At 58.8% G+C, this 57,671-nt stretch carries 47 protein-coding genes, 1 rRNA gene and 1 riboswitch; of the genes, 32 read left to right on the plus strand and 16 right to left on the minus strand.

What is annotated here, in order from left to right; all coding sequences use genetic code 11:
- Positions 1-8 precede the first annotated feature (8 nt).
- The 5 genes from rrf (at position 9) to aceK (ending at position 6,334) form a co-directional block, all read left to right on the plus strand.
- Positions 9-124 (plus strand): 5S ribosomal RNA (gene rrf, locus MXF20_RS21820).
- A 287-nt stretch (positions 125-411) separates the two neighbouring features.
- Positions 412-1,341: a homoserine O-acetyltransferase MetA gene (gene metA / locus MXF20_RS21825; RefSeq protein WP_325971443.1), complete on the plus strand. Its 930-nt coding sequence runs from the start codon at positions 412-414 to the stop codon at positions 1,339-1,341.
- A gap of 270 nt (positions 1,342-1,611) precedes the next feature.
- On the plus strand, positions 1,612-3,210 hold the full coding sequence (gene aceB / locus MXF20_RS21830) for a malate synthase A (protein WP_325971444.1): 1,599 nt from the start codon (positions 1,612-1,614) through the stop codon (positions 3,208-3,210).
- Between the two features lie 16 nt (positions 3,211-3,226).
- On the plus strand, positions 3,227-4,531 hold the full coding sequence (aceA, locus tag MXF20_RS21835) for an isocitrate lyase (RefSeq protein WP_325971446.1): 1,305 nt from the start codon (positions 3,227-3,229) through the stop codon (positions 4,529-4,531).
- Positions 4,532-4,597: 66 nt separating this feature from the next.
- Complete coding sequence (gene aceK, locus MXF20_RS21840) at positions 4,598-6,334, plus strand: bifunctional isocitrate dehydrogenase kinase/phosphatase (RefSeq protein ID WP_325971448.1); 1,737 nt, start codon at positions 4,598-4,600, stop codon at positions 6,332-6,334.
- Here aceK and iclR read toward each other — a convergent pair.
- Positions 6,331-7,161: a glyoxylate bypass operon transcriptional repressor IclR gene (gene iclR, locus MXF20_RS21845; RefSeq protein ID WP_282996251.1), complete on the minus strand. Its 831-nt coding sequence runs from the start codon at positions 7,159-7,161 to the stop codon at positions 6,331-6,333. The two genes, aceK and iclR, sit on opposite strands and share 4 nt — an antisense overlap.
- Before the next feature lie 197 nt (positions 7,162-7,358).
- On the opposite strand from iclR, the gene metH reads away from it, so the two are divergent.
- Positions 7,359-11,042 (plus strand): methionine synthase, encoded by a 3,684-nt coding sequence (gene metH / locus MXF20_RS21850; protein ID WP_325971451.1) that lies wholly within the window; start codon positions 7,359-7,361, stop codon positions 11,040-11,042.
- 149 nt (positions 11,043-11,191) lie between these two features.
- Here metH and MXF20_RS21855 read toward each other — a convergent pair whose 3' ends face one another.
- The 5 genes from MXF20_RS21855 to pgi form a co-directional block, all read right to left on the minus strand.
- Positions 11,192-13,282, minus strand: coding sequence for a YjbH domain-containing protein (locus tag MXF20_RS21855; protein WP_325971453.1), 2,091 nt, complete (start codon positions 13,280-13,282; stop codon positions 11,192-11,194).
- A complete protein-coding gene (locus MXF20_RS21860) occupies positions 13,282-14,019 on the minus strand; it encodes a capsule biosynthesis GfcC D2 domain-containing protein (protein ID WP_325971455.1) in 738 nt (245 codons plus the stop codon). The genes MXF20_RS21855 and MXF20_RS21860 overlap by 1 nt, the downstream gene beginning before the upstream one ends.
- The gene (locus MXF20_RS21865) at positions 14,016-14,663 is read right to left on the minus strand and encodes a YjbF family lipoprotein (RefSeq protein ID WP_325971457.1); all 648 of its coding nucleotides are present in this window, start codon (positions 14,661-14,663) and stop codon (positions 14,016-14,018) included. Before MXF20_RS21865 ends, MXF20_RS21860 begins: the two co-directional genes overlap by 4 nt.
- A 78-nt stretch (positions 14,664-14,741) precedes the next feature.
- Positions 14,742-14,990, minus strand: a complete 249-nt coding sequence (yjbE, locus tag MXF20_RS21870) for an exopolysaccharide production protein YjbE (protein WP_325971459.1) — start codon at positions 14,988-14,990, stop codon at positions 14,742-14,744.
- A 641-nt stretch (positions 14,991-15,631) separates the two neighbouring features.
- Positions 15,632-17,278 (minus strand): glucose-6-phosphate isomerase, encoded by a 1,647-nt coding sequence (pgi, locus tag MXF20_RS21875; RefSeq protein ID WP_159377400.1) that lies wholly within the window; start codon positions 17,276-17,278, stop codon positions 15,632-15,634.
- Positions 17,279-17,410: 132 nt separating this feature from the next.
- Between pgi and MXF20_RS21880 the strand changes: the two genes are divergently transcribed.
- The 3 genes from MXF20_RS21880 (at position 17,411) to panS (ending at position 20,505) form a co-directional block, all read left to right on the plus strand.
- Positions 17,411-17,575 (plus strand): hypothetical protein, encoded by a 165-nt coding sequence (locus MXF20_RS21880; RefSeq protein WP_325971461.1) that lies wholly within the window; start codon positions 17,411-17,413, stop codon positions 17,573-17,575.
- A gap of 85 nt (positions 17,576-17,660) precedes the next feature.
- A riboswitch (Lysine riboswitch) is annotated at positions 17,661-17,855 on the plus strand.
- Positions 17,856-17,965: 110 nt separating this feature from the next.
- The gene (gene lysC / locus MXF20_RS21885) at positions 17,966-19,321 is read left to right on the plus strand and encodes a lysine-sensitive aspartokinase 3 (RefSeq protein ID WP_325971463.1); all 1,356 of its coding nucleotides are present in this window, start codon (positions 17,966-17,968) and stop codon (positions 19,319-19,321) included.
- A gap of 260 nt (positions 19,322-19,581) precedes the next feature.
- Entirely contained in the window at positions 19,582-20,505 is a 924-nt protein-coding gene (gene panS / locus MXF20_RS21890; RefSeq protein ID WP_021508027.1) for a ketopantoate/pantoate/pantothenate transporter PanS, read from the plus strand.
- Positions 20,506-20,650: 145 nt separating this feature from the next.
- On the opposite strand, the gene MXF20_RS21895 is transcribed toward panS, so the two are convergent.
- Positions 20,651-21,244: a YhgN family NAAT transporter gene (locus MXF20_RS21895; protein WP_325971465.1), complete on the minus strand. Its 594-nt coding sequence runs from the start codon at positions 21,242-21,244 to the stop codon at positions 20,651-20,653.
- Between the two features lie 218 nt (positions 21,245-21,462).
- Between MXF20_RS21895 and asd the strand changes: the two genes are divergently transcribed.
- The 6 genes from asd to glgP all read left to right on the plus strand — a co-directional run bounded on the left by asd (position 21,463) and on the right by glgP (position 32,363).
- Positions 21,463-22,572: an aspartate-semialdehyde dehydrogenase gene (asd, locus tag MXF20_RS21900; RefSeq protein ID WP_059009874.1), complete on the plus strand. Its 1,110-nt coding sequence runs from the start codon at positions 21,463-21,465 to the stop codon at positions 22,570-22,572.
- Between the two features lie 357 nt (positions 22,573-22,929).
- Positions 22,930-25,116, plus strand: a complete 2,187-nt coding sequence (gene glgB, locus MXF20_RS21905) for a 1,4-alpha-glucan branching enzyme (protein ID WP_325971467.1) — start codon at positions 22,930-22,932, stop codon at positions 25,114-25,116.
- On the plus strand, positions 25,116-27,095 hold the full coding sequence (gene glgX / locus MXF20_RS21910; protein WP_325971469.1) for a glycogen debranching protein GlgX: 1,980 nt from the start codon (positions 25,116-25,118) through the stop codon (positions 27,093-27,095). Before glgB ends, glgX begins: the two co-directional genes overlap by 1 nt.
- Before the next feature lie 10 nt (positions 27,096-27,105).
- Positions 27,106-28,398, plus strand: coding sequence for a glucose-1-phosphate adenylyltransferase (gene glgC, locus MXF20_RS21915; protein WP_325971471.1), 1,293 nt, complete (start codon positions 27,106-27,108; stop codon positions 28,396-28,398).
- A gap of 62 nt (positions 28,399-28,460) precedes the next feature.
- Entirely contained in the window at positions 28,461-29,894 is a 1,434-nt protein-coding gene (glgA, locus tag MXF20_RS21920; protein ID WP_325971473.1) for a glycogen synthase GlgA, read from the plus strand.
- A 21-nt stretch (positions 29,895-29,915) separates the two neighbouring features.
- Positions 29,916-32,363, plus strand: coding sequence for a glycogen phosphorylase (glgP, locus tag MXF20_RS21925; RefSeq protein WP_325971475.1), 2,448 nt, complete (start codon positions 29,916-29,918; stop codon positions 32,361-32,363).
- Positions 32,364-32,447: 84 nt separating this feature from the next.
- On the opposite strand, the gene MXF20_RS21930 is transcribed toward glgP, so the two are convergent.
- Together MXF20_RS21930 and MXF20_RS21935 are read right to left on the minus strand one after the other, a co-directional pair.
- Positions 32,448-33,005, minus strand: a complete 558-nt coding sequence (locus MXF20_RS21930) for a DcrB family lipoprotein (protein WP_325971477.1) — start codon at positions 33,003-33,005, stop codon at positions 32,448-32,450.
- A gap of 115 nt (positions 33,006-33,120) precedes the next feature.
- Positions 33,121-33,786: a 7-cyano-7-deazaguanine/7-aminomethyl-7-deazaguanine transporter gene (locus MXF20_RS21935; protein ID WP_325971478.1), complete on the minus strand. Its 666-nt coding sequence runs from the start codon at positions 33,784-33,786 to the stop codon at positions 33,121-33,123.
- A 302-nt stretch (positions 33,787-34,088) separates the two neighbouring features.
- On the opposite strand from MXF20_RS21935, the gene tusA reads away from it, so the two are divergent.
- Positions 34,089-34,340 (plus strand): sulfurtransferase TusA, encoded by a 252-nt coding sequence (gene tusA, locus MXF20_RS21940; protein ID WP_325971479.1) that lies wholly within the window; start codon positions 34,089-34,091, stop codon positions 34,338-34,340.
- A gap of 18 nt (positions 34,341-34,358) precedes the next feature.
- On the opposite strand, the gene MXF20_RS21945 is transcribed toward tusA, so the two are convergent.
- Both MXF20_RS21945 and MXF20_RS21950 read right to left on the minus strand, forming a co-directional pair.
- Positions 34,359-36,626: a zinc/cadmium/mercury/lead-transporting ATPase gene (locus MXF20_RS21945; RefSeq protein ID WP_325971481.1), complete on the minus strand. Its 2,268-nt coding sequence runs from the start codon at positions 36,624-36,626 to the stop codon at positions 34,359-34,361.
- A gap of 92 nt (positions 36,627-36,718) precedes the next feature.
- Positions 36,719-37,348: a lysoplasmalogenase gene (locus MXF20_RS21950; RefSeq protein ID WP_021508015.1), complete on the minus strand. Its 630-nt coding sequence runs from the start codon at positions 37,346-37,348 to the stop codon at positions 36,719-36,721.
- Positions 37,349-37,510: 162 nt separating this feature from the next.
- Here MXF20_RS21950 and MXF20_RS21955 point away from each other — a divergent pair, with 162 nt between their 5' ends.
- Positions 37,511-37,867: a DUF2500 domain-containing protein gene (locus MXF20_RS21955; protein ID WP_325971482.1), complete on the plus strand. Its 357-nt coding sequence runs from the start codon at positions 37,511-37,513 to the stop codon at positions 37,865-37,867.
- A 31-nt stretch (positions 37,868-37,898) separates the two neighbouring features.
- On the opposite strand, the gene MXF20_RS21960 is transcribed toward MXF20_RS21955, so the two are convergent.
- Positions 37,899-38,165 (minus strand): DUF1145 family protein, encoded by a 267-nt coding sequence (locus MXF20_RS21960; protein ID WP_325971483.1) that lies wholly within the window; start codon positions 38,163-38,165, stop codon positions 37,899-37,901.
- On the minus strand, positions 38,155-38,754 hold the full coding sequence (gene rsmD, locus MXF20_RS21965; RefSeq protein ID WP_325971484.1) for a 16S rRNA (guanine(966)-N(2))-methyltransferase: 600 nt from the start codon (positions 38,752-38,754) through the stop codon (positions 38,155-38,157). Before rsmD ends, MXF20_RS21960 begins: the two co-directional genes overlap by 11 nt.
- 231 nt (positions 38,755-38,985) lie before the next feature.
- On the opposite strand from rsmD, the gene ftsY reads away from it, so the two are divergent.
- The 4 genes from ftsY (at position 38,986) to rpoH (ending at position 43,242) form a co-directional block, all read left to right on the plus strand.
- Positions 38,986-40,494 (plus strand): signal recognition particle-docking protein FtsY, encoded by a 1,509-nt coding sequence (gene ftsY, locus MXF20_RS21970; RefSeq protein ID WP_325971485.1) that lies wholly within the window; start codon positions 38,986-38,988, stop codon positions 40,492-40,494.
- A gap of 5 nt (positions 40,495-40,499) precedes the next feature.
- Positions 40,500-41,168 (plus strand): cell division ATP-binding protein FtsE, encoded by a 669-nt coding sequence (gene ftsE / locus MXF20_RS21975; protein ID WP_021508011.1) that lies wholly within the window; start codon positions 40,500-40,502, stop codon positions 41,166-41,168.
- Positions 41,158-42,144: a permease-like cell division protein FtsX gene (gene ftsX, locus MXF20_RS21980; RefSeq protein ID WP_325971486.1), complete on the plus strand. Its 987-nt coding sequence runs from the start codon at positions 41,158-41,160 to the stop codon at positions 42,142-42,144. The genes ftsE and ftsX overlap by 11 nt, the downstream gene beginning before the upstream one ends.
- A gap of 240 nt (positions 42,145-42,384) precedes the next feature.
- Positions 42,385-43,242, plus strand: a complete 858-nt coding sequence (gene rpoH / locus MXF20_RS21985) for an RNA polymerase sigma factor RpoH (RefSeq protein ID WP_325971487.1) — start codon at positions 42,385-42,387, stop codon at positions 43,240-43,242.
- Positions 43,243-43,518: 276 nt separating this feature from the next.
- On the opposite strand, the gene panM is transcribed toward rpoH, so the two are convergent.
- Positions 43,519-43,905, minus strand: a complete 387-nt coding sequence (panM, locus tag MXF20_RS21990; protein ID WP_325971488.1) for an aspartate 1-decarboxylase autocleavage activator PanM — start codon at positions 43,903-43,905, stop codon at positions 43,519-43,521.
- Between the two features lie 402 nt (positions 43,906-44,307).
- Here panM and MXF20_RS21995 point away from each other — a divergent pair, with 402 nt between their 5' ends.
- The 10 genes from MXF20_RS21995 to ugpQ all read left to right on the plus strand — a co-directional run bounded on the left by MXF20_RS21995 (position 44,308) and on the right by ugpQ (position 54,615).
- Complete coding sequence (locus MXF20_RS21995) at positions 44,308-45,435, plus strand: branched-chain amino acid ABC transporter substrate-binding protein (RefSeq protein ID WP_325971489.1); 1,128 nt, start codon at positions 44,308-44,310, stop codon at positions 45,433-45,435.
- Between the two features lie 149 nt (positions 45,436-45,584).
- Positions 45,585-46,511: a high-affinity branched-chain amino acid ABC transporter permease LivH gene (gene livH, locus MXF20_RS22000; RefSeq protein WP_325971490.1), complete on the plus strand. Its 927-nt coding sequence runs from the start codon at positions 45,585-45,587 to the stop codon at positions 46,509-46,511.
- Positions 46,508-47,779 (plus strand): high-affinity branched-chain amino acid ABC transporter permease LivM, encoded by a 1,272-nt coding sequence (locus MXF20_RS22005; protein WP_325971491.1) that lies wholly within the window; start codon positions 46,508-46,510, stop codon positions 47,777-47,779. The genes livH and MXF20_RS22005 overlap by 4 nt, the downstream gene beginning before the upstream one ends.
- A complete protein-coding gene (gene livG / locus MXF20_RS22010; RefSeq protein WP_325971492.1) occupies positions 47,776-48,543 on the plus strand; it encodes a high-affinity branched-chain amino acid ABC transporter ATP-binding protein LivG in 768 nt (255 codons plus the stop codon). Before MXF20_RS22005 ends, livG begins: the two co-directional genes overlap by 4 nt.
- Before the next feature lies 1 nt (position 48,544).
- Positions 48,545-49,258, plus strand: a complete 714-nt coding sequence (gene livF / locus MXF20_RS22015; RefSeq protein ID WP_325971493.1) for a high-affinity branched-chain amino acid ABC transporter ATP-binding protein LivF — start codon at positions 48,545-48,547, stop codon at positions 49,256-49,258.
- A gap of 435 nt (positions 49,259-49,693) precedes the next feature.
- Entirely contained in the window at positions 49,694-51,010 is a 1,317-nt protein-coding gene (ugpB, locus tag MXF20_RS22020) for a sn-glycerol-3-phosphate ABC transporter substrate-binding protein UgpB (protein ID WP_325971494.1), read from the plus strand.
- A gap of 61 nt (positions 51,011-51,071) precedes the next feature.
- On the plus strand, positions 51,072-51,962 hold the full coding sequence (ugpA, locus tag MXF20_RS22025; protein ID WP_325971495.1) for a sn-glycerol-3-phosphate ABC transporter permease UgpA: 891 nt from the start codon (positions 51,072-51,074) through the stop codon (positions 51,960-51,962).
- Positions 51,959-52,801: a sn-glycerol-3-phosphate ABC transporter permease UgpE gene (gene ugpE, locus MXF20_RS22030; RefSeq protein ID WP_325971496.1), complete on the plus strand. Its 843-nt coding sequence runs from the start codon at positions 51,959-51,961 to the stop codon at positions 52,799-52,801. Before ugpA ends, ugpE begins: the two co-directional genes overlap by 4 nt.
- A complete protein-coding gene (locus MXF20_RS22035) occupies positions 52,802-53,875 on the plus strand; it encodes a sn-glycerol-3-phosphate import ATP-binding protein UgpC (protein ID WP_325971497.1) in 1,074 nt (357 codons plus the stop codon).
- Positions 53,872-54,615: a glycerophosphodiester phosphodiesterase gene (gene ugpQ, locus MXF20_RS22040; protein WP_325971498.1), complete on the plus strand. Its 744-nt coding sequence runs from the start codon at positions 53,872-53,874 to the stop codon at positions 54,613-54,615. Before MXF20_RS22035 ends, ugpQ begins: the two co-directional genes overlap by 4 nt.
- Here the strand turns inward: ugpQ and MXF20_RS22045 are convergent.
- A complete protein-coding gene (locus MXF20_RS22045; RefSeq protein ID WP_058757576.1) occupies positions 54,612-54,908 on the minus strand; it encodes a DUF2756 domain-containing protein in 297 nt (98 codons plus the stop codon). The genes ugpQ and MXF20_RS22045 overlap by 4 nt on opposite strands.
- Before the next feature lie 203 nt (positions 54,909-55,111).
- Between MXF20_RS22045 and ggt the strand changes: the two genes are divergently transcribed.
- Positions 55,112-56,863, plus strand: coding sequence for a gamma-glutamyltransferase (gene ggt, locus MXF20_RS22050; RefSeq protein ID WP_325971499.1), 1,752 nt, complete (start codon positions 55,112-55,114; stop codon positions 56,861-56,863).
- A gap of 57 nt (positions 56,864-56,920) precedes the next feature.
- Here ggt and MXF20_RS22055 read toward each other — a convergent pair whose 3' ends face one another.
- Positions 56,921-57,424 (minus strand): GNAT family N-acetyltransferase, encoded by a 504-nt coding sequence (locus MXF20_RS22055; RefSeq protein WP_058770006.1) that lies wholly within the window; start codon positions 57,422-57,424, stop codon positions 56,921-56,923.
- Between the last annotated feature and the right edge of the window lie 247 nt (positions 57,425-57,671).

Genomic DNA, 57,671 nt, shown 5'->3' on the forward strand with positions numbered 1-57,671 from the left:
AGAATTTGCCTGGCGGCAACAGCGCGGTGGTCCCACCTGACCCCATGCCGAACTCAGAAGTGAAACGCCGTAGCGCCGATGGTAGTGTGGGGTCTCCCCATGCGAGAGTAGGGAACTGCCAGGCATCCAATAAGTGAAGAAGCCCCGAACGAGAGTCCGGGGCTTTTTTACGTCTGGCGATCGCCAAAACGGCCGCTATCAAACTTATTTAGCCGTGAAAAAATTCTGGCGCCTCTGCTTTACCTGTCTTATTTCTGCTCATCATTTCTTCGCCAGCGCGACTATTGCCCTCCAATGCTGAAACATTTTCATAAACCGCATGAAGACTCGACATCCAGCGGCAGCCAGGCTAATCTCGGGCATCTGGATGTCTAAACGTTTATATGGTTATCAGTAAGAGGTCAGCAGGTTATGCCAATCAGGATCCCCGACGAATTACCGGCAGTGAATTTTTTGCGTGATGAGAATGTCTTTGTCATGACTTCATCGCGCGCCAGTGTTCAGGAGATTCGTCCGCTTAAGGTCTTGATCCTTAACCTGATGCCAAAAAAAATAGAAACGGAAAACCAGTTTCTGCGCCTGCTCTCTAACTCGCCACTGCAGATCGATGTTCAGCTGTTACGCATCGACAGCCGCGAATCGCGCAACACGCCCAGCGAGCATCTGAACAACTTCTACTGCAACTTCGACGATATCGCTAACGATAACTTTGATGGCCTGATTGTTACCGGTGCGCCGCTGGGGCTGGTTGATTTCAATGATGTTGCCTACTGGCCGCAGATTCAGCGCGTGCTGCACTGGGCGAAAGAGCACGTCACTTCTACTCTGTTCGTCTGCTGGGCAGTGCAGGCGGCGCTTAACATCCTGTATGGCATTCCGAAGCAGACGCGCCAGAACAAACTGTCTGGCGTCTTTGAGCATCAGATTCTTCATCCGCACGCGCTGTTGACGCGCGGATTTGATGACAACTTCCTGGCGCCGCATTCACGCTATGCTGATTTCCCCAGCCAGCTGATTCGTGACTACACCGATCTCGAGCTGTTTGCTGAATCAGAGAGTACCGGTGCCTATCTGATGGCGAGTAAAGACAAACGACTGGCGTTTGTCACTGGCCATCCGGAATATGACGCACTAACGCTGTCGGGTGAATACCATCGCGACTACGAGGCCGGCCTGCATCCTGAGGTGCCGTTTAACTACTTCCCGCAGGACAATCCGGAATTGCCTCCGCGCGCCACCTGGCGTAGCCACGGCAACCTGCTGTTCTCTAACTGGCTGAACTACTACGTCTACCAGATTACGCCATTCGATCTGCGTCACATGAATCCAACGCTCGAATAAAACGCCTGCTAAAAGCGCGTTTAAACCTGCCGTGACAGCCGCGTGTTGTCGCGGCTTTTTTTTGCCTTTTTTCTATGATGGAACGTATTGCCTTTATTTCGTGAGATTAAATTACAGTTAAATCAGGCAAATAAAATCAAATAACCACTAAAATGGAAATAGTTTTTGAAATTAAAATAAAAATGATTATGCTCTGATCTTGCCGGTTAAAAAACACCCTACATCCCGATCCTGCAGTTAGAAAAAGGATCAAACCAGGAGGCAGCCCGCATGACAGACACGGTTATCAGCCCGACACTGACCTTTAGCCAGCCCTTTACCCACGCGGAAAAGCAGCTGCTCACGCCCGAAGCCATCGATTTCCTGCACTCGCTGGTCGTGCGCTTTGCTCCCGAGCGCGAACGTCTGCTGAAGGCCCGTCAGCAGCGTCAGCAACAGTACGATCGGGGAGCGTTACCCGATTTTGATTCGGAAACCGCTTCCATTCGGCAGAGTGACTGGCAGGTCAGGCCGATTCCTCAGTTACTTCGCGATCGCCGCGTTGAGATCACCGGTCCGCCGGATCGCAAAATGGTGATCAACGCGCTGAACGCCAACGTCAAAGTATTCATGGCCGATTTTGAGGATTCGCTGGCGCCGACGTGGCAGAAACTGGTTGATGGCCAGCTGGCGCTGCGCGATGCGGTAAACGGCACGCTGAGCTTTACCAGTGAAAACGGCAAGATCTACCAGTTGCGATCCGATCCGGCGCTGCTGATGTGCCGCGTACGCGGTCTGCATCTGGATGAGAAGCACGTTGAATGGCGCGATCGGGCCATTCCCGGCGGGTTATTTGATTTTGCGCTCTATCTGTTTCACAACGTCGCTGCGCTGCTGGAGAAGGGCCATGGTCCGTGGTTCTATCTGCCGAAAACTGAGCATGCGGCGGAAGTGGCATGGTGGCGGGAAATCTTCCGCTTCAGCGAAGATCGCTTCGATCTGCCGCGCGGCACCATCAAAGCCACGGTACTGATCGAGACGCTGCCTGCGGTGTTCCAGATGGATGAGATCCTGTGGGAGCTGCGCGATCATGTGGTTGGCCTCAACTGTGGCCGCTGGGATTACATCTTCAGCTACATCAAAACGCTGGGCCAGCACGGTGACCGCATTCTGCCAGACCGTCAGCAGATCAGCATGGACCAGCCGTTCCTCGATGCTTATTCGCGTCTGCTGATCAAAACCTGTCACCGGCGCGGCGCGCTGGCAATGGGCGGCATGTCGGCGCTGATCCCGGCCAAAGACGCTGAGCGCAACGCCTGGGTGATGCAGAAAGTGCAGGAGGATAAAGCGCGTGAAGCGGGCAACGGCCACGACGGTACCTGGGTCGCGCATCCTGGCCTGGCAGACATCGCCATGAGCGAGTTTGACCGCCAGCTGGGCGATCGCCCCAATCAGCTGCACGTCAGCCGCGAACAGGATGCGCCGATCACCGCCGAGCGTCTGCTGCGCCCGTGCCGCGGTCAGCGAACCGCAGCCGGCATGCGCGCCAATATCCGCGTTGCGCTGCAGTATCTGGAAGCGTGGATCAGCGGTAATGGCTGCGTGCCTATTGATGGATTGATGGAGGATGCCGCCACTGCGGAAATTGCCCGCACCTCCATCTGGCAATGGATTCACCATAAGCAAATCCTCAGCGATGGCCAGCTGGTTACCGCCGCGCTGTTCGAACAGTTCCTTGATGAAGAGCTGGCGGCCCTGCGCCACAGCCTCGGTGGCGCGCGCTTTGACGCCGGCCGTTACGAAGATGCGGCCGCGCTGATGGTGCAAATCACTACCGACGAACAACTGGTTCCTTTCCTCACCCTGCCGGGCTACCGCCTGCTGCCCTGACTCTGGAGATAGTGCTATGTCAAATCGTACCCAACAGATCACTCAACTGGAAAACAGCTGGCTGGCATCACGCTGGCAGGGCATTACCCGTCCTTACAGTGCCGAAGAGGTCATTAACCTGCGCGGCTCCGTTAATCCCGCCTGCACGCTGGCGGATCGCGGCGCGAGAAAGCTGTGGGCACTCCTGAATGGCGAGGCGAGCAAAGGCTATATCAACAGCCTCGGTGCCCTGACCGGCGGGCAGGCGGTGCAGCAGGCGAAAGCCGGCATTGAGGCGATCTATCTCTCCGGCTGGCAGGTGGCGGCCGATGCAAACCTGGCCGGACAGATGTATCCGGATCAGTCGCTGTATCCGGTCAATTCGGTGCCAAATGTGGTGGAACGTATCAACCAAAGCTTTCAGCGCGCCGATCAAATCCAGTGGGCCAGCGGACTGTCGCCGGACGATGATGGCTTCATCGATTACTATCTGCCGATTGTCGCCGATGCCGAAGCCGGATTTGGCGGGGTGCTCAATGCTTTTGAACTGATGAAAGCGATGATTCAGGCCGGTGCCGGCGCGGTGCACTTTGAAGATCAGCTGGCGGCGGTGAAGAAGTGCGGGCACATGGGCGGCAAAGTGCTGGTGCCGACGCAGGAAGCGATTCAGAAACTGGTGGCGGCGCGACTGGCGGCCGACGTGATGGATGTGCCCACGGTACTGATTGCGCGCACCGATGCCGACGCTGCCGATCTGATTACCTCTGATTGCGACGAACGCGATGCGCCGTTTATCACCGGTGAACGGACCGCTGAAGGCTTCTTCCGCACCCATGCCGGTATTGAACAGGCGATTGCCCGCGGCCTGGCGTATGCGCCTTATGCCGATGTGCTGTGGTGCGAAACCTCCACGCCGGATCTGGCGCTGGCGCAGCGCTTCGCTGAGGCGATTCACGCGCAGTATCCCGGCAAGCTGCTGGCTTACAACTGCTCGCCCTCGTTTAACTGGAAGAAGAACCTCGACGATCGCACCATTGCCCGCTTCCAGCAGGCGCTGAGCGAGATGGGCTACCGCTTTCAGTTCATCACTCTGGCCGGCATTCACAGCATGTGGTTCAACATGTTCGACCTCGCGCACGCTTATGCGCAGGGCGAAGGCATGCGCCACTACGTGGAAAAGGTGCAGCAGCCAGAGTTTGCCGCGCGCGAACGTGGTTACACCTTCACTGCGCATCAGCAGGAGGTAGGCACCGGTTATTTCGATCGCATCACCACGGTGATTCAGGGCGGCAGCTCGTCAGTCACCGCGCTGACCGGCTCGACCGAAGCCGCGCAGTTCTGATCAGCGTACTCCCGGTGCGCAGTATGGCGCACCGTTTCACTGGCTCACGCTCGCCGGAGATTGCCGATGTCACCGAGAGAATCCCTTATCGCCCATACTATCCTGCAGGGTTTTGATGCGCAGTACGGCCGCTTTCTTGATATCACCGCGGGCGCGCAGCAGCGCTTTGAACAGGCGGACTGGCAGGCGGTGCAGCAGGCGATGAAAGCGCGTATCCACTTGTACGATCATCACGTCGGGCTGGTCGCCAATCAGCTGCGCATTCTCAACGAGATGGCCGACTGGGACGAAGCCTTTTGGCTGCGGGTAAAAAGTCACTATGCCACGCTGTTGCCGGGCTACCCGCGCCATGAAATTGCCGAAAGCTTTTTTAATTCAGTCTATTGTCGTTTACTGGGGCACAGCCACTTACTGCCTGAGCGGCTGTTTATCCTGCCGTCACAGCCGTACGCACCCGCGCCGCCGGCGCAGCGGCCGCTGTCGCGCCTCTACCGGCCGCAGCACAGCTGGCATGAGACGCTGCGTCAGATATTGAATGATATTCCGCTGCGGCTGACGTGGCAGGATCAGACGCGCGACATCGGCTGGATTGTACGTCACCTGCACGAGCAGTTTAGCGCGGCACAGCTGGCTCATGCCACGCTGGACGTCGCCAGCGAGCTGTTTTATCGCAACAAAACCGCCTGGATTGTGGCGCGACTGCAGCTGAGTGCGGGCGAAATCGTGCCGTGTCTGCTGCCGATTCAGCGCGATGACGCCGGCCGGTTGTGGATTGATACCTGTCTTACTGACAGCAATGATGCCAGCATCGTGTTTGGCTTCGCCCGCGCCTACTTTATGGTGTACGCGCCGGTGCCTGCTGCGCTGGTGGCCTGGCTGCAGCCAATTTTGCCGGGCAAAACCCTCGCCGAGCGCTACATGGCGATTGGCTGCCAGAAACACGGTAAAACCGAATGCTACCGCGAATATCTGGATTACCTGGCGCACAGTCAGGAAGCGTTCACTATCGCACCCGGCGTGCGCGGAATGGTGATGCTGGTATTCACGCTGCCCGGTTTTGATCGGGTGTTTAAGGTGATTAAAGATCGCTTCGCGCCGCAGAAAGAGGTGACGGATGCGCAGGTGCGCGCCTGTTACCGGCTGGTCAAAGAGCACGACCGCGTCGGGCGCATGGCCGACACCCAGGAGTTTGAGCATTTCGCCATTCCGCGCGCGCGTATTCCGGCGGCACTGATGGCGGAGTTTGAGCGCGAGATTCCGGAAAAAATCGAGCTGCGCGATGACGTCGTGATCATCCGCCACTTATGGCTGGAGCGTCGTATGCAGCCGCTTAACCTGTGGTTAATGCAGGCGACGCCGGAACAGCGCCAGCACGCCATTGAGGAGTACGGCGATGCGATTTGCCAGCTGGCGGCGGCCAATATCTTCCCCGGCGATATGCTGTTTAAAAACTTCGGTATGACGCGCCATGGCCGCGTGGTGTTCTATGACTACGACGAAATCCGCCCGATGACCGAGCTGGTATTCCGCGATGTCCCGGCGGCGCGCTATGAAGAGGATGAGCTGCAGGCCGAGCCGTGGTACAGCGTCGGGCCGGATGATGTGTTTCCGGAAACCTTCCGCTACGCGCTGTGCAGCGAACCGGCGACCGGTAAACTGCTGCAGGCGCTGCATCCGCAGCTGTTCGATCCCGGCTGGTGGCGTGCACTGCAGGCGCGGATCCGTGCCGGGCATATCGAAGAGGTGATGGCGTGGCGCGCCGGACAGCGTTTCAGCGCGCGCTACGCCTCAGTGGCCGCCTAGCGGCCGGCGTAGCTCAGCGTCACCTGTTTCGCCGCGCGGATCACCAGCGCCCCGAGCTCGGTAATGCGGTCGTCGGTCATGCGCGCCAGCGGGCCGGAGATGGAGATGGCGGCAAACGGCTCACCGTGTTCATCATAAATCGGTGCTGCCACGCAGCGCAGGCCGAGCGCGTGTTCCTCATCATCGTGCGAAAAGCCCATCTTGCGGATCAGCGCCAGATTCTCTTTCAGGCTATGCGGCGACATCAGGGTTTTCGGCGTGTAGTGATGCAATCCCTTCTGGTGCAGCAGAGCGGTCACCTGTTCATCGCTCAGGTGAGCGAGAAACGCTTTGCCGGCACCGGACGCGTGCATCGGCAGCTTGCCGCCAATCGGCGCTGACATGCGCATCAGCTGGGTGCACTGTACCTGATCGATAATCACCGCCTGATAATCACTCAGATCCAGCACCGCCAGATTGACGGTTTCGCCAGCCTCTTCCATCAGCCGGCGCAGAATCGGGTGCACAATCGCCAGCAGATTGCGGCTTTGCAAAAAGCTGCTGCCCACCACAAAGGCATGAGCACCGATAGTCCACAGGCCAAGGTCGCCTACCTGATGCACAAATCCCTGCTGCTGCATGGTGGTCAGCAGGCGATGGGTGGTGGAGTTGGGAAGCCCGGCCTGCTGTGCCAGCTCGGTCAGGGCCACGCTACCGTGCGATTCGGCAATCAGCTCCAGCAAACGCAGGCCACGCGTCAGGGACTGCACCTGGCCACCGGCTGGTGCGCTGGCAGCCGGTGCCGTACGGGGTTTTTTGCCGCGTTTCGCGGGCGCAGGGGTTGCCATAACATCTCCACAGTCATTGCAGGTATGGAAACCATTTTCGTTTTTAACAGCATGAATGCAAACCCTGGCTGACTGGTCGGATCTGCTGACCATTTTATCGCCAGAGGCCACACCCGGAGTGACTTTTGCTCATCGTAAAGTTGTGCCAGTATGACTGGCTGGCATTTAGCCAACGCAATGACGTGGATGGGGCAAGAGTGAGCAATATAACCGCAACGCTACAGCAGCAGCTGGCACAACGCATCATGATTCTGGACGGTGGCATGGGCACCATGATCCAGAGTTATAAACTGGATGAGCAGGATTATCGCGGCAGCCGCTTCGCCGACTGGCCATGCGATGTCAAAGGCAACAACGATCTGCTGGTGTTAAGCCAGCCGCACATCATTCGCGAAATCCACGATGCTTACCTGGCGGCCGGCGCGGATATTCTCGAAACCAACACCTTCAACGCCACCTCCATTGCGATGGCCGACTACGACATGCAAGCGCTGTCGGCGGAGATCAACCTCGAAGCGGCGAAGCTGGCACGCGCCTGCGCCGACGCATGGACGGCAAAAACGCCCGATCGCCCGCGCTACGTTGCTGGCGTGCTCGGCCCGACCAACCGCACCTGCTCGATCTCGCCAGACGTCAACGATCCCGCGTTCCGTAACATCACCTTCAATCAGCTGGTGGACGCCTACCGCGAATCGACCCATGCGCTGATTACCGGCGGTGCTGACATCATTATGATCGAAACGGTGTTCGATACCCTGAATGCCAAAGCGGCGATCTATGCGGTACAGAGCGAGATGGAAGCGATGGGCGTGACGCTGCCGCTGATGATCTCCGGCACCATTACCGATGCGTCCGGCCGCACGCTCTCCGGCCAGACCACCGAAGGATTCTACAACTCACTGCGCCACGCGGAGCCGCTGTCGTTTGGCCTCAACTGCGCGCTTGGCCCTGACGAGCTGCGCCAGTATGTGCAGGAACTGTCGCGCATTGCGGAAGGTTATGTCAGCGCCCACCCCAACGCCGGGTTGCCAAATGCCTTCGGCGAATATGACCTTGATGCGGCGACGATGGCGGCGCAGATTGGCGAGTGGGCGCGCGCCGGCTTCCTCAACATTATCGGTGGCTGCTGTGGCACCACGCCGCAGCACATTGCGGCGATGGCCGCAGCGGTCGAGGGCGTGGCACCGCGGCCGCTACCGGAAATAGCCGTCGCCTGCCGGTTGTCCGGCCTCGAACCGCTCAATATTCAGGCCGATTCGCTGTTCGTTAACGTCGGTGAGCGCACCAACGTGACCGGTTCGGCCAAATTTAAGCGCCTGATCAAAGAAGAGAAGTACAACGAAGCGCTGGACGTCGCGCGCCAGCAGGTGGAAAACGGCGCGCAGATTATCGATATCAACATGGATGAAGGCATGCTGGACGCGGAAGCGGCCATGGTGCGCTTTCTCAATCTGATTGCCGGTGAGCCGGATATTGCCCGTGTGCCGATCATGATCGACTCCTCGAAATGGGAGGTGATCGAAAAAGGCCTGCAGTGCATTCAGGGCAAAGGCATCGTCAACTCCATCTCGATGAAAGAGGGCGTCGAGCCGTTTATTGCGCACGCGCGCAAAGTGCGGCGCTACGGTGCGGCGGTGGTGGTGATGGCGTTCGACGAAGTGGGCCAGGCGGACACCCGCGCGCGCAAAATTGAGATCTGCCGCCGCGCCTACCAGATTCTCACCGAACAGGTCGGTTTCCCGCCGGAAGACATCATTTTCGACCCCAATATCTTTGCCGTCGCCACCGGCATCGAAGAGCACAACAACTATGCGATGGATTTCATCGGTGCCTGTGAAGACATCAAACGCGAACTGCCGCATGCGATGATCTCCGGCGGCGTCTCCAACGTGTCGTTCTCGTTCCGCGGTAACGAACCGGTGCGTGAGGCGATTCACGCGGTGTTCCTCTACTACGCCATCCGCAACGGCATGGACATGGGCATCGTCAACGCCGGTCAGCTGGCGATTTATGACGATCTGCCGGCGGAGCTGCGCGATGCGGTCGAGGACGTGATCCTCAACCGGCGCGACGATGGTACCGAGCGGCTGCTGGCGCTGGCGGAAAAATATCGCGGCAGCAAGGGTGACGGCGAGCAGGACAAGCAGCAGGCCGAGTGGCGCAGCTGGGACGTGGTGAAGCGGCTGGAATATTCGCTGGTGAAAGGCATCACGGAGTTTATCGAGCAGGACACCGAAGAGGCGCGCCAGGCGGCGACACGGCCGATTGAGGTCATTGAAGGGCCGCTGATGTCCGGCATGAACGTGGTCGGCGATCTGTTCGGCGAGGGCAAAATGTTCCTGCCGCAGGTGGTGAAATCAGCGCGCGTGATGAAGCAGGCGGTGGCTTATCTCGAACCCTTTATCCAGGCGAGCAAAGAGGCTGGCCGCAGCAACGGTAAAATCGTGCTGGCGACGGTAAAAGGCGACGTGCACGACATCGGTAAAAATATCGTTGGCGTGGTGCTGCAGTGTAATAACTACGAAATCATCGACCTGGGCGTGATGGTGCCGGGCGACAAAATCCTGAAGACCGCACGTGAGCAAAACGCCGATATCATCGGGCTTTCCGGCCTGATTACCCCGTCGCTCGACGAAATGGTGAACGTGGCGAAAGAGATGGAGCGCCAGGGCTTTACGCTGCCGCTGCTGATTGGCGGTGCCACCACCTCGAAAGCGCACACGGCGGTGAAGATTGAGCAGAATTACAGCGGTCCGACGGTCTATGTGCAGAACGCCTCGCGCACCGTCGGCGTGGTCTCTTCGCTGCTGTCGCCCACGCTGAAAGAGGCGTTCGTGGCGCGCACGCGCAAGGAGTACGAAACCGTGCGGATTCAGCACGCGCGTAAAAAGCCGCGCACGCCGCCGGTCACGCTGCAGGCCGCGCGCGATAATCATTACGTCATTGACTGGCAACGTTATACGCCACCGGTGGCGCATCGTACCGGCGTCAGCGCGGTGGAGGCCAGTATTGATACGCTGCGCAACTACATCGACTGGACGCCGTTCTTTATGACCTGGTCGCTGGCCGGCAAATATCCGCGCATTCTCGAAGATGAGGTGGTGGGCGAGGAAGCCACACGGCTGTTTGCCGATGCCAATGCGATGCTGGATAACCTCAGCGCGCAGGGCACGCTGAGGCCGCGCGGCGTGGTTGGCATTTTTCCGGCGAACCGCGTCGGCGACGACATCGAAATCTACCGTGACGAGACCCGGCGCGAGGTGCTGTGCGTCAGCCATCATCTGCGCCAGCAGACGGAAAAAACCGACTTCGCCAATTACTGTCTGGCGGACTTCGTGGCACCAAAATCCAGCGGTAAAGTGGACTATCTCGGCGCGTTTGCCGTCACCGGCGGGCTGGAGGAGGATGCGCTGGCGGCGGCATTCGACCAGCAGCATGACGATTACAATAAAATCATGGTGAAAGCGGTGGCGGATCGCCTGGCGGAGGCGTTTGCTGAATATCTGCATGAGCGCGTGCGCAAAGTGATCTGGGGCTATGCTGCCAATGAGAATCTCAGTAACGACGAGCTGATTCGCGAAAATTATCAGGGCATTCGTCCGGCGCCGGGCTATCCGGCCTGTCCGGAACACACCGAGAAGGCACAAATCTGGCAGCTGCTGGATGTAGAGCATCACACCGGCATGAAGCTGACCGAATCCTTTGCCATGTGGCCGGGCGCAGCGGTATCCGGCTGGTACTTCAGTCATCCGGAGAGCAAATATTTTGCCGTGGCGCAGATTCAGCGCGACCAGGTGGAAGATTACGCGGCGCGTAAAGGCATGAGTGTCAGCGATGTGGAGCGCTGGCTGGCACCGAATCTGGGTTACGACGCGGATTGATGAATTACCGGCGCAGAGCGCGCGCAATCAAATGTGCCATATTGTTTGCGCAATAAATTGCGCCGCTACAAATACGTGCACACTCTGTAGCGGCGCGATTCATCGCGCGTTTTTTTAAAACCGGCGCGGGTCTGACCCCGCGCTGCAATTTAATTAAAACGCGCGTCGCGATCGGCGGTCAGATCGTACAGCTGGTATTTACGGCCCAGCATCTGACCGCCGTCACGCGTCAGCGGCACCCAATTCACCTGCGCACGACCGCGGGTTGGCGTAACGGTAAACAGATCCATCGGAATCGAAATATAGAAACCTTTGGTGAAATCCCCTTCGCCATACGCTTCGGCTGACACGTTGGTTTTGGTGGCGTAGAAGCCGACCATCACGCCGCTGTCAAAGCGCTTCGACACATCCAGCGTGACCCCTTTGTCCTTCGCCAGGTATTCACCGACGCTGGCTTTCACCAGCACATCCTGCATGAACCACGGACGCCAGTAAGCGGTGAGGTGCCCGGTCGGCGCTTTGTAGTCCGTGAACTGCATCATGTTGTCCCAGTCACGCTGCTTCACATAGTTCGCATCGAGACCAAAGGCCCAGTTGCTGTCCACCGGGCGATACAACAGTTCGCCGCCCACGCCACCGTACATGGTTTCCAGATAGCCACCGTACACCTGACCGTAGAAACCATTGCCGAGATAGCGCATGTAGTTGGCCTGCAGATCATTCACGTAAACGTTGTTCTCAACGTAGTCGCGAATGTGGGTGCGCACGCGCGGTAGCGTCGAGTCGGCTGGCGCGCCGTTGTAGTTGAACTTATCGTAGTTATTGGCGATGTTGCCAAACAGGCTGCCGCCGATCAGCCAGTGATCGGTCAGCCAGTAATCGACATTGCCCATCACGCCGAGCTGGTACATGTAGAAGCTTTCCGGCCCACCGACCGACTGGTTCAGCACCGGCGACAGGCTGTAGTTCAGGCGATCCTTACGGATGAAATAGCCCTGTTCGGTGGTGCCCGGATCGATCGGTTCTTCACGCGTCTGCTGCAGCGGTTGCTCATGGCCGAGCGGATAGCCGCGCAGTTCATTATTCAGGCTGGCCACATCGGTGCGCGTGGTGACCTGCGGCATATTAAAGCGCGACTCGGTGACTTCAATCGTGTCGATGCCAGCCGGCAGGTTGTTCATGATGATGCGGTTCGCGCGATCAACGCCCTCGCGCGTGTCGCGATATTTGGTCTGCTCACCCGAGACGTACAGCGTGTGGCCTTTGGTCTGGATGTGCGGCCCATTCAGGCCGGCGTTGTATTTCAGGTCGGTAAGCTGATTCGCGACCACCGTCGGCTGCAGCAGATCGCCCTGCGGCTGTGGCTGATACGCCGGTCTGGCGCTATCAATGTGCGACTGGTGCAAGGTATTGAAGTTGGTGCGCACGGTCACGCCAAACATAAAGGTGTTGCCGCGTTCGTAGCTGGCGTTGATATCTGCCCAGTCGGTAAGGCGATAGATTGCGCCGACGTTAACCTTACTGCGCTGCTCCAGCCGGCCGGCAAAGTCATCCTGATAATCATTTCCTTCATACTCCAGCTTCAGGCGCAGCGGCTGCCACGGCGTCTGATACTCGACACCGCCAAACAGCGCCGCCGGACCGTGGAACATCTGCGAGCCATTAATGGAGCCGGCCGAGCCGCCGCCGGTGCGGCTGCAGAAGCTATCGCTGTACGAGCAGAACGGATTTTTGATGGTGCCGCTGTTGCCAAGATAGCCCCAGCCAAGGCCGAGGCTGAAATCAAACGGTCCCCAGGCTTTACTCGCCACCAGATATTCACTGTCGAACAGGCCGGTACCGCCCAGATCGCGCGAACCAACCGCCACTTCCGGCAGCCAGAAGCTCTCCTGCCACAGGCGCAGCTTCAGGTCGAAAGCTTTGTCTTTATAGCTCTGGTTGCCGCTGAAGCCTTCCACCGCACTGTAGCGACGGGTGCGTACGTCGGTATAGCGCACGGTGGTTTCCAGCCACGGGAACAGCTGCAAGGACGCAGAATAGTAGCGATATTGATCGTTATCGCGGAAATTCAGGCTGAATTCGCCCTCTCTGGCCATGCGCGCGGTCGGCGTTTGCATCAGGCCCACGCCGCCAAAATCGGATTGTGAAGGACCGACCGGTTGCGGCCAGGTTTCCGCCTGCACCTGGCATGCGGCGGAGACAGAAGCAGCCAACAGGCTGAGGAGTAATTGTTTTTTCATCAGTCTGGCATCCGGTGAGTCAGAACGGAAAGCATGCGCGCATTCAAATCAGCCTGGCCCCAGGGCAGGCTCCATGTGGTAAAGCCGAGCCAGATGATGCTGCCAGGCTCCACTTCCACATGGCGCTGATTCCAGTAAGCGATCGGCACTTGTTGCATCTCACCTGACGGCGCAATCACCGTAGCCACGCTGCGCTCGCCGCCCGACAAACGCGCGTGCGGCGCGAGGTAGTCACGCACCGTGCGTCCTGGCTGCCAGCTCTCACTGCCGGGATGGCTGAGGGCGCCCATCACCCATACCTGCGTCGGTGGTGCCACGGTGTACAGGTCATAGCTGCCCTGCAGCGTACGGTTAGCTTCCGGACGCAGCCGCACCCAGTCAGGATCGAGCGATGTAAACTGGCGCCCGGTAACCTGCAAAGCGCTGAGCTGCTGAATCACACTGCCGATGGTTGCGGCCAGCGCATCACCGCTGTCAGCCTGCCAGGCGCGCAGATCCGCCAGCAGCTGAGCGTGCTGCTGCTGCGCCACGGCGGTGGCGCTGCGCTCGGCGATCACCGTACCCGGCCACCAGCTGTGCAGCGCCGGGTTCGTTAACAGTTCGCTGAGAGTGCTGGCATGATCGATCTGGAAAGTGCGCGGGTCGTGTGTCGAATGCACGGTTACCTGGCTATCCGCCAGCGCGTGGCCAGCCGCAGCCAGTGTCAGTGCGGCCAGCAATGAAGGGATTTTTTTCATGATTTCGCCGGCTTCAGAAGGGTGGTTACAATCGGGAACTGGTCAGCCGCCAGCATCTGTTGTGCCTGCAGCACCGTGCCGTCGCGGTTATCGATCCAGAAGGTGTTCTGCCAGCTGACGCCAGGGCTCTCCATCTGGACGGTTTCAATCCAGACGCGGCAGGGCACCCGCTCGCCAGCGAGGTTCAGCACTTCATCGTCGCCGCGCTGAAAGGTAGAGCGGGCGGTAGCGGCGCGCACGTTGTCCTGCTCGCGCCACTGCACCACGCGCGTCCACTGCGCGCCGTTTTGCAGCCGCAGCGCATCGGCCAGCGGATCCTGCGCCAGGTTGCTCACCGCCTGCAGGTTGTCGCGCAGGCCGAGGGTTTTCACCAGCCGGCCGTGCTGCATCACCAGCATGGCTTTATCCTGGGTTACCCACTTCTGCTGGCCGTTTTCCAGATAGCCCAGCACCACAAAGATACGCGGACCGTTGTCGACGCGCGCATACAGGCTGGCATAGGGCAGGTTGGCGATCTGTTCATCGCTGACGGTGACATCATCCGGACCGCTGATGGCCAGCATCACGGTCTGTTCGAGGCCTTTTTGTGTTTGTGTGCAAGCCTGCAGCAACAGGCAGAGAAGCAGCAAAGAGAGTCGGTGCACTGTGTATCCCTGTCTCAATAGAGGCAAAAAAACAAAAAATAACCACACGGCTGTGTGGTTATGTTTAAAGGTGCTACATCAACGAGTGGTGCTCGTTGTGGTAGTGGTTGTTGTACCGGTATTTGCACCGTCGCCACCGCCAGCAGCGGCAACGCCGAGACCTACTAACGCACCGAGTGCACCGATACCCACAGCGGTGGTCGTGCCAGTCGAGATTGCTCCCGCCTGCGCGCCTGCTGCAGCACCGGCTTCTTCCGGTGCGGCAATCGCAGCGGAAGAAACGGCAACGTAAAGTAAGGCTGCACCGGCAACCATCAGTTTTTTCATAACAACGTTTCCTGCATCTTGATAAAACGTGAATGAAGGATAATACCCGTCATACCGTACGCTGCCGTCCGATGGCCGCTGGGCCGCATGCAGCTGGCTAACCGTGGTCAGCGCGCGGTCATGTTTCCCGGGCCGGCTGGCGACAGCGGGGAAGTATTCAGGGCAGCCTTAAAGGCGCGTTCAGTATAGGGCAACAAATTACCAGAGTTCAGCGCCAGAAAAAGAGGGGGGTTAAGCGAGACAATTCTGGTGATAAATAAGGCGAATTGGCGATAGCTGCTTTTTTTAATTGTGCTTTTTTCGCTGGCTGGAATATTTGCGCAGGCCGTAATGGCGCAGCAGGATTTTTCACTTTTGCATTAAAAAATGGCACGGAATAGGAATAATCAGATTTTCCTGAAAGCAGTAAAATAGAAAGGAAAAATTAATCAGTCACTTAGGTAAGAATGGCGGCAAAATCAGATCCATTTTTTACCCAATGAACCGGCTGGTAATTCTGGCATCTTCCGATTTTCCTTAGGGCATTTTAAGAATTTTCTAACCGCAGCGCAGCAGTGAAACAGGCTTATTTCAGCGGGATCGGTAAATCGGGGCAGAAAAAAGGCGGCAGGAGCTGCCGCCTGATGAAGCTGAGTGGTGAATTAACGCCAGGATTTATAGCGATTAATTAAGCCATTGGTGGAGCTATCGTGGCTGTTAATTGGCGCGTCATTTTCCAGCTCCGGCAGAATACGGTTAGCCAGTTGTTTGCCGAGCTCAACGCCCCACTGATCGAAGGTGAAGATGTTGAGGATCGCGCCCTGAGTGAAGATCTTGTGCTCATACAGCGCAATCAGTGCGCCGAGGCTGAACGGGGTGATTTCACGCAGCAGAATCGAGTTGGTCGGACGGTTACCTTCAAACACCTTGAACGGCACGATGTGCGCGACGGACTCCGCTGATTTCCCGGCATCGGTAAACTCTTTCTCTACCACGTCGCGGGCTTTACCAAACGCCAGCGCTTCGGTCTGCGCAAAGAAGTTGGAAAGCAGCTTCTGATGGTGGTCGGCCAGCGCATTGTGGGTCTGCGCCGGGGCAATGAAGTCGCATGGAATCAGCTTGGTACCCTGATGAATCAGCTGATAAAACGCGTGCTGTCCGTTGGTGCCGGGCTCACCCCAGATAATCGGGCCGGTCTGGTAATCCACTGGATTGCCGTCGCGGTCGACGTACTTACCGTTGGATTCCATGTTGCCCTGCTGGAAGTAAGCGGCAAACCGGTGCATGTACTGGTCGTACGGCAGAATTGCTTCGGTTTCGGCACCGAAGAAGTTGTTGTACCAGATACCAATCAGCGCCAGCAGCACCGGCAGGTTTTGCTCCGCTGGCGTGTTCGCGAAGTGCTGGTCCATGGCGTGCGCGCCGCTCAGCAGCTGTTCGAAGTTTTCGAAGCCGATGGACAGGATGATCGACAGGCCAATCGCGGACCACAGTGAGTAGCGGCCGCCGACCCAGTCCCAGAATTCGAACATGTTGGCGGTGTCGATACCAAATTCGCCGACCGCTTTCGCATTGGTCGAGAGCGCGGCAAAGTGCTTCGCCACGTGCTGCTGATCGCCGGCGGTGTTCAGGAACCAGTCACGCGCGCTGTGGGCGTTGGTCATGGTTTCCTGAGTGGTAAAGGTTTTCGACGCCACGAGGAACAGCGTGGTTTCCGGGCTAAGCGGCTTCAGCGTTTCGGCAATGTGCGTGCCATCCACGTTGGAAACAAAGTGCATGTTGAGGTGGTTTTTATACGGACGCAGCGCTTCGGTCACCATGAACGGGCCGAGGTCTGAACCGCCGATACCGATGTTCACCACGTCAGTAATTGGCTTGCCGGTATAACCTTTCCACTCGCCGCTGATGATGCGCTCTGAGAACGCTTTCATCTTCGCCAGCACCGCGTTCACTTCCGGCATCACATCTTTGCCATCTACGAGGATCGGCGTGTTGCTGCGGTTGCGCAGGGCCACGTGCAGCACGGCGCGATCTTCGGTGCGGTTAATCTTCTCACCGGAGAACATGGATTTGATGGCGCCCGCCAGATCGGTCTCTTTGGCCAGCGCCTGGAGTTTATCGAGGGTTTCCTGGGTGATGCGGTTTTTTGAGAAATCCACCAGCATCTGATCATCAAAGGTGGCAGAGAATTTCGCAAAACGATCGGCATCCTGCGCAAACAGGTCGGCAATCTCTACCGATTTCATCTGATCAAAATGCTGCTGCAGCGCTTTCCAGGCTGCGGTTTGTGTCGGATTGATATTTTTCATGGCAACACTCTTGTTGATATAAGAACCGTCATTCCATCCGGGCGCATCCTGTCTGGCCCGGCATGCTGAGCATTTGTTACGGCTTGCACGCGTTTCAGTATGACCACAGTTGCAACTGAAAGGAAAAAATTTGTGACGCCAGCCGCAGCGTTTCAGGTAAATCCGGCGGCGATTGTCGGCTGGTTCGCCGCGCATTACTCTGCGCCGTATCAGCAAAACGCCGGATTTTTCGCACCGTTCTCTACTTTAGGCGGCTGGCGCGTTGCGGGTTTGTTTTGCAATGCGCTGCATAAGTGAAAAAAATGAATTTTCCCGCCGCCGCAAGGCTGGACAGCGGAACAATTAATCAGTATTTTGTGCGCGCGACTTGCACCTCCGGGTGCAAGCCAGAAGAGGCGCGTCGCCCAGGCAGTGTGTTTGAGGATCCGTATCCAGCGAGAACACATCAGGGGGTGCGACGCCGAGGTGGTGCAACACGCGGAGTGTTGTGCTGTCGGCTGCAGGGGCTGAATCCTCTGGGTTGTCACCAGAAGCGTCCGCAGTCGGACGTTTCGCAAGGTGAAGTGCTTTTGGTGACTCATCTCCTGATCTTGTCTGTCCAATTCTGCTCTTCTCTTGTGCCAAGGCTGTTACCCGATCTTCTCTTCCGCGAATGGGAGGAGATAACCTGACACGAGGTTTTGTTACATGTCTCAATCGTTGATCGTGGCAAAATTTGGCGGCACCAGCGTTGCCGATTTCGATGCCATGAACCGCAGCGCGGACGTCGTGCTGTCTGATGCCAATACCCGTCTGGTGGTGCTCTCTGCGTCGGCGGGCGTCACTAACCTGCTGGTTTCGCTGGCTGAAGGCCAGGAACTCGAGCAGCGCGCTTATCTGCTGGATCAAATCCGCACCATTCAATACGCCATCATCGATCGCCTGCAGTCGCCGGACGTGATCCGTCAGGAGATTGATCGCATGCTGGAGAACATCATCATGCTGGCGGAAGCGGCGGCCTTAGCCCGTTCGACCGCGCTGACCGATGAGCTGGTGAGCCACGGCGAACTGATGTCGAGCCTGCTGTTCGTCGAGATCCTGCGCGAGCGCCAGGTGAATGCCGAGTGGTTTGACGTGCGCAAAGTAATGCGTACCAGCGACCGTTTCGGCCGCGCCGAGCCGGACGTGGCCGAGCTGAAAACGCTGGCGGCGGCTCAGTTGCAGCCGCGCACCGCAGAAGCGCTGGTGATCACGCAGGGCTTCATCGGCAGCGAAAGCAAAGGCCGCACCACCACGCTGGGCCGTGGCGGCAGCGACTACACCGCCGCGCTGCTGGGCGAAGCGCTGCAGGCGACGCGCGTGGATATCTGGACCGACGTGGCCGGCATCTACACCACCGATCCGCGCGTGGTGCCGCAGGCGAAACGCATCGAAGAGATTACCTTTGAAGAAGCGGCGGAGATGGCGATCTTCGGCGCGAAAGTGCTGCATCCGGCGACGCTGCTGCCGGCAGTGCGCAGTGACATCCCGGTGTTTGTCGGCTCAAGTAAAGATCCGGCCGCGGGCGGCACGCGTGTCTGCAATGAAACCAAAAATCCACCGCTGTTCCGTGCGCTGGCGCTGCGTCGCAAACAGACGCTGCTGACGCTGCACAGCCTGAACATGCTGCACGCACATGGCTTCCTGGCGGAAGTCTTCGCCATCCTGGCGCGCCACAGCATTTCGGTTGATCTGGTTACCACCTCGGAAGTGAGCGTGGCGCTGACGCTGGATACCACCGGTTCAACCAGCACCGCCGACAGCCTGCTGACTCAGTCGCTGCTGACCGAACTCTCTTCCCTGTGCCGGGTGGAAGTGGAAGAGAATCTGGCGCTGGTGGCGATCATTGGCAACAACCTGTCGAAAGCCTGCGGCGTCGGCAAAGAGGTGTTCGGCGCGCTGGAGCCATTTAACCTGCGCATGATTTGCTACGGTGCAAGCAGCTACAACCTGTGCTTCCTGGTGCCAACGCCGGACGCGGAAGAGGTGGTGCGCGCGCTGCATAAGAATCTGTTCGAATCTTAATTGACGCGTAAGTTACCTGAAGCCGGACAATGTCCGGCTTTTTTTATTTCTGCTGCTCAGCCTGACGCTGTTTCGGACAAATGCCAGCGGAATGCCCGTGCCTGTACGGCGATCTTTAGCAGCCGATAGGCATTTTCCGCCGTCGGCCACGCTTATGATAATGAAATGTTATGATCCGGCGCAGGTCGCTGCGGTCGTTCCCCGCGCGCTTTCATCTGTGGCAAAAAACCAATTAAGTAAAACGCTAAGGACATTTCTTCATGCTCGCCAAACTTACCCGCCTGTTTCCGCTCTGGGCCGTACTGCTGTCTGTTGCAGCCTATTATTCACCGTCCACCTTCCTCGGCATCGGGCCGTGGGTAACCTACCTGCTGATGCTGATCATGTTCGGCATGGGCGTGACGCTCAACATTGACGATTTCAAACGCGTGCTGGTGCGTCCGGCGCCGGTGATTGCCGGCACGTTTCTGCACTATCTGGTGATGCCGCTGGCTGCATGGGCGCTGGCGAAACTGTTCCAGATGCCGCCGGATCTGGCCGCCGGGATGATTCTGGTCGGCAGCGTGGCCAGCGGGACAGCCTCGAACGTGATGATTTATCTGGCGAAGGGCGACGTGGCGCTGTCGGTGACCATCTCGTCGGTTTCGGCGCTGGTGGGCGTGTTCGCAACGCCGCTGCTGACGCGCTTCTACGTGGATACCCACATTCAGGTTGATGTGGTGGGCATGCTGCTCAGCATCGTCAAAATCGTGGTGATCCCGATTGGGCTTGGCCTGATTATTCACCACTCCATGAACAGCGTGGTGCGCCGTGTTGAGCCGTATCTGCCGGCGTTTTCGATGGTGTGTATTCTGCTGATCATCAGCGCGGTGGTGGCGGGTAGCCAGGGTTTCATCGGCTCAGTAGGGCTGATGGTGATCGCGGCGGTGATCCTGCACAACGCTATCGGACTGCTCGGCGGTTACTGGGGCGGCAAGCTGTTTGGCTTTGATGAATCCACCTGCCGCACGCTGGCGCTGGAAGTCGGTATGCAGAATTCCGGACTGGCGGCCACGCTGGGCAAACTGTACTTCTCACCGCTGGCCGCGCTGCCCGGCGCGCTGTTCTCGGTATGGCACAACCTGTCCGGTTCGCTGCTGGCGGGTTACTGGTCGGGTAAAACGATTGAGAAGAAGCAGAAATAACGTGGCATAGGTACCGGTCGCTATCAATGGCGACCGGTCACGCACCATCGACCTGTTGATACCGGTGCGCATAAATGCGCACCCTACAAAAAACGCGCAATGACCTTGTAGGGGCTCCATTCATGGCGACCGCAAACGCGAAACATTACAGTTTCAGGTAAACCCGAATCCCGTCCAGGAACATCTGCGTCGCCAGCATTATCAGGATCAAACCCATCAATCGTTCCAGCGCGTTGACGCCTTTATCCCCCAGCAGGCGCAGGAACAGGCCGGACATCAGCAGAATCACCACCGTGACGCCCCAGGCAATCAGCAGGGCGCCGACCAGGTGCGTCATCTGGTTGGGATACTGGTGTGACAGCAGCATCAGGGTGGCCAGCAGCGAGGGCCCGGCGACCAGCGGGATCGCCAGCGGCACCAGGAACGGCTCTTCGCCGGCGGGCAGGCCGCTGGTGCTGCTCTCGCCGGACGGGAAAATCATGCGAATGGCGATCAAAAACAGAATGATGCCGCCGGAAATCGACACCGTTTCGGTGCGCAGATTAAGAAACGCCAGGATGCGTTCACCGGCGAACAGGAACAGCAGCATCAGAATCAAGGCGATGAGCATTTCGCGCATCAGCACCACGCGGCGGCGCTTCGGCTCCAGGTGCTTCAGTACCGACATGAAAATCGGCAGGTTGCCCAGCGGGTCCATAATCAACAGCAATAATATGGTCGCGGATATCATTTCAGTCATCAGAGGTAAACCATCCCTTCAGGTCGGCCACAGCCGTTATAAGTTGTACTGCTGAAAAAGTTAGCGCAATCGAATTAATTCACTTGCCAGAAGTGCTGCATTTTGTAGAGTTGTGGGTCATAGGTAAACCTGATTATTACGCAGACTGGCGCGTTGCTGGCGCTGGTCTTTTTACGCACCACCCAGGCCCCGGCCCGAGTTCCTGAGACGGACAGAAAATGAAGAATGTAGGTTTTATTGGTTGGCGTGGCATGGTCGGCTCTGTGCTGATGTCACGCATGAGCGAAGAGCGCGATTTCGATGTGATCAATCCGGTCTTCTTCTCCACTTCGCAACTGGGTCAGGCTGCGCCGACGTTTGGCGGCAAGTCGACCGGTGCGCTGCAGGATGCGTTTGATATTGAGGCGCTGAAGGCGCTGGATATCATTATCACCTGCCAGGGCGGCGATTACACCAGTGAAGTCTACCCGAAGCTGCGTGAGAGCGGCTGGCAGGGCTACTGGATTGATGCGGCCTCCACGCTGCGCATGAAAGATGACGCCATCATTATTCTTGATCCGGTCAACCATCAGGTGATTCGTCAGGGCCTCGATAGCGGCATCAAAACCTTCGTCGGCGGTAACTGCACCGTCAGCCTGATGCTGATGTCGCTGGGCGGACTGTTCGCTAACGACCTGGTCGAGTGGGCGTCGGTGGCGACGTATCAGGCGGCCTCCGGCGGCGGTGCGCGTCACATGCGCGAACTGCTGACCCAGATGGGCATGCTGCACGATCACGTCGCGACTTCGCTGCAAAATCCAGCGTCGGCGATTCTCGACATCGAGCGTAGCGTGACCGACTTTACCCGTTCCGGCACGCTGCCGACCGACAACTTTGGCGTACCGCTGGCTGGCAGTCTGATCCCGTGGATCGACAAGCAGCTGGACAACGGCCAGAGCCGTGAAGAGTGGAAGGGCCAGGCGGAAACCAACAAAATTCTGTCGACCCGTCACACCATTCCGGTCGATGGCCTGTGCGTGCGCGTCGGCGCGCTGCGCTGCCACAGCCAGGCGTTCACCCTGAAGCTGAAGAAAGATGTGCCGCTGAACGAAATCGAACAGCTGCTGGCCGCGCACAACGAGTGGGTGAAAGTGGTGCCGAACGATCGCGACATCACCATGCGCGAGCTGACGCCTGCCGCGGTGACCGGCACGCTGACCACGCCGGTGGGTCGTCTGCGTAAGCTGAACATGGGGCCAGAGTATCTGTCGGCCTTTACCGTCGGCGACCAGTTACTGTGGGGCGCTGCCGAACCGCTGCGCCGCATGCTGCGTTTGCTGATCGACTAAGCGCAGCGCGAATCCAGACAGGCCGGGGTTTCCCGGCCTTTTTCTTTCCACGGGAGTGCAAAACTTAACCCAAATTGCGCCCGACAAGTGATCAGCTTCCCCTTTTTGCTCGCCCGATAACAATTTTTTGCGTTCCACCCTGGCTTCTGCCAACCCCAAGCTATGATTTAACAGTGATGTGCCGGTTGTTAACTGTTTTTACTTTACGAATCGAATAGTTGTTGTACACGGCCAGGATCTTTCCCACGGAGGGTGTTCTTCCTTGCTGCTGTATGTATGGCTCATGAAAAGCAGCGCACCTGCAGCGACAATTTTGTCTCTCCGGTCGCCTGCGCAAAAAATCATAGGAAGAAAGTCATGTCAGAGCTTCCCGATCGCCATGCGATCAATGCCCTTTTCGCCGGGAATTATGCCGACCCCTTCTCTGTACTGGGGATGCACCAGACCACACAAGGTCTCGAAGTGCGCGCGCTGTTACCGGATGCATCCGAAGTCTGGGTGATTGAAACCAACACCGGCCGCAAATGCGCCCAGCTTAAATGTCTCGACTCACGCGGCTTCTTCAGCGGCGTGATCCCGCGCCGTAAAAACCTGTTTCGCTATCAGCTGGCGGTCAACTGGCACGGCCAGCAAAACCTGATCGACGATGCCTACCGCTTTGGCCCGCTGCTGACGGAGATGGATGCCTGGCTGCTGGCGGAAGGCACGCACCTGCGGCCGTATGAAACGCTCGGTGCGCACGGCACCACCATTGATGGCGTGGTCGGCACGCGCTTCGCCGTCTGGGCCCCGAACGCGCAGCGCGTTTCGGTGGTGGGCGAATTTAACTTCTGGGATGGTCGCCGCCATCCGATGCGTTTCCGTCGCGAGCTCGGCATCTGGGAGCTGTTTGTGCCCGGCGCGGTTAACGGCCAGCTGTACAAATTCGAAATCATTGATGCGCACGGTCAGATGCGCATCAAAGCCGATCCGTTCGCCTTCGAAGCGCAAATGCGTCCGCAGACCGCCTCAATGATTTGCGGCCTGCCGCCGAAGCTCGAAATGCAGCCGCAGCGCAAACTCGCCAACGGCTTTGACCAGCCGATCTCCATTTATGAAGTGCATCTCGGTTCGTGGCGTCGTCACACCGACAACAATTTCTGGCTGAGCTACAAAGAGCTGGCCGAACAGCTGGTTCCTTATGTCAAAGAGATGGGTTTTACCCATATCGAACTGTTACCGATTAACGAGCATCCGTTTGACGGCAGCTGGGGCTACCAGCCGCTTGGCATGTATGCGCCGACGCGCCGCTTCGGCACGCGCGATGAGTTTCGTCACTTTATCGCCGCCGCCCACGAAGCGGGCCTCAACGTGCTGCTCGACTGGGTGCCGGGCCACTTCCCGAGTGATGATTTCGGTCTGGCCAAATTCGATGGCACCGAGCTGTACGAGCACAGCGATCCACGCGAAGGCTACCATCAGGACTGGAATACGCTGATCTACAACTTTGGCCGGCGTGAGGTCAGCAACTATCTCTCCGGCAATGCGCTGTACTGGATGGAACGCTTCGGCATTGATGGCCTGCGCGTTGATGCGGTGGCGTCGATGATTTATCGCGATTACAGCCGCAAAGAGGGCGAGTGGGTGCCTAATGAGTTTGGCGGTCGCGAAAACCTTGAGGCCATCGCCTTCCTGCGCCACACCAACCGCACGCTGGGTCGGGCCGCGCCCGGCAGCATTAGCGTGGCGGAAGAGTCGACCGACTATCCCGGCGTGACGCGGCCATCCGAAGATGGCGGCCTGGGCTTCTGGTTCAAATGGAACCTCGGCTGGATGCACGACACCCTCGACTACATGAAGCTCGATCCGGTGCATCGCCGCTACCATCATCAGCTGATGACCTTCGGCATGCTGTACAACTACACGGAAAACTTTGTGCTGCCGCTGTCGCACGACGAAGTGGTCCACGGCAAAAAGTCGATCCTCGACCGCATGCCTGGCGATCCGTGGCAGAAATTCGCCAACCTGCGCGCCTATTACGGCTGGATGTGGGGTTTTCCCGGCAAAAAACTGCAGTTCATGGGCAATGAATTCGCTCAGGGACGCGAGTGGAACCACGACACCAGCCTCGACTGGCATCTGCTGGAGGGGCTGGATAACTGGCACCACGGCGTGCAGCGTCTGGTGCGCGACCTTAACCACAGCTATCGCCACTTTTCGCCGCTTTATCAGCTCGATTTCGATGCTAATGGCTTCGAGTGGCTGGTGGTCGACGATCACGAAAACTCGGTCTTTGTGTTTGTGCGCCGCGACCGCGAGGGCAACGAACTGATCGTCGCCAGTAACTTCACACCGGTGGCGCGCCACAACTATCGCTTCGGCGTGAACCAGCGCGGCGGCTGGCGCGAAGTGCTAAACACCGATCAGCATGATTATCACGGCAGCGATCTGCGTAACCACGGCATCGTCCACACCGATGATATCACCAGCCATGGGCGCGCACAGTCGCTAAGCCTGACGCTGCCGCCGCTGGCCACGCTGTGGCTGGTGCGGGAGGGCGACTGATGCTGCAGCCGGGCCAGCCGGAGCCGCCGGGCGCCCATTATGACGGGCGCGGCGTTAACTTTACGCTGTTCTCGCGCCACGCGGAGCGGGTGGAGCTGTGCCTGTTCGATGAACAGGGCCGCGAGCAGCGCTTCCCTCTGCCGGCGCGCAGCGGCGACATCTGGCACGGTTATGTTCCGGCGCTAAAGCCGGGACAGCGCTATGGCTACCGCGTGCATGGGCCGTGGCAGCCAGAGCGCGGTCATCGCTTCAATCCGGCTAAGCTGCTGGTCGATCCCTGTGCCAAAGCAGTGTGCGGCGCGGTACCGGACGATGCGCGCCTGCTGGGTGGCGAGTGGCAGCAGGATCACGCCGACAGCGCCACGGTGGCACCCAAATCGCTGGTGATCGCCGACGATTTTGACTGGGAGGACGATTGTCCGCCGCGTACGCCGTGGGGCAAAACGGTGATTTACGAGGCGCACGTGCGCGGCCTGACGCAGCAGCATCCGGAAATTCCGGAAAGGTTACGCGGGACATATGCGGCGCTGGGGCATCCTGCTATGGTGAACTATCTGCGCCGGCTGGGGATCACCGCGCTGGAGCTGCTGCCGATAGCCGCGTTTGCCAGCGAGCCGCGCCTGCAACGGCTCGGCCTGAGCAACTACTGGGGCTACAACCCGTTTGCGCTGTGGGCGCTGCATCCGCATTACGCAGCGGGTGACGCGGGCCAGACGCCGCTGCAGGCGTTTCAGCAGGCGGTTAAAGCGCTGCACGCGGCGGGCATTGAAGTGATTCTCGACGTGGTGTTCAACCACAGCGCCGAGCTGGAGGAGATTGGTCCGACGCTGTCACTGCGCGGCGTCGACAACGCCAGTTATTACTGGCTGGGCGATAACGGTGAATATCACAACTGGACCGGCTGCGGTAATACGCTGAACCTCAGCGATCCGCAGGTACTTGACTGGGCGCTGGGCGCGCTGCGTTACTGGGTGCAAACCTGCCACGTTGACGGCTTCCGTTTCGATCTCGCCAGCGTACTCGGGCGCACGCCAGAATTTCGCCAGGACGCGCCATTGTTTGCCGCCATGCAGGCCTGTCCGGTGCTGTCGCAGGTCAAGCTGATTGCTGAACCCTGGGATATCGGTCCCGGCGGCTATCAGGTGGGCAACTTTCCGCCGGGCTTCGCCGAGTGGAACGACCATTTTCGCGATGCGACGCGTCGCTACTGGCTGCACGGCGAGATGAGCAACGGCGATTTTGCCCGCCGCTTTGCCGGCTCCAGCGATATATTTCAGCGCGCGGCGCGTCTGCCGCACGCCAGCATTAACCTGATCACCGCGCACGACGGCTTCACGCTGCGTGACGTGGTGAGTTATAACCAGAAACATAATCAGGCCAACGGCGAGGACAATCGTGACGGCAGCAGCAGTAATTTCAGCCATAACCATGGTTTTGAAGGGCTGCAGGGCAACTTCGATGTGGTTGAGCGGCGGCGGCGCAGCGTGCATGCGCTGCTGACCACGCTGCTGCTGGCGCAGGGCACGCCGATGCTGCTGGCCGGAGATGAGCGCGGTCACAGCCAGCACGGCAACAATAATGCGTATTGTCAGGACAACGCACTCACCTGGCTGAACTGGCAACAGGATGATTTTGGACTGGTCGACTTCACTGCCGCGTTAATCCGGCTGCGTCAGCAAATTCCGGCGCTGACACAGGACAGCTGGTGGCAGGAGGGCGATGGCAACGTGCAGTGGTTGAATGCCAGCGGCAAACCACTGGAAAAGGATGAGTGGGAACAGGGGATGCACAGACTGCAGATCCTGCTCTCCGGCCGCTGGTTACTAACGATAAACGCCACGGATTCGGTGAGTAACCTTGCCTTACCAGACGGAGAATGGCGAGCCATTCCTCCTTTCGCCGGGGAAGATAACCCCATCCTGACAACTGTCTGGCACGGGCCCGCACACGGCGTGTGTGTGTTCCTAAAGCAATCATAAGGAGTCAGACATGGTGAAATTAGATAGAAACGACCCCCTGATGCTGGCACGCCAGCTCCCTACACAGACGGTTGCCCTGATCCTTGCTGGCGGGCGCGGTACGCGCCTGAAAGATCTTACCGCCAAACGCGCCAAGCCTGCCGTGCACTTCGGCGGCAAGTTCCGCATCATCGACTTTGCCCTCTCCAACTGCATCAACTCCGGGATTCGGCGCATCGGCGTCATCACCCAATATCAGTCACACACGCTGACGCAGCACATTCAGCGCGGCTGGTCGTTATTCAATGAAGAGATGAATGAGTTTGTCGATCTGCTGCCGGCGCAGCAGCGCGCCTCGACCGAACACTGGTATCGCGGTACCGCCGATGCGGTCACGCAGAATCTCGACATCATTCGTCGCTACAACGCGCAGTACATCGTGATTCTCGCCGGGGATCACATCTACAAAATGGATTACTCGCGCATGCTGCTCGACCACGCCGACCGCGGCGCTAAGTGCACCATCGCCTGTCTGCCGGTGCCGCTGCATGAGGCGACGGCGTTTGGCGTGATGGCGGTCGATGCGGAAAACAATGTCATCGATTTCGTTGAGAAGCCGGCGCAGCCGCCGTCCATGCCCGGTGACGACAGCAAAGCGCTGGCCAGCATGGGCATTTACGTGTTCAACGCCGATTACCTCTATGAGCTGCTGGAAGAGGATTTGCAGATCGCCGACTCGAGCCACGACTTTGGTAAAGATCTGCTGCCGAAAATCGTTGCCAGCGGTGAAGCCTACGCGCACTCCTTCACGCTGTCGTGCGTACAGAATGACGAGAACGCAGAACCTTACTGGCGCGACGTCGGTACGCTGGAAGCCTACTGGCGCGCCAATCTCGATCTGGCTTCGGTGACGCCAGAACTTGATATGTACGACCACGAATGGCCGATTCGTACTCACATGGAGCCGCTGCCGCCGGCCAAATTTGTCCAGGATCGATCCGGCAGCCACGGCATGACCATGAACTCGCTGGTCTCCGGCGGCTGCATTATCTCCGGCTCGGTGGTGGTGAATTCGGTGCTGTTCCCGCGCGTGCGCGTTAATTCGTTTTGCAATATTGATTCGACGGTACTGCTGCCGGATGTGGTTATCGGGCGCTCGTGCCGTTTGCGTCGCTGCGTCATAGACCGTGCCTGCGTCATACCGGAAGGCATGGTGATTGGCGAAAATCCGGATGAGGATAGCCGCCGTTTTTACCGTTCAGAAGAGGGCATCGTACTGGTGACGCGCGCCATGCTGGCCAAATTGGCCGCTGCGGGTCAGTAAGTGACGAAAGGCAAAGAACATTGCCGCGTGGAACGCGGGCGATAACACAATAGGGGTTCAGGATGCAGGTTTTACATGTCTGTTCAGAGCTTTTCCCGCTGCTAAAAACCGGCGGACTGGCTGATGTCGTCGGCGCATTGCCTCAGGCACAAATTGCCGAGGGTATGGACACGCGGGTGCTGATTCCGGCGTTTCCGGATCTGCGTAAAGGGATTCCTGATACCGAAGTGGTGGCGGAGCTGCAAACCTTTGCCGGACCGGTCCGCTTGCTGTTTGGGCCCTTCAACGGCGTGGGAATTTATTTGATTGATGCGCCGGGACTGTACGATCGTCCCGGCAGCCCATATCACGATACGTCGCAGTTTGCCTATGTCGATAACTACCTGCGCTTTGCGCTGCTTGGCTGGATGGCGGCCGAGCTGGCCAGCGGGCTGGATACTTACTGGCAGCCGGACATCGTGCACGCGCACGACTGGCACGCCGGTCTGGCACCGGCCTACATCGCCGCGCGCGGACGTCCGGCGAAAACGGTGTTTACCGTGCATAACCTGGCGTATCAGGGGCTGTTTTCCGCGCGACATCTGGACGAAATCCAGATCCCGCGCGCCTATTTCGACATGCACGGGCTGGAATTCTACGGCCAGATTTCTTATCTAAAGGCCGGCCTGTTTTATGCCGATCATATTACTGCCGTCAGCCCGACCTACGCGCTGGAGATCACCCGGCCGGAGTTTGGCTACGGCATGGAATCACTGCTGGAACAGCGGCTGCGCGAAGGGCGGCTGAGCGGCATTCTCAACGGGGTCGATCCCGGCATCTGGGATCCGGCGCACGACCTGCTGCTCACTGCCCGTTACGACCGCGACACGCTGGAGAGCAAAGCGGAGAACAAACGTCAGCTGCAGATTGCCATGGGGCTGAAGGTCGATGACAAAGTGCCGGTGTTCTGCGTTATCAGCCGTTTAACCAAACAGAAAGGGCTGGATCTGGTGCTGGAAGCGCTGCCGGGACTGCTGGCGCAGGGCGGGCAGCTGGTGCTGCTGGGCCAGGGCGATGCCGAACTGCAGCAGGGCTTCCTCGCGGCGGCCGCTGAACATCCGGGCAGCGTTGGCGTGCAAATTGGTTATCACGAAGCGTTCTCGCACCGCATCGTCGGGGGCGCGGACGTCATTATGGTGCCAAGCCGCTTTGAACCGTGCGGTCTGACGCAGTTGTACGGCCTGAAATATGGCACGCTGCCGCTGGTCAGGCGTACCGGCGGGCTGGCGGACACGGTACAGGACAGCTCGCTGGAGAACCTCGCCGACGGCGTGGCCAGCGGCTTCAGCTTTGAAGACAGTAATGCCTGGTCATTGCTGCGCGCGATTCGTCGTGCTTTTGTTTTATGGTCCCGTCCTTCACTCTGGCGTTATGTTCAGCGTCAGGCGATGGGGATGGATTTTAGTTGGCAGGTGGCAGCACAAGCCTACCGCGATCTTTATCAACGCTTGCTGTAATGAGAGATTGGGATACCGCATATGAACGCACCTTTCACCTATGCCTCACCCACGCTGACGGTTGACGCCCTCAAGCACTCAATCGCCTATAAGCTGATGTTTACCATTGGTAAAGATCCGTCGATCGCCAACAAGCATGAGTGGCTTAACGCCGCGCTGCTGGCGGTGCGCGATCGCATGGTGGAGCGCTGGCTGCGCTCCAGTCGTGCGCAGCTGTCGCAGGATGTGCGTCAGGTCTATTACCTGTCGATGGAGTTCCTGATGGGGCGCACGCTGGGCAATGCGCTGCTGGCGATGGGCATTTATGACGATCTCAACCAGGCGCTGGATGAGATGGGGCTCGACCTCAGCGAGCTGATGGAAGAAGAGAACGATCCCGGGCTCGGCAACGGCGGTCTTGGCCGTCTGGCGGCCTGCTTCCTCGATTCGCTGGCCACGCTGGGCCTGCCCGGACGCGGCTACGGTATCCGCTACGATTACGGCATGTTTAAACAGAACATCGTTGACGGCCAGCAGCGTGAGTCGCCGGATTACTGGCTGGAGTACGGCAACCCGTGGGAGTTCCAGCGCTTTAACACCCGCTACAAAGTGCGTTTTGGCGGGCGGTTACAGCATGAAGGCAGCCGGGTGCGCTGGGTTGAAACCGAAGAGATCGTGGCGATGGCCTACGATCAGATCATCCCTGGCTTCGACACCGATGCCACCAACACGCTGCGGCTGTGGGGCGCGCAGGCCAGTAACGAAATCAACCTCGGCAAGTTCAATCAGGGCGATTACTTCGCGGCGGTGGAAGATAAAAACCACTCGGAGAACGTGTCGCGCGTGCTCTATCCCGACGATTCGACCTACTCCGGGCGCGAGCTGCGTCTGCGCCAGGAGTATTTTCTCGTCTCGGCCACTGTGCAGGATATCCTTAATCGCCACTGGCAGATGCATGAAACCTGGGACAACCTGGCCGACAAAATCGCCATCCACCTCAACGATACCCATCCGGTGCTGGCGATTCCCGAGCTGATGCGCCTGCTGATTGATGAGCACAAGTTTACCTGGGACGACGCCTTCGAAGTCACCTGCCAGGTGTTCTCTTACACCAACCACACGCTGATGAGCGAAGCGCTGGAGACCTGGCCGGTAGACATGATCGGCAAGATCCTGCCGCGCCACCTCAGCATCATCTTTGAAATCAATGACTACTTCCTGAAGACCATTCAGGATTACTACCCGGACGACTGGGATCTGATGGCGCGTATCTCGATCATCGACGAAAACGACGGTCGCCGCATCCGCATGGCGTGGCTGGCAGTGGTGGTAAGCCACAAAGTTAACGGCGTGTCGGAGCTGCACTCTAATCTGATGGTGCAGTCGCTGTTCGCCGATTTTGCCCGCCTGTTTCCGGGGCGCTTCTGCAATAAAACCAACGGCGTGACGCCGCGCCGCTGGCTGGCGCTGGCCAACCCGGCCTTGTCAGAGGTGCTGGATGACGCCATTGGCCGCACCTGGCGCACCGATCTGGCGCAGCTGAGCGAGCTGGTGCCGCACGTTGATTATCCGGCCTTTATTGAGCAGGTCGCCGATGCCAAGTTTGCCAACAAAAAGCGTCTTGCGGAGTGGGTGGCGAAAAACATGGATATCGTGCTGGATCCGCAGGCGCTGTTTGACGTGCAGATCAAGCGTATCCACGAGTACAAACGCCAGCTGCTGAACGTCTTGCACGTGATCACGCGTTATAACCGCATCAAAGCCGATCCGACCGCAGAATGGGTGCCGCGCGTTAACATCTTCGCCGGTAAAGCGGCGTCGGCCTATTACGTTGCCAAGCACATCATTCACCTGATCAACGATGTCGCCAACGTGATCAACAACGATCCGCAGGTGAAGAACAAGCTGAAGGTGGTGTTCATCCCTAACTACGGCGTCAGCCTGGCGCAGATCATCATTCCGGCGGCGGATCTCTCCGAGCAGATCTCAACCGCAGGCACCGAGGCTTCCGGCACCAGTAACATGAAATTTGCGCTCAACGGCGCGCTGACCATCGGTACGCTGGACGGGGCCAACGTGGAGATGCGCGAGCACGTCGGCGCAGAGAATATCTTTATCTTCGGCAACACCACGCCGCAGGTGGAGAAGCTGCGCACCGAGGGCTATAACCCGCGCAAATACTACGAAGAGGATGCGGAACTGCATCAGGCGCTGACGCAAATCGCCAGCGGCGTTTTCAGCCCGCAGGAGCCAGGGCGCTACCGTAACCTGTTCGACGCGCTGGTGAACTTTGGCGATCACTATCAGCTGCTGGCGGATTACCGCAGTTATGTCGATACCCAGGATAAGGTGGATAAGCTTTATCGCCAGCCGGAAGAGTGGCAGCGGCGTGCGGCGCTGAACATCGCCAATATGGGCTATTTCTCCGCCGATCGTACCATTCAGGAGTACGCGGATGAGATCTGGCATATTTCGCCGGTGAGGTTGTAAACGAGGCACATTCTGTAGCGGCGCAATTTATTGCGCGGTTTTTAACAACGCGCGATAAATCGCGCCGCTACCGTTGGTGCAAACTTACTTCAGGGTAATGCTCTTCACAATCGCATCGGCATCGCTCTGCGCCTGCTGCTGATTGTCGGCGGGCAGGGTAATCTGCAGCGTCAGCAGTTTGCCATCCACCTTCGCCAGAATCACTGACGACCACGAAGACTGGTTGTTGGCAGAAATCACCGTATCCAGCTGCTGTGCCGGCTGGTCTTTCAGCGTCACCGCTTTGTTCGACACCACCTGCAGCTGCGGATCGCGGTTGCGCTGCTGCTGTTCCAGACGCTGAGCCAGCGCATCCAGGCCTTCACTGGTCGGATCGCCCGCAATCACGATAATCGCGCGCTGGCCGGTTTCATCGGCATACACGTGCATATTGGTCGATTCTGAACCCAGCTTGCCGCTCTTGTCCGACATGCCCGCAGGCAGGCTGAAACTCAGCTTACCGTCCATCAGGTTCACCGTCTGTGCTGACTGACTGGCGCTGGCACCGTTGCTGTTTGCCGCCGTATCGTCTTTCTTCTGATCACACGCCGCCAGGCCTAACACCAGCAGGCCGATGCCCGCATATTTCACTAAGTTACGCATTCTTATCCCTTCGTAAGGTTTCCATCAGCCGTTATCAAAACGGAATCGGCGCTTAAAAGCAATCAGCGCTTTGTCAGGAAATCTTAGCGTGCCGTAGCGTTTCGTCTACGTTCAATCAGCCGAAATTCATCTGGCGCTGAGCCGAACGTTCCGCCAGGCGCTTCAGTGTCGCGTTGAGCAGTACGCCATAAGCCGGCAGGAAGAAGATCATGCAGATCAGCACTTTGAAGCTGTAATCCACCAGCGCGATCTCCACCCAGTGGCTGGCCATGAACGGGTCCGGGCTCTTGTAAAAAGCGATAAAGAAGAACGCCAGCGTATCGCTGATGTTGCCGAGGAACATGGCACAGGCAGGCGCAATCCACCACTGTGGCAGTTTACGCAGGCGGTTAAACACGTGCACATCAAGGATCTGCCCCAGCGCATAGGCCATAAAGCTGGCGCAGGCGATACGCGCCACGAACAGATTGACCTCCTGCAGCGAAGCCCAGCCCTGCCACGCGCCCTGATAAAACACGCACGACACGATGTAGGAGATAAACAGCGCCGGAATCATCACCGCCAGGATAATGCGCCGTGCCAGCGGTGCGCCAAAAATACGCACGGTGAGATCGGTGGCGAGAAAAATAAACGGGAAGCTGAACGCACCCCAGGTGGTGTGGAAGCCGAAAATCTCGACCGGCAGTTGCACCAGATAGTTACTGGAGGTAATCACCAGCAGGTGAAACAGCGACAGCCAAAAGAGCGCATGCATGCGCTGACGAACAGAGAAGTTGATCATAAAGGCCTTTTTAGTAATGGGGTGAGGGAACCCATCCTCTTCATACTTCAGGTTTTATGTGCGTTGGCTGCGCCTGCTCACCCCAGTCACTTACTTCAGTAAGCTCCTGGGGTGAGCAGGCTTGCCGCCTTCCTAAAACCTGAATTATTTTGAGGAATTGGCAGAAACATTAAAAAATCGGACGGCATCTTAGCGTGTTGCGCAACAAATGCAATGGTTAATTTTAACGCAATCGTTCCCGGCTTGCGCGCGCGCGGTAGCGCGTTAGAATGAGCGCCCACCCTGAATAAAGACAGAGAATCATGAGCGATCCTTTTTCCGCTGCGGACCATACGCTTGATGCGCTTGGGCTGCGCTGCCCGGAGCCGGTGATGATGGTGCGCAAAACCGTGCGTAGCATGCAGGCGGGCGAAACGTTGCTGATTATCGCCGACGATCCGGCGACCACGCGTGATATTCCCGGCTTCTGCCGGTTTATGGAGCATCAGCTTCTGGCACAGCAGACCGAGAGCCTGCCGTACCAGTATCTGATCCAGAAAGGTGCGGATGCCTGATCGCGGTATCCGCGCGCCTCAGCGCTGACGTAGCAGGCGCAGCGCGTTGGCGGTGACCAGCGCGGTAGCGCCGGAATCGGCCAGCACCGCCAGCCACAGGCCGGTAAAGCCGAGCAGCGTGGTGACGAGGAAAATCGCCTTCAGCCCCAGCGCCAGCGCAATATTCTGACGGATAATGGCGCGCGTGCGCCGTGCCAGCTGCACGGTGCGCGGCAGAATCGCCAGGTTATTCTGCGTCAGAGCCGCATCGGCCGCTTCCAGCGCCACATCGGTGCCGCTGCCCATGGCAATCCCCAGCGTCGCGGCCTTCATGGCTGGCGCATCATTGATGCCATCACCGACCATCGCCAGCGGTTGCTGTTCGCCCAGTTCACGCACGGCGGCTACCTTATCCGCAGGCAACAGAGCAGCGCGATAGCTGATGCCGAGTTCGGCGGCAAGCGCGGCGGCGGCGCGCGGATTATCGCCGGTCAGCATCACGCTGCGAATTCCCAGCGCCTGCAGCGCCGCCAGCGCACTGCGCGCCTCCTCACGCAGCCGATCCTGCAGCGCCAGCAGCCCGAGCGGCTGTGCGTCGCGCAACAGCACCACCACGGTTTTGCCCTGTGCCTCCAGCTGCGCAATCTGCTGCTGCTGCGCGTCACTCAGCGCCGCCGCATCACGCGGCGCCAGCAGCTGGTGCATCACGCCGTCAATCTGCGCGCGAATGCCGCTGCCGGCCAGCGTTTGCTGATGCTGCGCCGGTGGAATCACCTGCTGCTGGCGCTGCGCTTCCGCCACTATCGCACGCGCCAGCGGATGGCCGGAGCCCTGCTCAATGGCGGCCGCGAGGCTAAGCAGCTGCTGCCGGGGCTCCGCGCCAAACGGCTGCACATCGGTAACCTGCGGTTTACCGGCGGTCAGGGTGCCGGTTTTATCAAACGCCAGGGCCTGCACCCGGCTGAGGCGTTCCAGCGCCGCGCCGCCTTTAATCAGCGCGCCCTGACGAGCCGCCGCCGCCAGGCCGGAGGTGATGGCGGCTGGCGTGGAGATCACCAGCGCGCACGGGCAGCCAATCAGCAGCAGCGTCAGCCCTTTGTAGATCCACGGCAGCCAGGCACCCAATCCGAGCAGCGGCGGCAGCACCATTACCAGCAGCGCCAGCAGCATGATGGCCGGCGTGTAGAGGCGGCTGAAGCGATCAATAAAACGCTCTACCGGCGCGCGGTGGCTTTCGGCCTCTTCAATCAGCTTCAGAATGCGGTCGATAGCGCTGTGGCCCGGCTGTGAGGTCACGCGCAGCGTCACCAGCCGATCCACGCTGGTGGCGCCTGCCATTACGGCATCGCCCGGCTGATGCGCCACCGGTAGCGATTCGCCGGTCAGCGCGCTCTCATCAAAGCTGGCGCTGACGTGCAGCAGCTCGGCATCGGCGGGCAGACGACCGCCTGCCGCCACCTCAATCACATCGCCGGGCTGCAGCGCCGCCAGTGCCACCTGCTCACGCTGTGCGCCATTGACGCGCGTGGCGGTGTCCGGACGCAGCGCCATCAGCGCGGTGACGCCACGGCGCGCCCGCGCGGCGGCATAGGCTTCCAGCCGTTCTCCCAGCTGAAACAGCAGCAACACCATGGCAGCTTCGGCGTGGGCGCCAATCACCAGCGCGCCCGCGGCGGCGAGGGTCATCAGGGTTTCAATGCTGAACGGTGAGCCGCTGCGTATGGCCTGCCACGCGCTGCGGGCTACCGGCACCAGACCGACCAGCGTGGTAAGCACAAACAGGCGATCGCCCCACAGCGGAGTGAGCTGGCTCAGCAGCCAGCTGGCGATCATCAACAGCGTGAGCAGTATGAGCGCCGCATTATCGCGCCAGCGGCGCGCCGCCGGTGCGGGGTTCTCAGTGGATTTCAGGTTAAAGCCGGCGTGGTTAACGGCCTGTTCGATAGCCGGACGAATATCGCTGTGCGCCTCCACCAGCAGATTTTCACTGGCGAATATCACCCGCGCGCTGGCGACCTGCGGCAGCTTTTGCACGGCGGTTTCGATTTTGCGGGCGCAGCTCGGGCAGTCCATGCCGGCAATCTGCCAGCGGAACTGATAGGACGCGGATGCGCGCCTGTCGCTGTCGGCGTCGCCGCCGCCGGGACTGTCGTCATCGCTGGTGCAGCAGCCGCAATCACTGGACGCGGCCACCGGCTGCGCGGCGGAAATCTTCAGGGATGCAGGCTGAACGCTGCGTACCGCGCACAGCGGTTTTGGCTGACGGTGTGATTTGCCACAGCGGCAAGAGTGGGCATGTTGATGCATGTGACCTCCGGTTGCAGAAGCGGGCCGATGCCCGCAGTCTGCATGCTACACTCTGGAGTGGACTCCAGAGTCAAGCGGTGAGGTCAATTTTTTCAGTACAGCCACAGTGAACGCACAATCATGAAGTGACCGGCGAAGTAGCAGGCGGCGACAATCGCGCTGTCAGCGCTGAAGCGGCGGCGATAGTGCGAGATAAACCACACGATGTTAGCCAGCAACAGCAGTACGGCACCGACCAGCAGCGAGAAACTGTAATCGGTCGGACGGAAGAAGTAATTTTCCGCCGCCATCCAGTTCATCACCAGCGTCATACCAATCAGCGTACAGATCGGCCAGCGCAGCGTATCCAGTTTTGACCAGATAATGGCGATCACGATGATACCAATCACCAGGAAGGTGAGCGGAATCGGCCAGAAGAAGCTCATGGTCATGTGCGCGGCAAAGCTGATGGTGTACAGCAGATGCGAGAGGAAAAACGCCCCGAGCGCATACAGCATCTGCTGGCGCGGCAGCAGGGTTAACGCATCACCCACCAGCGTGGCGACCAGGCCAGCCAGAATCAGGTAGTCGGTGGTATTAAGCGTGGGCGCCTGCCACGCCCAGGCAACCAGCAACAGCAGCGTTACGGGTTTGAACAGCCAGCGCTGCCACTGCGGGCCGCGGTAGGAGGCATCGACATACAGCCAACCGGAAAAAAGGACTGCAAGGAAAGACCAAAGCATTTTTTCTCCCTTTTGTGAACGTGTCGCCCACATTGATGAATTTTCCCAAAATCGCGATCTCAGTTTAAGTTACTGGCGGCAAATGTGACAATCGGGCAACTCTGGTTGTATGCTTTGGCGTCTTTTATCTGTTAACCCCCGACGTAAAGTGCGAGAGAAAACATGAGCAAACCACCGCTAATCTTTTTTATCGTCCTGGCTGTTATTGCCGTGCTGGCAACCCGTCAGTTTATCAAGCAGCGCCGCGAAGCCGCGGTCAATGACGCTTCACCGGTGCGCTCACTGAGTGTGGAAGTGAAGACCAAGCGTGAGTTTCCGGCACCCAATCGCCGTTCGCGTCAGCGTGAAGAGATTGTGGCGGAAGAGATGAAGTATGAAGCCTGGTTCCATCCGCTGAATGGCGCCGGTGATTTTAAGGTCAACGTCAGCGCCAGCGATTATCACCAGATGGACAAAGGCGTAAAGGGCGAGCTGAAAATGCAGGGCACGCGCTTTGTCAGCTTTACCCCGGCGCAGTAGGCCTTAAAGCGCCCGGGGCTGATGCCGCGCGTTACGACGGATAGTGCTTTTTCTGCCACGCCAGCAGTTCAAATACGCCAAAGAAGAAGATTTTCGCCTGCGTGGCGCGGCTCAGCTTTGGCGCGTCCTTCGGTTGCGTGGCGCGCAGCAGTACCAGCTGCAGGCCGTGCATCACCACCATAAAGAACAGCGCGACGTGGACAAAATAACGCAGCGGCGTCGGGAAGGGGTGCACCAGATTCAGCAGCAGAAATGCCCAGACGCAAATCATCAGCAAACGTCCCAGATTAAGCCACATCGTCGGTCTCCTGTTGGCGTTGATAAAGGCGATAGGCCACCTGGCCGGCAATCTTCTCGCGATACAGATCCCAGTTAGCCGGTGCCAGCGGGGTGCCGTGCTCCACTTCGCTCTCAACATAAATCAGCGCGTGGGCGGCGAGCCAGCCATTGTTCTCCAGCAGCGTCAGCGTCTCCTGCAGCAGGCCTTTGCGAAACGGTGGATCAACAAACACCACGTCAAACGGCTCGCCCGGCTGGCTCAGCCACTGCAGCGTATTGGTCTGGATCACGCTGGCGTTCGTGGCGCGCAGCGTGTGCAGGTTTTGCGTCAGCTGCTGCGCCACGTTGCGCTCCAGCTCCAGCAGGGTCGCGGAGGCGGCATAGCGCGACAGCGCTTCCAGGCCCAGCGCGCCGCTGCCGGCAAAGCAGTCGAGACAGCGCGCCTGCTGGATATCCGGCGCCAGCCAGTTGAATAGCGTTTCACGCACGCGATCGGTGGTCGGGCGCAGGCCGGCGCTGTCCGGCACCGGCAATTTGCGGCCGCGCCACTGTCCGCCAATCAGGCGAATCTGGCCGGCAGCGCCGCTGTTGCGGGGGGATTTACTCATTTCGCTCACAACTCGTCATAATTTGTTGCGTAGTTTAACGGGCGTAGCAGGCAGAAGAAACGTTAAAAAAGGGTGCTGTGGTGCGCTGGCAGGAAAGTGTTAGACTACTAAGTTGATAATGCGGACGTAATTGCCTGATTTTTACGCCGCTCACGCGCGAAAAAGTGAATTTTTTATCCCCTGGGAACAGCGTGCTACCGGGAATAAGCCATCGAGGAGTGTGGTCACACAATGGCAAAAGAGAAAAAACGCGGCTTTTTTTCCTGGCTGGGCTTTGGCAAAGAAGAGCAGCCGCCAGCGGAAGAGCAGGCGCAGCAGCCGACAGAACAACCGGCACCCGCCGCTGAAGAGAGCGCGTTAGCAAGCGCCGAAGCGCAGGCCGCCGAAACCGTGATCGTCACCGAACAGGTGGCAGAGCAGCAGGCTGAATCACCGGTTCACGCCGACGCGGCAACGCATCCCGTCGCGGAAGCAGAATCCGAATCCGACGCTAACGCTGATGATGCAGAAATCACGGCGGTCAGCGCGATTGAAGAAGAGGTACTGCCGGAAGATCATCCGCAGCCGGAGGCGATGCCGGTTGAAGAGGAGCCGCAGGCTGAAGAACTGATTGTTGAAGCACCGGTGTTATCTGAGGAACCTCAGCCAGAGGACGCCGAGGACGCAGACGCACCGCTGAGCGATGAAGAGCTGGAAGCGCTGGCGTTAGCGGAAACCTATGCCGAAGATGCAGCCGAAGAGAGCACGGCGCCAGACACCGTGAGCGATCTGCCGCTGGCGGCCGCGCCGATTGTGGCCCAGGAGCAGGAGCGCCCCACCAAAGAGGGCTTCTTTGCCCGCCTGAAACGCAGCCTGGTTAAAACGCGTGAAAATCTTGGCTCCGGCTTTATCAGCCTGTTCCGCGGTAAGAAAATCGATGACGAGCTGTTTGAAGAGCTGGAAGAGCAGCTGCTGATTGCCGACGTCGGCGTGGAAACCACGCGCCGCATCATCACCAGCCTGACGCAGCAGGCCAGCCGTAAACAGCTGCGCGATGCCGAAGCACTGTATGGCCTGCTGAAGGCCGAAATGGCCGGCATTCTGGAAAAGGTTGATGCCCCGCTGGATGTGGCGGGCAAAACGCCGTTCGTTATCCTGATGGTTGGCGTTAACGGCGTGGGCAAAACCACTACCATCGGTAAGCTGGCGCGTCAGTATCAGGCACAGGGCAAGTCCGTCATGCTGGCGGCGGGTGACACCTTCCGCGCGGCGGCGGTGGAACAGCTGCAGGTGTGGGGCCAGCGCAACAATATTCCGGTCGTCGCCCAGCACACCGGCGCGGATTCCGCATCGGTGATTTTTGACGCCATCCAGGCGGCAAAATCGCGCCACGTTGACGTGCTGATCGCTGATACTGCCGGACGCCTGCAGAACAAAGCGCACCTGATGGAAGAGCTGAAAAAAATCACCCGCGTGATGAAGAAGCTGGACGAAGACGCGCCGCATGAGGTGATGCTGACACTCGACGCCAGCACCGGCCAGAACGCCATCAGCCAGGCGAAGCTGTTCCACGAAGCGGTCGGCCTGACCGGCATCACCCTGACCAAGCTTGACGGCACCGCAAAAGGTGGCGTGATCTTCTCGGTTGCCGATCAGTTTGGCATTCCGATTCGTTATATCGGTGTCGGGGAAGGCATCGAAGATTTACGGCCGTTTAAGGCCGCCGATTTTATTGAGGCACTGTTTGCCCGAGAGGAATAATTGGCATGATTCGCTTTGAAGAGGTCAGTAAGGCTTATCTGGGAGGACGCCAGGCGCTACAGGGCGTGGATTTCCATCTGCGCCCCGGTGAGATGGCTTTCCTGACCGGCCACTCAGGGGCGGGGAAAAGTACCTTACTGAAGCTGATTTGTGGCATTGAGCGCCCGAGCGCCGGGCAGATCTGGTTCAGCGGTCACGATATTTCCCGGCTGCGTCACAGCGAAGTGCCTTTTCTGCGCCGCCAGATCGGCATGATTTTCCAGGATCACCACCTGCTGATGGATCGTTCGGTCTACGACAACGTGGCGATCCCGCTGATTATTTCCGGTGCCAGCGGCGAGGATATTCGTCGTCGCGTGTCAGCGGCGCTGGATAAAGTCGGCCTGCTCGACAAAGCGAAAAGTTATCCGATTCAGCTCTCAGGGGGTGAACAGCAGCGCGTCGGCATCGCCCGCGCGGTGGTGAACAAACCGGCGGTACTGCTGGCGGATGAACCGACCGGTAACCTCGATAACGCGCTGTCGGAAGACATTTTGCGCCTGTTTGAAGAGTTCAACCGCGTGGGCGTCACGGTGCTGATGGCGACGCACGACATCGGGCTGATCGCACGCCGCAATTATCGCGTGATGACGCTTAATCAGGGACGTCTGCACGGAGGCCACGATGGTCAATAAACGTAATAAGCGTCCGGCGGCGCCGAAAGCGGCGAAGCAGCCGTCAAAGAGCAAAGCGCTGAAGGGCGGCTGGCAGGAGCAGTGGCGCTATGCGTGGCGCGGTACGCTGTCCGACATGTATCGTCAGCCGCTGGCGACGCTGCTGACGGTGATGGTGATCGCGATTTCGCTGACGCTACCCAGCGTGTGCTACATGGTGTGGAAAAACGTCAGTCAGGCCGCCGCGCAGTGGTATCCGGCGCCGCAGCTGACGGTCTACCTCGACAAAGCGCTGGATGACACCGCGGCAGAGAACGTGACCGCCGAGCTGAAAAAGCTCGATGGCGTGGACAAAGTGAATTACCTGACGCGCGAAGAGGCGCAAAGCGAGTTCCGCAACTGGTCCGGCTTTGGTGGCGCGATGGATATGCTGGAGCAGAACCCGCTGCCGGCGGTGGCGATCATCACGCCGAAGCTGAACTTCCAGAATTCCGATACCATGGCCAATCTGCGCGATCGCGTGGCGAAAGTGCAGGGCGTGGATGAAGTGCGCATGGATGACAGCTGGTTTGCGCGTTTAGCCGCGCTCACCGGGCTGGTGGGCCAGGTGGCGTCAATGATCGGCCTGCTGATGGTGGTGGCGGTGTTCCTGGTGATTGGCAACAGCGTGCGTCTCAGCATCTTTGCCCGGCGCGACACCATCAACGTGCAGAAGCTGATTGGTGCGACCGATGGCTTTATTCTGCGACCGTTCCTGTACGGCGGCGCGCTGCTCGGTTTAAGCGGTGCGGTGCTGTCGCTGATTCTGTCGGAAGTGCTGGTGCTGCGCCTGCAGTCAGTGGTGGCGCAGGTCGCCTCGGTGTTCGGCACCAGCTTCGCGCTGGAAGGCTTCTCGTGGGATGAAGGCCTGCTGCTGCTGTTAATCGCGGCCATCATCGGCTGGATTGCCGCGTGGCTGGCGACGGTGCAACATTTACGTCGTTTTACGCCGCAGTAACCCATAGCAACGATTTTTTGATATACTCTTCCTCTGCTGCCGACGACCTGGGAGCAGAGGAATCCTCCGATTTTCCCCGCCGTCATCTGTGTGTAAAATATTCACTGCTATAATTGAACTTGTGGATAACTTTGACGTCCAAGTAGCACAGATTGCTTTTGGTTTTCACGCGTCGTTGACATAAGGTAACGTCTGCGTAAGGAAACGTGCAGCAAGTCCATTGAATTTGTGAGGGTTTGAATGACCAAAGAAATGCAAACTTTAGCGATTGCTCCTCTGGGCAACCTGGAATCTTACGTCCGGGCTGCTAACAACTGGCCGGTATTAACGGCAGAAGAGGAAAAAGCACTGGCTGAGCGGCTGCATTACCAGGGCGATCTGGATGCAGCAAAGACGCTGATCCTGTCTCACCTGCGCTTTGTTGTTCATATCGCTCGTAACTACGCCGGTTACGGCCTGCCGCAGGCGGACCTGATCCAGGAAGGTAACATCGGCCTGATGAAGGCGGTGCGTCGCTTCAACCCGGAAGTCGGGGTGCGTCTGGTGTCGTTTGCCGTGCACTGGATCAAAGCGGAGATTCACGAGTACGTGCTGCGTAACTGGCGTATCGTGAAAGTTGCCACCACCAAAGCACAGCGCAAACTGTTCTTTAACCTGCGTAAAACCAAGCAGCGTCTCGGCTGGTTCAACCAGGATGAAGTCGAAATGGTGGCGCGCGAGCTGGGTGTCAGCAGCAAAGACGTGCTGGAAATGGAGTCGCGCATGGCGGCCCAGGACATGACCTTCGACATGTCGTCTGATGATGATGCGGGCGAAGGCAAGCCGATGGCACCGGTGCTGTATCTGCAGGATAAAACCTCTGACTTTGCCGACGGCATCGAAGAGGATAACTGGGATGCGCACGCCGCTGACAAGCTGAGCGACGCAATGCTGAGCCTCGATGAGCGTAGCCAGCACATCATCCGTGCCCGCTGGCTGGATGACGACAACAAAACCACGCTGCAGGAGCTGGCCGATCAGTACGGTGTGTCCGCCGAGCGCGTGCGTCAGCTGGAAAAGAACGCCATGAAGAAACTGCGTATGGCGATTGAAGCCTGATCAACGGCTGACAGATAAAGGGGGCGACCAGCGGGTCGCCCTTTTTTATGCACGCAATAAGCGCGGCGATGCAGGATCTGTGCGGATTGCAGCGCGGTCGCCATGAATGGCGACCCTACAGGACACGCATTCATATACATCGTTAATTACGACCCCACGCAATCTGTACACTCGTTCGCATTCCCCGTAGGATGCGCATTCATGCGCACCGTTAATCACGCTCCTGCGCCACATACGTATTCATGCGCACCGCTCTGCACGGCGTAAAATCGTCGCTTAACGCACCCAACCGTCGCTCTGCGCGCGGAAACCACATGCCTGCATAAACGCCGCGCGCACGCGCTGATCGTCTTCCCCGTCATCAGCAACCCACCAGTGATCGAGCGCGCTGTTCTGCGCGATCGTCTCTTCCAGCAGATATTGCCCAACGCCGCGCCGCCGCGTGACTTCACGCACTTCCAGATGCGTAATCTTGCCCAGCGTGCCGCGAATCTCCAGCCGCAGCGCCCCGAGCAGCCGATCGTTAAAGCGCGCCGCATACAGCCGCTGTGTGTCACTGAGGCTGGCTTCCAGCTGCGCGATATCCTGCTGCGGCCAGACTTTGGCCAAATCCAGTCGATCCTGCGGCGTCAGCGTGCTGATGCGCTGAATAGTGAGCTTCATAACCCTTACCTGTACTGGCAGAAAGGCCTTAGTGTAGCGAATTTAGACAGTCAGAGCGCTGTCACTTTTTTGCGATGAAAATAGGTCAAATGCCAGCCGCTTTGCCAGGATTGTGGAGTAAGCCAGCATCGATCGTTGAAAAAGCCAGCATAACACGCTGGCCTGGTGGTGAAAAACCGGCCATAAAAACCAGAGTAATCTGCTGTTCTGCTCAGCTTTTACTGAATATGTCAGTTGATTTACAGAAGAAAGTTCCTGTTTAATAACCTGAAAAATAAAGCCTTCTTAACAAAAAATGCCAGAAAAGAGTGCTAACTCATTATTCTCAAATCAGTTTTCCTCTTTGACTGGCAGAAAATAACCAATCACAACAGACACGACACAACAGATGGGGAAGTTCGCATGAAAATGAGTAAAGGACGCGCATTACTGGCGGGTTGCGTGGCGCTGGCGATGAGCCATGCGGTACTGGCGAAAGACATCAAAATTGCGATTGTCGGTGCGGCAACCGGTCCGGTGGCGCAGTACGGTGACATGCAGTTCACCGGTGCAGCCCAGGCAATCAAGGACATCAACGCTAAAGGCGGCGTGAACGGCGACAAGCTGGTCGGCGTAGAATATGACGACGCCTGTGACCCGAAACAGGCGGTCGCGGTCGCCAACAAAGTGGTCAATGACGGCATCAAATACGTTATCGGCCACCTGTGCTCTTCCTCCACTCAGCCGGCATCAGACATTTATAACGATGAAGGCATTCTGATGATCACCCCGGCGGCGACCGCGCCTGAACTGACCGCGCGTGGCTATGCCGACGTAATGCGTACCACCGGTCTGGATTCCGATCAGGGCCCGACCGCTGCCAACTACATCCTCGATCAGATCAAACCAAAACGCATTGCCGTGGTGCATGACAAGCAGCAGTACGGTCAGGGCCTGGCGGAATCCGTGCAGAAAACCCTGAAGGCCAAAGGTGGCAACGTGGTGCTGTTCGAAGGGATCACCGCGGGCGATAAAGACTTCTCCACGCTGATCGCGCGCCTGAAGAAAGAAAACGTCGACTTCGTTTACTACGGCGGTTACTACCCGGAGCTGGGCCAGATTCTGCGTCAGGCCAAAACGGCCGGTCTGAAAGCCGGCTTTATGGGGCCGGAAGGCGTGGGCAACGCTTCCCTGTCTAACATCGCGGGTGATGCGTCTGAAGGCCTGTACGTGACGCTGCCGAAGCGTTACGACCAGCTGCCAGACAACAAGGCGATTGTTGACGCGATCAAAGCCAACAGCGCATCAAACCGCAAAGATCCAACCGGTCCGTTCGTCTGGACCACCTATGCGGCTATTCAGTCGCTGGTAGCGGGCATTGAGCGCAGCAAAAGCGATGAGCCTGATGCGATTGCTAAAAACCTGAAAGAAGGTGCGCCGGTGCCCACCGTGATGGGTAAACTGAGCTGGGACCAGAAGGGCGATCTGAAGGGCTTCGAGTTTGGCGTCTTCAAATGGCACAAAGACGGTTCTTCTACCGCGGTTAAGTAATTAGCGTCTGAATTGTCCCTCTCCTGATGGGCGAGGGCAGGGTGCGACACCGCGCGCACGCGCTGAATGAGGCGCTGTGACGCGGTGCTCTCTCCCTAACCCGGTGCCGACCGCACCGGGGATTTCCCGTTTACATGCAGGTCCTCACTATGTCCGAGCAGTTTCTCTATTTCATTCAGCAGATGTTCAACGGGGTCACCCTCGGGAGCACCTACGCGCTGATCGCCATCGGTTACACCATGGTTTACGGCATCATCGGCATGATCAACTTCGCCCACGGCGAGGTGTACATGATCGGTAGCTATGTCTCCTTTATCGTGATCGCCGCCCTGATGATGATGGGCATCGACACCTCGTGGCTGATGATTGCCGCCGGGTTCGTGATGGCGGTGATTATCTCCAGCGCCTACGGCTGGAGCATCGAGCGCGTGGCGTATAAGCCGGTGCGTTCTTCCAAACGCCTGATCGCGCTGATCTCGGCGATTGGTATGTCGATCTTTCTGCAGAACTACGTCAGCCTGACGCAGGGCTCGCGCGATATGGCGCTGCCCAGCCTGATCACCGGCCAGTGGACGCTGGGTGAGAGCAACGGCTTTGCCGCCACGCTCACCACCATGCAACTGGTTATCTGGGTGGTCACCTTCCTTGCGATGCTGGCGCTGACGCTGTTCATTCGCTATTCGCGCATGGGCCGCGCCTGCCGTGCCTGCGCCGAAGACCTGAAAATGGCCAGCCTGCTGGGTATTAACACCGACCGCGTGATCTCGCTGACCTTTGTGATCGGCGCGGCGATGGCGGCCGTGGCTGGCGTGCTGCTGGGGCAGTTTTACGGCTCCATCAACCCGTTCATCGGCTTTATGGCTGGCATGAAAGCCTTTACCGCGGCGGTACTGGGCGGCATCGGCAGCATTCCGGGCGCAATGATTGGCGGCCTGGTGCTGGGCATTGCGGAAGCGCTGACGTCAGCCTATCTGTCGACCGAATATAAAGACGTGGTGTCGTTCGCACTGCTGATCGTGGTGCTGCTGGTGATGCCAACCGGTATCCTGGGCCGTCCGGAGGTGGAGAAAGTATGAAACGCCTCGGTCTGGTTAACGCCGTGGTCTCCACGGTGATGCTGCTGGTGCTCGCCAGCTTCTTTATGGGCATGCGCCTCGATCTCGATGGCACCAAACTGGTGGTGGCGAATGCAGGTGCCGTGCGCTGGAACTGGATTTTCCTCGGCTGCGCGGTGGTGTTTGTGTTCCAGCTGCTGCGACCGTTGCTGCAGGGCAAGTTCAAACGCAGTGGCAAGGGGCTGGTGCTGCCGGGTTTTGACGGTTCGACACCAAAACAAAAACTGCTGATGCTGCTGGTGATTGTTGCCGCCGTCGCCTGGCCTTTCTTCGTGTCGCGCGGCAGCGTGGATATCGCCACCCTGACGCTGATCTACGTGATGCTCGGCCTCGGCCTGAATGTGGTGGTGGGCTTGTCCGGCCTGCTGGTGCTGGGCTACGGCGGCTTTTACGCCATCGGTGCTTACACCTTTGCGCTGCTGAATCACTATTACGGCTTTGGCTTCTGGGAAAGTCTGCCGCTGGCCGGTATCGTCGCCGGTGCCTTTGGCCTGCTGCTTGGCTTCCCGGTGCTGCGGCTGCGCGGTGACTATCTGGCGATTGTGACGCTGGGTTTCGGTGAGATCGTGCGTATTCTGCTGCTGAACAGCACATCGATTACCGGCGGTCCCAACGGTATTGCGCAGATCCCCAAGCCGAGCCTGTTTGGCATTGAATTTGGCCGGCGCGTCAGCGAAGGTGGCTGGACCACCTTCCACGATCTGACGGGCCTGGCGTACGATCCCAATCACCGCGTGATTTTCCTCTATCTGGTGTCGCTGCTGCTGGTGGTGCTGACGCTGTTCGTCATCAACCGTCTGCTGCGCATGCCGCTGGGGCGCGCGTGGGAAGCGCTGCGTGAAGATGAGATCGCCTGCCGCTCGCTCGGTCTCAGCCCGACGCGCATCAAGCTGACGGCCTTTACCATCAGCGCGGTGTTCGCCGGTTTTGCCGGTACGCTGTTTGCCGCGCGTCAGGGCTTTGTCAGCCCGGAATCCTTCACTTTTGTCGAGTCCGCGTTTGTGCTGGCGATTGTGGTGCTGGGCGGCATGGGTTCGCAGCTGGCGGTGATCCTGGCCGCGGTGCTGCTGGTGGTCTCGCGCGAGCTGATGCGTGATTTGAACGAGTACAGCATGCTGGTGCTCGGTGGGTTGATGGTGCTGATGATGATCTGGCGTCCGCAGGGGCTGCTGCCGATGAAGCGTCCGCACCTGAAGCTGAAACAGGCAAAACAAGGAGAGCAGGCATGAGTCAGCCTTTATTAGCCGTTGAAGGCCTGATGATGCGCTTCGGCGGCCTGCTGGCCGTCAACAACGTGGCGCTGGAACTGCATCCGCAGGAGATCGTCTCGCTGATTGGCCCGAACGGGGCGGGGAAAACCACGGTATTCAACTGCCTGACCGGTTTCTATAAGCCAACCGGCGGCACCATCAAACTGCGCGATCAGCAGTTGCAGGGGTTGCCGGGGCAGAAAATTGCGCGCATGGGCGTGGTGCGAACCTTCCAGCACGTGCGCCTGTTCCGTGAGATGACGGTGATTGAAAACCTGCTGGTGGCACAGCATCAGCACCTGAAAAGCGGCGTGTTCTCCGGGCTGTTTAAAACCCCGGCGTTCCGGCGTGGCGAGAGCGAAGCGCTGGACCGCGCGGCCAGCTGGCTGGAGCGCATTGGTCTGCTGGATCTGGCTAACCGCCAGGCCGGCAACCTGGCTTACGGCCAGCAGCGCCGGCTGGAGATCGCCCGCTGCATGGTGACGCGTCCGGAAATCCTGATGCTCGACGAACCGGCTGCCGGCCTCAACCCGCGCGAAACGCACGAGCTGGATGAGCTGATCGCCGAACTGCGCGGCGAGCACAAAGTGACGGTGCTGCTGATTGAACACGATATGAAGCTGGTGATGGGCATTTCTGACCGCATTTATGTGGTGAATCAGGGAACGCCGCTGGCCAACGGTACGCCGGAAGAGGTGCGTAACAACCCGGATGTGATCCGTGCTTATTTAGGTGAGGCGTAACATGGCGAACCCGATTTTAACTTTGCAGGGCGTCAGCGCGCACTATGGCCCGATTCAGGCACTGCACAACATCAATCTGCACATCAGCCAGGGCGAGATCGTCACGCTGATTGGCGCTAACGGCGCAGGCAAAACCACGCTGCTCGGTACGCTGTGTGGCGAACCGCGCGCCACCAGCGGCACCATCACCTTTGATGGCAAAACCATTACCGACTGGCAGACGGCAAAAATCATGCGTGAAGCGATCGCTATCGTGCCGGAAGGCCGGCGCGTGTTTTCGCGCATGACGGTGGAAGAGAACCTGGCGATGGGCGGTTTCTTCGCCACGCGCCAGCAGTATCAGGAGCGCATTGAGCGCGTTTATCAGCTGTTCCCGCGGCTGGCGGAGCGCAAAATGCAGCGCGCCGGCACCATGTCCGGTGGTGAGCAGCAGATGCTGGCGATTGGCCGCGCGCTCATGAGCCAGCCGCGCCTGCTGCTGCTGGACGAGCCGTCGCTGGGTCTGGCGCCGATCATTATCCAGCAGATTTTCGACACCATCGAACAGCTGCGTAAAGAGGGCATGACCATCTTCCTCGTCGAGCAGAACGCCAACCAGGCGCTGAAGCTGGCCGATCGTGGCTACGTGCTGGAGAACGGTCACGTAGTGCTGGAGGACAGCGGCGAAGCGTTGTTATCGAATGAAGCGGTGCGAAGCGCGTATTTGGGCGCCTGACCTGGCTGTGATCATGACGCTGGTGCGGTGATTTGCCCTCACCCTAACCCTCTCCCGCACGCGGGAGAGGGAACCGTACGGCAGCGTTTTTCAGGCCGGGTTGCTATCCTGTCATTCTCCCGGACCTCTCTCCCTGTAAAAAAGCATCAGCACGCACCGCCTTTCATCTCCCTCTCCCCATGGTTGAAGACATCAGCGCGCACCATCTTTCATCCCCCTCTCCCCGTGGGAGAGGGCCGGGGTGAGGGCATCAGCGCGCACCGTCTTTCATCTCCCTCTCCCTGTGGGAGAGGGCCGGGGTGAGGGCATCAGCACGCACTACCCCGTCACACTCCCGTCATAATCCTGTTATTTTTCCGTCATTTCCTCGTGTCATGTTACTTCGCGAACAAAAAATGCGTGATATCGCGCGCGCCACAAGCACAGGAAACCCTTATGTCCGCTTTTACGCTTCGTCCCCGCCTGATGAGTCTGCTGCTCGGTCTGGCGATCAGCGGTAATGCGCTGGCTGCTACCGAAATCCCTTTCTGGCACTCCATGGAAGGCGAGTTAGGCAAAGAAGTCGATTCTCTGGCACAGCGTTTTAATCAGGCTCACCCGGATTACAAAATCGTGCCGACCTACAAAGGCAACTACGAGCAGAGCCTGGCCGCGGGTATCGCTGCGGTGCGCAGCGGTAAAGCACCGGCCATTCTGCAGGTTTACGAAGTGGGCACCGCCACCATGATGGCCTCGAAAGCCATCGTGCCGGTGCATCAAGTGTTTAAAGATGCCGGCGTGCCGATGGACCCGAAACAGTTTGTCCCCGCCGTGGCCGGTTACTACAGCGACAGCAACGGCCAGCTGATCTCACAGCCGTTCAACAGCTCCACGCCGGTGCTGTACTACAACAAAGACGCGTTCAAAAAAGCCGGTCTCAACCCGGATCAGCCACCGAAAACCTGGCAGGCGCTGGCGCAGGACGCGGCTGCGCTGCGTAAAGCCGGCATGAGCTGCGGTTACGCCAGCGGCTGGCAGGGCTGGATTCAGATCGAAAACTTCAGCGCCTGGCATGGGCTGCCGGTGGCGACCAAAAACAACGGCTTTGACGGTACCGACGCGGTGCTGGAGTTCAACAAGCCGGTGCAGGTGCGCCACATTCAGCTGCTGGAAGAGATGAACAAGAAAGGTGATTTCACCTACTTTGGCCGTAAAGATGAGTCGACGTCCAAGTTCTATAACGGCGACTGCGGTATCACCACTGCTTCGTCCGGTTCGCTGGCCGACATTAAGCATTACGCCAAATTTAACTTCGGCGTGGGCATGATGCCGTACGATGACACCGTGCCGAACGCACCGCAGAACGCCATTATCGGTGGTGCCAGCCTGTGGGTGATGAAAGGCAAAGATGCCGCCACCTACAAAGGCGCGGCGGAGTTCATGAAGTTCCTCGCCCAGCCGGATATCGCGGCGGAATGGCACCAGAAAACCGGTTATCTGCCGATCACCACTGCAGCCTATGAACTGACCAAACAGCAGGGTTTCTATGACAAAAACCCGGGCGCGGACATCGCCACGCGCCAGATGCTGAATAAAGATCCGCTGCCGTTCACCAAAGGGATGCGTCTGGGCAACATGCCGCAGATTCGTACCATCGTTGACGAAGAGCTGGAAGGCGTGTGGACCGGCAAACAGTCGCCACAGGCGGCGCTGGACAACGCGGTGAAACGCGGCAACGAACTGCTGCGTCGCTTTGAACAGCAAGTGAAGTAACTCCGTAATGGCGGGATGGACGTGCATGTCCGTCCCGCAGTCTCTTTCTGACGAGCCTGCTATGTCCTCATCATCACGTCCGGTTTTCCGCGCCCGTTTGTTGCCGTATCTGCTGGTGGCGCCGCAGCTGGCGATCACCGCGATCTTTTTTCTCTGGCCCGCCGGAGAGGCGCTGTGGTATTCGCTGCAAAGCATCGATCCGTTTGGCATCTCCAGCACGTTTGTTGGCCTGGATAACTTCCGCCGCCTGTTCAGTGACGACTACTACCTTGATTCATTCTGGACCACCCTCGTGTTTAGCGCGCTGGTGACGGTATGCGGCATGACGTTCTCGCTGCTGCTGGCGGCGCTGGTGGATTACGTTATCCGGCTGAAAAAGCTCTACCAGACGCTGCTGTTGCTGCCGTATGCGGTGGCACCGGTGGTCGCGGCAGTGCTGTGGATGTTCCTGTTCAATCCGGGGCTGGGGCTGTTCAGCCATCTGCTGAACCAGATGGGTTACAACTGGAACTACGCGCAAAACAGCGGTCAGGCGATGTTCCTGATTGTACTTGCGTCGATCTGGCAGCAAATGAGCTACAACTTCCTGTTTTTCTTCGCCGCGCTGCAGTCGATTCCCAAATCGCTGGTGGAAGCCGCGGCGATTGACGGTGCCGGACCGGTGCGCCGTTTCTTTAACCTGTCGCTGCCGCTGATTACGCCGGTCAGCTTTTTCCTGCTGGTGGTGAATCTGGTTTACGCCTTTTTCGACACCTTCCCGGTGATTGATGCCGCTACCGGCGGTGGGCCGGTTCAGGCCACCACCACGCTGATCTACAAAATCTACCGCGAAGGCTTCACCGGGCTCGATCTCTCATCGTCCGCTGCGCAGTCGGTGGTGCTGATGCTGCTGGTTATCGGCCTGACCATTCTGCAACTCCGCTTTGTCGAGCGTAAGGTGCAATACCAATGATTGAGAATCGACGCGGGCTGGATATCTTCGCCCACACGCTGCTGATCCTCGGCGTACTGACTATTCTGTTCCCGCTGTACGTGGCGTTTGTCGCCGCGACGCTGGATAACGACGCGGTGTATCAGGTGCCGATGACGCTGGTGCCGGGCCCGCACCTGATCGACAACATCACTCACATCTGGCGCGATGGCGTCAACGGCAGCGCGGCGTTTGGCCTGATGATGCTGAACAGCCTGATCATGGCGCTGGGCATCACCGTGGGCAAAATCACGGTGTCGATGCTGTCGGCGTTTGCGCTGGTGTGGTTTCGCTTTCCGCTGCGCACGCTGTTTTTCTGGCTGATCTTCATCACCCTGATGCTGCCGGTAGAAGTGCGTATTTTCCCGACGGTGGAGGTGATCTCCACGCTGCACATGCTGGACAGCTACAGCGGCTTAACGCTGCCGCTGATGGCCTCTGCGACCGCCACCTTTCTGTTCCGCCAGTTCTTTATGTCGCTGCCGGATGAGCTGATCGAAGCGGCGCGCATTGACGGCGCCAGTCCGATGCGTTTTTTCTGGGATATCGTGCTGCCGCTGTCAAAAACCAATCTCGCCGCGCTGTTTGTCATCACCTTTATTTACGGCTGGAACCAGTATCTGTGGCCGCTGCTGATCATCAACGATGCCGGCCTGAGCACTGCCGTGGCGGGGGTGAAAAGTATGATCAACACCAGCGGCGGTCCGACGCAGTGGAACGAAGTGATGGCGGCGATGTTATTAACCCTGATCCCACCGGTGGTGGTGGTGCTTGTGATGCAGCGCGCCTTTGTGCGCGGCCTGGTGGAGAGTGAGAAATAGATGGCAGCGGTAACCCTTCAGACCGTAACGAAATCGTACGACGGCAAAAACCAAATCATTCAGCCGCTGAACATCACCATCAATGACGGTGAATTTATGGTGATGGTCGGCCCATCCGGCTGTGGAAAATCGACGCTGCTGCGCATGGTGGCCGGGCTGGAGCGCGTCACGTCCGGCGATATCTACATTGATGATCGGCGCGTCACCGACATGGAGCCGAAAGATCGCGGCATCGCCATGGTGTTCCAGAATTACGCGCTCTACCCACACATGACGGTGGGAGAAAACATGGCTTACGGCCTGAAGATCCGCGGCATGGGCAAAGAGCAGATCAGCCAGCGGGTAATGGATGCAGCGCGCAGTCTGGAGCTTGATCACCTGCTGCAGCGCCGTCCGCGCGAGCTTTCCGGCGGCCAGCGGCAGCGTGTGGCCATGGGCCGCGCCATCGTGCGTGAACCGGCGGTGTTTCTGTTTGATGAGCCGCTGTCGAACCTGGATGCGCGCCTGCGCGTGCAGATGCGTCTGGAGCTGCAGCAGCTGCATCGCCGGCTGAAAACCACCAGCCTGTACGTCACCCACGATCAGGTTGAAGCGATGACGCTGGCCGAGCGCGTGATGGTGATGAACAAAGGCGTGGTGGAGCAGGTGGGCACGCCGGTGGAGGTGTATGAGCGTCCGGCCAGCCAGTTTGTGGCATCGTTTATCGGCGCACCGGCAATGAACCTGCTGCCCGGGCAGATCAACAGTGACGGCACGCGCTTTACGCTCGACGCGCTCAACAGCCTGCCGCTCGGTACAGGTAAAGCGCGATGGGCCAACCGTCCGCTGACGCTCGGCATTCGTCCGGAACATATTCAGCTCAGCAGCCGTGAAGCCGGCGGTGTGCCGCTGGTGGTGGATACGCTGGAGATCCTCGGCGCGGACAATCTTGCGCACGGGCATATTGGCAACACGCGGCTGGTGGTGCGTTTGCCGCACAGCGAGCGGCCGCAGGCTGGCAGCAGCCTGTGGCTACAACTGCCGCCAGATGCGTTACACTTCTTCGATTCTACCCATGGAAAGCGTCTGGAATGAGTGTAAAAAACTGGCCCTATCCGCACATTGTTGCGCATCGCGGCGGCGGCAAGCTGGCCCCGGAAAACACCCTGGCGGCGATTGATGTCGGCGCGCACTACGGTCATACCATGATCGAATTCGACGCCAAACTGTCACAGGATAAGCAGATTTTCCTGCTGCATGATGACACGCTGGATCGCACCAGCAACGGCTGGGGCGTAGCGGGCGATCTGCCGTGGCAGCAGCTGGCGCAGCTGGATGCCGGCAGCTGGTTTAGCCGTGAATTTGACGGTGAACCGCTGGCACTGCTGAGCGAAGTCGCCGCGCGCTGCCGCCAGCATCAGATGATGGCCAACATTGAGATCAAACCCAGCAGCGGTAAAGAGGTGGAAACCGGGCGCGATGTGGCGCTGGCCGCGCGTTCGCTGTGGCAGGGGCAAACGGCACCGCTGCTCTCCTCGTTCTCGTATGCGGCGCTGGAAGCGGCAATGCAGGCTGCGCCGGAACTGCCGCGTGGCCTGCTGCTGGATGAGTGGCACGACGACTGGCAGGCGCTGACCGCCGCGCTCGACTGCGTCTCAATCCATTTAAATCATCGCTTGCTGGACGCCGGACGCACCGCCGCGCTTAAAGCCGCCGGTCTGCGTATTCTGGTGTATACCGTGAATCAGCCCGCGCGGGCGCGCGAGCTGCTGAGCTGGGGCGTGGATGCCATCTGTACCGATCGCATTGATGCTATCGGCCCGGACTTCCGTTAATTGCCGTACTGCGTTTGTGTATTGCTGTTCTGCTGGCCCGGCTGCGACTGAATCACGCGCTGTCGGGCGCTATCACGCCGCTCCTGCAGCTTACGCTGCATCTCCTGATTTTGCTGCTGCTGATCCTGACGCAACTGCTGCTGCTGTTGCTGCTGCTGGACCTGCATGCGCGTCTGCATGCGCTGCTGGCTCGGGTTATAGCCGGGTTGATTCGGTTGGTTAGTGTTGTTCAGCATGTTTGCCATGCCGCTCAGCGGCATCAGTGCCGCGATAACAATCAGCCATTTTTTCATGGTGTTCCTCCATTAGTGCGGCCTGCTGTGTGAGGTTGCTCGCCACCCGGCAGCAACCGCCGCAACCATAAGTTTATGCGATATCACAAACCCCAAAACCAGGAGTGCACCTAATTTGGCTTAACTGCTATCTTTTTTACAGTCTTTGCAAACACTTGCAGCAATCAATAACAAATGTAAACAACTGAAAGGATGGTGGCAGGATGAGGATAAAGAGCGGTGTGCGCCAGTTCGGCTGGGCGCTGTTAATGAGTTTTACCGTGGTGCAGGGGGCGCAGGCGGCGCCGGCCAGCGCCCCGCCGGTGTCGTATGGCGTCGACAGCGACACCTTTCACCCGGTGAAAGCACAGCACGGGATGGTTGCGTCAGTGGACGCGATGGCCACCCGGGTGGGCGTCGATATCCTCAAACATGGGGGGAACGCGGTAGATGCAGCGATTGCGGTGGGCTTTGCGCTGGCGGTCACTCACCCGCAGGCGGGCAACCTGGGTGGTGGCGGCTTTATGCTGTTGCGCACCGCTGCCGGCCGCACCACCGCCATTGATTTCCGCGAGATGGCACCGGCGCGCGCCTCACGCGATATGTTCCTGGATAAGCAGGGCAACGCGGACAGTAAGTTATCACTCACTTCTCATCTGGCTTCCGGCACGCCGGGCACCGTGGCCGGTTTTGCGCTGGCGTCGCAGAAGTACGGCACGCTGCCGCTCAGCACGCTGCTGGCGCCAGCAATCAAACTGGCGCGCGACGGCATCATCGTTAACGATGCGCTGGCTGACGATCTCGCCACTTACGGTAAAGAGAACCTGATCAACCACGACAACAGTCGCGCCATTTTCTATAAAGCCGACGGTCAGCCGTACCAGAAGGGCGATCGCCTGGTGCAGAAAAACCTCGCGCACAGCCTGCAACTGATTGCCCGGCAGGGGCCAGATGCCTTCTACAAAGGCAAAATTGCCGATGAGATCGCCGCTGAAATGGCGCAGCACGGCGGGCTGATTGGCAAGGCGGATCTGGCGGCCTACCGCGCAGTGGAACGCAAGCCGGTAAGCGGCAGCTACCGTGGCTACGAGGTGTTCTCCATGCCGCCACCGTCGTCCGGCGGCATTCATATTGTGCAGATCCTCAATATTCTGGAAAACTTCGACCTGGCGAAATGGGGCTTTGGCAGCGCGGACGCGATGCAGGTTATGGCCGAAGCGGAAAAATATGCCTACGCCGACCGCTCCGAATATCTCGGCGATCCCGACTTCGTTAAGGTGCCACAGCAGGCGCTGACCAGCAAAGCCTACGCCAAAACGCTGGCCCAGCAGATTGACGTCAACAAGGCGCGCCCCTCAGCCGACATCAAGCCCGGCAAGCTGGCGCCGTACGAGAGCAATCAAACCACCCACTTCTCGGTGGTGGATAAAGACGGCAACGCAGTAGCGGTAACCTACACGCTGAACACCTACTTTGGCAGCGGCGTGGTGGCCGGTAACAGCGGCATTCTGATGAACAATGAAATGGATGACTTCTCCGCCAAGCCGGGCACGCCAAACGTGTATGGTCTGGTGGGCGGTGAGGCGAACGCGATTCAGCCCGCCAAGCGTCCGCTGTCATCGATGTCGCCGACCATTGTGGCGAAAGATGGTAAAACCTGGCTGGTGACCGGCAGCCCGGGCGGCAGCCGGATTATCACCACTGTGCTGCAAATGGTGGTCAACAGTATCGATTTCGGCATGAACGTGGCGGAAGCCACCAATGCGCCGCGCTTCCACCATCAGTGGCTGCCGGATCAGTTGCGCGTCGAGAAGGGCTTCAGCCCGGATACGCTGCGTCTGCTGGAAGCAAAAGGTCAGCATGTGAAAGTGCTGCCGGCCATGGGCAGCACGCAAAGCATCATGATTGGCCCGGACGGCATGCGCTACGGCGCGTCCGACCCGCGCTCGGTGGATGATTTGAGCGCCGGGTATTAACGTCGCGCAATAAATTGCGCCGCTACCTCACCGTGCACCGACCGGTAGCGGCGCGATTCATCGCGCATTCCCTTTCAGACGCGCCATGTAGTGCGTATCGATCATCTGGCCATCGCGGACCGCGAAACCTCTGGCGGTACCTTCAATCTCAAAACCAAACTGCTGATACAAACCCATGGCCTGGTGGTTATCCGCAAACACCGTCAGTTCAATCCGCGTGACCTGCAGCCAGTTGTCGCACAGATCCACCATTGCCGCCATCAGCGCCTTACCCACGCCGCGCCGGTGGAATGCTGGATCAACGCCCATGCCGATAGTGGCGCAGTGACGGCGGCGTGCCACCGCCATGACTTCCAGCGTCAGCTGACCGACAACCTGCCCGTCAATACAGGCCACCAGCATGGTGACATGGGGACGGGGATTCGCAAGCCGCTCCTGCCAGAGTGACGGTGACTGATACGGCAGATGCAGCGTGCCCGCCTGGGTTTCCGGCTGGCTATAGATACGCGTCAGAACGGCGGCATCTTCGGGCGTTGCGTGACGAACAGTAACCTGACTCATAAAGCAGCTCCTTGCACTCAGTGGATGAAATCCCCTTTAACATCAGGGAATTCGCCCGCGGCGTCAACGGCAAAAAAATCGTGAAAGGGCTTTACAGACGCGAATGATAATGATTATTATTGTCAACGCGAGTCCGGCAGCGTCTCCTGACAAACCGGGTAAGCACGACATTGCTCACATTGCTTCCAGTGTTTCTTAGCCAGCTCGGGTGCTGGCTTTTTTTTTGCCTGCGCGTTAACCGATCGCC

The organism is Pantoea dispersa, from assembly GCF_035783935.1.
GTDB classification, from domain to species: Bacteria; Pseudomonadota; Gammaproteobacteria; order Enterobacterales; family Enterobacteriaceae; genus Pantoea; species Pantoea dispersa_C.

Excerpts from the sequence above, each read along its gene's own strand:
- panM (WP_325971488.1), bottom strand. The coding sequence starts at position 43,905 with ATGAAGCTCACTATTCAGCGCATCAGCACGCTGACGCCGCAGGATCGA.
- MXF20_RS21960 (WP_325971483.1), bottom strand. The coding sequence starts at position 38,165 with ATGTGGCTTAATCTGGGACGTTTGCTGATGATTTGCGTCTGGGCATTT.
- MXF20_RS22055 (WP_058770006.1), bottom strand. The coding sequence starts at position 57,424 with ATGAGTCAGGTTACTGTTCGTCACGCAACGCCCGAAGATGCCGCCGTT.
- MXF20_RS22035 (WP_325971497.1), top strand. The coding sequence starts at position 52,802 with ATGGCAGCGGTAACCCTTCAGACCGTAACGAAATCGTACGACGGCAAA.
- glgP (WP_325971475.1), top strand. The coding sequence starts at position 29,916 with ATGAACGCACCTTTCACCTATGCCTCACCCACGCTGACGGTTGACGCC.
- tusA (WP_325971479.1), top strand. The coding sequence starts at position 34,089 with ATGAGCGATCCTTTTTCCGCTGCGGACCATACGCTTGATGCGCTTGGG.
- MXF20_RS21995 (WP_325971489.1), top strand. The coding sequence starts at position 44,308 with ATGAAAATGAGTAAAGGACGCGCATTACTGGCGGGTTGCGTGGCGCTG.
- MXF20_RS21855 (WP_325971453.1), bottom strand. The coding sequence starts at position 13,282 with ATGAAAAAACAATTACTCCTCAGCCTGTTGGCTGCTTCTGTCTCCGCC.
- MXF20_RS21930 (WP_325971477.1), bottom strand. The coding sequence starts at position 33,005 with ATGCGTAACTTAGTGAAATATGCGGGCATCGGCCTGCTGGTGTTAGGC.
- ggt (WP_325971499.1), top strand. The coding sequence starts at position 55,112 with ATGAGGATAAAGAGCGGTGTGCGCCAGTTCGGCTGGGCGCTGTTAATG.
- aceB (WP_325971444.1), top strand. The coding sequence starts at position 1,612 with ATGACAGACACGGTTATCAGCCCGACACTGACCTTTAGCCAGCCCTTT.
- glgA (WP_325971473.1), top strand. The coding sequence starts at position 28,461 with ATGCAGGTTTTACATGTCTGTTCAGAGCTTTTCCCGCTGCTAAAAACC.
- livH (WP_325971490.1), top strand. The coding sequence starts at position 45,585 with ATGTCCGAGCAGTTTCTCTATTTCATTCAGCAGATGTTCAACGGGGTC.
- metA (WP_325971443.1), top strand. The coding sequence starts at position 412 with ATGCCAATCAGGATCCCCGACGAATTACCGGCAGTGAATTTTTTGCGT.
- rpoH (WP_325971487.1), top strand. The coding sequence starts at position 42,385 with ATGACCAAAGAAATGCAAACTTTAGCGATTGCTCCTCTGGGCAACCTG.
- rsmD (WP_325971484.1), bottom strand. The coding sequence starts at position 38,754 with ATGAGTAAATCCCCCCGCAACAGCGGCGCTGCCGGCCAGATTCGCCTG.
- ftsE (WP_021508011.1), top strand. The coding sequence starts at position 40,500 with ATGATTCGCTTTGAAGAGGTCAGTAAGGCTTATCTGGGAGGACGCCAG.
- glgB (WP_325971467.1), top strand. The coding sequence starts at position 22,930 with ATGTCAGAGCTTCCCGATCGCCATGCGATCAATGCCCTTTTCGCCGGG.
- MXF20_RS21945 (WP_325971481.1), bottom strand. The coding sequence starts at position 36,626 with ATGCATCAACATGCCCACTCTTGCCGCTGTGGCAAATCACACCGTCAG.
- asd (WP_059009874.1), top strand. The coding sequence starts at position 21,463 with ATGAAGAATGTAGGTTTTATTGGTTGGCGTGGCATGGTCGGCTCTGTG.
- MXF20_RS21955 (WP_325971482.1), top strand. The coding sequence starts at position 37,511 with ATGAGCAAACCACCGCTAATCTTTTTTATCGTCCTGGCTGTTATTGCC.
- pgi (WP_159377400.1), bottom strand. The coding sequence starts at position 17,278 with ATGAAAAATATCAATCCGACACAAACCGCAGCCTGGAAAGCGCTGCAG.
- aceK (WP_325971448.1), top strand. The coding sequence starts at position 4,598 with ATGTCACCGAGAGAATCCCTTATCGCCCATACTATCCTGCAGGGTTTT.
- ugpB (WP_325971494.1), top strand. The coding sequence starts at position 49,694 with ATGTCCGCTTTTACGCTTCGTCCCCGCCTGATGAGTCTGCTGCTCGGT.
- ugpE (WP_325971496.1), top strand. The coding sequence starts at position 51,959 with ATGATTGAGAATCGACGCGGGCTGGATATCTTCGCCCACACGCTGCTG.
- ftsX (WP_325971486.1), top strand. The coding sequence starts at position 41,158 with ATGGTCAATAAACGTAATAAGCGTCCGGCGGCGCCGAAAGCGGCGAAG.
- MXF20_RS21895 (WP_325971465.1), bottom strand. The coding sequence starts at position 21,244 with ATGACTGAAATGATATCCGCGACCATATTATTGCTGTTGATTATGGAC.
- MXF20_RS21950 (WP_021508015.1), bottom strand. The coding sequence starts at position 37,348 with ATGCTTTGGTCTTTCCTTGCAGTCCTTTTTTCCGGTTGGCTGTATGTC.
- livG (WP_325971492.1), top strand. The coding sequence starts at position 47,776 with ATGAGTCAGCCTTTATTAGCCGTTGAAGGCCTGATGATGCGCTTCGGC.
- iclR (WP_282996251.1), bottom strand. The coding sequence starts at position 7,161 with ATGGCAACCCCTGCGCCCGCGAAACGCGGCAAAAAACCCCGTACGGCA.
- lysC (WP_325971463.1), top strand. The coding sequence starts at position 17,966 with ATGTCTCAATCGTTGATCGTGGCAAAATTTGGCGGCACCAGCGTTGCC.
- MXF20_RS21935 (WP_325971478.1), bottom strand. The coding sequence starts at position 33,786 with ATGATCAACTTCTCTGTTCGTCAGCGCATGCATGCGCTCTTTTGGCTG.
- aceA (WP_325971446.1), top strand. The coding sequence starts at position 3,227 with ATGTCAAATCGTACCCAACAGATCACTCAACTGGAAAACAGCTGGCTG.
- MXF20_RS22005 (WP_325971491.1), top strand. The coding sequence starts at position 46,508 with ATGAAACGCCTCGGTCTGGTTAACGCCGTGGTCTCCACGGTGATGCTG.
- ugpQ (WP_325971498.1), top strand. The coding sequence starts at position 53,872 with ATGAGTGTAAAAAACTGGCCCTATCCGCACATTGTTGCGCATCGCGGC.
- ftsY (WP_325971485.1), top strand. The coding sequence starts at position 38,986 with ATGGCAAAAGAGAAAAAACGCGGCTTTTTTTCCTGGCTGGGCTTTGGC.
- ugpA (WP_325971495.1), top strand. The coding sequence starts at position 51,072 with ATGTCCTCATCATCACGTCCGGTTTTCCGCGCCCGTTTGTTGCCGTAT.
- yjbE (WP_325971459.1), bottom strand. The coding sequence starts at position 14,990 with ATGAAAAAACTGATGGTTGCCGGTGCAGCCTTACTTTACGTTGCCGTT.
- glgC (WP_325971471.1), top strand. The coding sequence starts at position 27,106 with ATGGTGAAATTAGATAGAAACGACCCCCTGATGCTGGCACGCCAGCTC.
- livF (WP_325971493.1), top strand. The coding sequence starts at position 48,545 with ATGGCGAACCCGATTTTAACTTTGCAGGGCGTCAGCGCGCACTATGGC.
- panS (WP_021508027.1), top strand. The coding sequence starts at position 19,582 with ATGCTCGCCAAACTTACCCGCCTGTTTCCGCTCTGGGCCGTACTGCTG.
- glgX (WP_325971469.1), top strand. The coding sequence starts at position 25,116 with ATGCTGCAGCCGGGCCAGCCGGAGCCGCCGGGCGCCCATTATGACGGG.
- MXF20_RS22045 (WP_058757576.1), bottom strand. The coding sequence starts at position 54,908 with ATGAAAAAATGGCTGATTGTTATCGCGGCACTGATGCCGCTGAGCGGC.
- MXF20_RS21860 (WP_325971455.1), bottom strand. The coding sequence starts at position 14,019 with ATGAAAAAAATCCCTTCATTGCTGGCCGCACTGACACTGGCTGCGGCT.